The sequence below is a fragment of the Paenibacillus gorillae genome, assembly GCF_000513275.1.
GTDB lineage: Bacteria > Bacillota > Bacilli > Paenibacillales > Paenibacillaceae > Pristimantibacillus > Pristimantibacillus gorillae.
The window spans coordinates 1-42,075 of the sequence record NZ_CBVJ010000120.1 but is presented as its reverse complement, the minus strand read 5'-3'; the positions used below and the strand labels follow the sequence as shown (position 1 = coordinate 42,075).

Below are 42,075 nucleotides of genomic sequence, written 5' to 3'. Positions count from 1 at the left end.
TTTCAGAACAAAATAAGGCTCGGTAGCTCAGTCGGTAGAGCAGAGGACTGAAAATCCTCGTGTCGGCGGTTCGATTCCGTCCCGAGCCACCATTTAGTTTTTCGGAGGGCTAGTGAAGTGGCTAAACACGGCAGACTGTAAATCTGCTCCTTTCAGGTTCGGTGGTTCGAATCCATCGCCCTCCACCATTTTCTCTTTATGAGAGCCATTAGCTCAGTTGGTAGAGCACCTGACTTTTAATCAGGGTGTCGAAGGTTCGAGTCCTTCATGGCTCACCTATTTTTTTAAACGTAGAACCCGTCGAAAGACGGGTTTTTTTGATGTCTAAAATAAATCTAATGCATGTTATATTGATCTGATTCCGTATGAAATCTAAACCTCTAATTAAAAAAGGCTGCTGCAAGGTCAATTTGGACCAAATGCGGCAGCCTTTCTTTTTATTCACATTATGCTCTGCGTTTCAATTCATCAACCAGCTCAGTAATGGTGGCATCAAGCCGTTCCTTCAGCTCGTCATTCAGCTGAAATTGCGATTCGCCTACTCCGGAATCCAGACGGGCAATTTGGGAGTCGATCGCATAAACGCCGCTTCCGAAATGCTTCGCATTAAGCGAAGAAAGGACGGGCTTAAGCGAGTAATCGATCGAGAGCAGATGAGCGATCGTACCGCCCAGGAAAAGCGGAGTAACGAATTTACCGCTTAGTCCCTTTTGCGGAAGCAGATCCAGGAAGGTTTTGAGTACGCCGGTAAAGGAGGCTTTGTAGACAGGGCTTGCAATAATGACAGCCTCCGCCGCTTCAACCTTGGCAGCTGCTTCAATAATTGGCTTGCTGTCGAATTTGGCATGGATGAGATCCTCTGCAGGAAGCGAGGCCACGACCACATGTTCAAATGAAATGCCCTGCTCGGACAATTGGCTTTCTACATATTGTGTAATACCGGACAGGCGTGAGCCTGGGTTTGGACTTCCAGATAAGATAACGACTTTAGACATATGGATTCACTCCTTATAATGAATATAATTCCGATGTATTAACTTTGAATTAACTCTACCATCTTTTAACACGAGCGTCAACGGATTTGCAGAGCGTTTCATTTCCTTATCATTTTAACGCTGTCAGGGAATAATGTGAACCACATGATTATCGGAATAGCTGAAATTGCCAGCCGGTATATGTTACAATGACGGAAAAAAGGCATCATTCATGGCTGGAGATAGGAGATAGACAAAAATGAGCACGACAGAATGGTTAAACCCGCTGGAGCACATTTTGAACTGTCCGGTTCGTTTGGTAACTTTGCAACAATCTGATTGGGAAGAGTTGACGCAGAAGTCTGACCGCGTATTTTATAGCGATGACAATAACAGCAGATTAGCGGCAGAAGGCAGCCGTGTTGAACAGGATGGCACGGTATGGATCGTTGTAAGCAATGCCAACAAAACGATTGAAGCTATAGAGATTGAAAGTCCCGGTCTTCAGCAAAGAGAGCTGGAGCTCATTAGCTGGACACTTCGCACACAGAGTCTGCGTAATCAAACGGTCAAAACGTCAGCAGCTTCCTTATCGGAGAGCGAGAACTTTGCACTTAAATTAAGTGAATGGATTCAGCAGCAGCTGGAATCGGAAGAGCCATCTTATTCTATACCTGACAGCCTTACGGCTGGCGGCAAGCTTTTTGCCGAAATGATCCCTTTTCTTCTTATTACAGAGCAGCCCAATACGACGAAGCAAGCTGCCTATTCAGAGCTGGAGAAGCTGCTTCGCTCTTTCCTGGCTGACGATATTTTATTGATTCCGCTTAAAAATCAAGAATGGCTTATCTGGGGCCCGGCTTCCCTTCTCAGGGATGCGGATTCTGAGCTTGCTGACGATGAGGATGAGGAGACGGTAGAGGATAGTCTGGCGTCCATCTGCCATGGTCTCCATGAAATGCTCGCCAGCGAATGGATCGGCGAGTGCCATCTGGCTGTCGCACACCCCACAAGTCCGGCTAAGGGTATCGTTGAAACGACGGCACTTCTTCGTGAAACCATAAATCTCGGACGCAAATTCCATGTCGGAACCAACATTCACCTGCCGTGGATGCTTCAGTTGGAGAGATTGCTCAACGCGATTCCGGAGGTTCAGCGCTCTCGTTATTTGGAGCATTCGCTCAAAAGAAGCGAGCTGTTCGTCGAAGCGGAGATGCTCGCGACACTGGAAGCTTTCTTCGCGCTTGATTGCAATGTCAGCGAGACGGCCAAGAAACTGTACATTCACCGCAATACGCTGCTTTACCGGCTGGATAAGCTGAAGCAGGAGACAGGCCTTGATGTCAGGCAGTTTAGAGATGCCGTATTGGTTAAAATCATTTTACTATTGTACAAAGTTACGAAAAGAAATTAGTTTTTTTGTACAGTTTGTGCATAGTCAGCATACTGGGCTGTGGGATAAGATATAAGCATAACGAAATTTCTTTTAGGGGGAAAAATCACATGGCAGGCGTACGCTTAGAAGGCATTTACAAAAAATACCCGGGTTCCGACAAAGCATCGGTAACTGACGTTAACCTTGATATCAAAGACAAAGAGTTTCTCGTATTGGTTGGTCCATCCGGTTGCGGTAAATCGACAACACTGCGTATGATCGCAGGACTTGAAGAGATTTCCGAAGGTAAATTGTTCATCGGCGACCGTCTTGTAAATGACGTAGCTCCTAAAGACCGCGACATCGCGATGGTATTCCAATCCTACGCGTTGTACCCGCACATGAATGTATACCAAAACATGGCTTTCGGCCTTAAACTTCGTAAATTCAAAAAAGCGGATATCGACAAACGCGTTCGTGAAGCCGCTAAAATTCTTGATATTGAGCATTTGCTCGACCGTAAACCAAAAGCACTCTCCGGCGGCCAACGCCAGCGTGTCGCTTTGGGACGCGCAATCGTGCGTGAGCCGCAAGTATTCTTGATGGATGAGCCGCTCTCCAACTTGGATGCTAAACTTCGTGGTCAAATGCGTGCGGAAATTTCCAAACTGACAAAACGTCTGGAAACTACGACAATCTACGTAACGCATGACCAGATCGAAGCAATGACGATGGGCGACCGTATCGTTGTTATGAAAGACGGCTTTATTCAACAAACTGCTTCGCCGGAAGAGCTTTACAACCATCCGGTAAACATTTTCGTAGCTGGCTTTATCGGCGCGCCTTCGATGAACTTCATCAGCGGCACGGTTTCCGAGCAAGGCGGAGGCTTGAAATTCAAAGCGACTGGCGTAGACGTTGCGATTCCAGAAGGTAAAGCAGCTGTTCTTCGTTCGAAAGGTTATGTAGGCAAAGAAGTAATTCTGGGCATTCGTCCAGAGGATCTTCACGAAGAGCCTGTATTCCTGGAAGCATCCCCGAACACAATCGTTAACGCGAACATCGAGGTTGCAGAAAACCTGGGTCACGAAATGTACCTGTACCTGAACGGTATCGGCACAGAAACAGTTATCGCACGTGTAGACGGACGTTCCGCACTGCGTGACGGTTCCAGCGTTAAACTGGCTCTGGACATGAACAAAGTACACCTGTTCGACAAAGAGTCCGAACTGAACATTTTCGAAAACTAATCTATTCGTTATTCCAAGGCTGTCTCCCGATGGGGGCAGCCTTTTTTGCATTTATCCGGAAAAAGGAAAACCGTTTGAGCCATATGCGCGTCTAATGGTCAGCAAGAGGTTGCGCGGAGGGGGAAGGGCATGGATAAGGACGAGTGGGCGGCCGCGGCGGTAAAAGGCGATGAAGATGCATTATTTCGACGAATCGAAATCGATAAACGCCAGCTTTACGGCATTGCCTATTCTTATATGAGGAACGAGACGGATGCCATGGAGGCTGTACAGGAGACCGTATGCAGAGTGTGGGCAAAGAGACGGTCGCTGCGTGATCCGAAGCTGTTCACGACCTGGATGATTCGGATTCTTATACGCGTCTGCATGGATGAGCGGAAAAAGAAGCGCAGGGAAGTGCTTTCTATCGATTCGGATAATCAGGGCTGGTCTGAAGACCGTACGAAAAATAATTTGCCGGATGTAGCGGAGCGAATCGACATGGAAGCACAAATTAAGGCGCTGCCGTCGAAATATCGGATGGTCATTGTTTTGAAGTATTATCGGGATTTGACGATTACGGAAATCGCCGAGCTGCTGGAAAAGCCGGACGGAACGGTACGTACCTGGCTGCATAAGGGCCTGAAGCTATTGAAAAACGATTTAACAGCGATTGGGAAGGGGGAGAACCATGAACAGGGAGACAGAAAGGGACTGGAAAGAGATGCTTCAGGCGTTGCAGAATGACCGCCAGCAGCTGGAGCAGGAGAACAATGAACCGAGTGATGAAGAGCTGGATATGGCGATAAAAACTGGCATGAAGCTTGGCGGCAAACGTTCGGTAGCAATTAAGCGGCGGAGGCTCGGATTGCAAATGCTCTTATCGGCCGTATGCGTCTTCATGCTGCTGACTGCGTTTATTAAAGTCTCCCCCGCTTTCGCTGCGATGCTTCGCGACATTCCGGGCTTCAGCGGATTTGTGAAGCTTATCGAAAGTGATACAACGCTCAAGGTCGCAATAAATAATGAATTCATTCAACCCGTGAATAAGTCGGACAGCAAGAACGGTTATACCTTAACGGTAAGCGGCATTATGGCTGATGATCAGCGTATCGTTATTCTTTATTCCGGTACAGGACCGGGTGTGACAAAAAACACGGAGATCAAGGAATATGTCATTCAAGATGGAGATGGCAAAAATATTGTCGCCTCTATCGGCTGGAGTCATTTTGCCGAAAACGAAGTGGAAGGGACAATGTACGACACGTTCGACATCGTGATGGCTGACGGTTACCCTATACCGCAAACGATACATTTGGAAGTGAATCTGGAGGGACAGTGGCTGACTGTAGACATTCCTGTCGATCATAGCCGGTTTGAGCATCTTAAGGAGACTATCCCACTCAATAAGGACTTAGAGGTGGGCGGGCAGCGGTTTACTTTGAAAAAAGCGGTTATTACGCCCTTGCAGATCAATATTGATGTGCAAACCGATCCCTCCAATGTGAAGAAGTCGAATGGCTTTATTAAGCTGGCTCTTGTCGACGAGAAAGGCAGACGCTGGGATTCAAAAGGCGGCTTCGGCATGCTGGATGATGGGATGACGATTCATTTTCAAAGCAACTATTTCGAAAAGCCGAAAAAGCTGTATTTCGTCGCCGATGGTCTTCTGCTGTCGGAGCGAAATAAGAAGTTTGTCATTAATACAGAGACAGGAGAGACGCTTGAAACGCCGGAAAGCCGGTTTCAATTAAAGAGCGCGGCGGGAGGGAGCCTTACGGTCTCGTTTTCTGATCTCGATGAGACGGAATCCCGCTATGGATTTTGGTTTTTTGATTATGGGGCAACGTTCCGGGATGCTTCGGGCAAGACTTATAAGCTGCTCGACAAAGCAGGAACCCAGTCTTCATGGCATACCACCGAAACGGGGGCAGACGCAGAGATTTACTATGAGATACCGGTTGCTGACTACGAACAGCCGCTTACTTTTGACGTGTATCAATATCCGGGGTATGTGCTGGAGCCGATTCACATTGAACTAAAATAAATGCTTTTGGCGCCGGGCAGCGGTCAAACGTTGCGTTCGGCGCTTTTTTCCTTTACGATGAAGTCATTGGAAATCCACTTACATACGGACATATAGCGGTTAGATGAGGAGGCCGTACGATGGCTAAGAAAGTAAAGGTATCACAGCTGGTTCAGCATTTCTCGCTAGAAATCATATCCGGAGAAGACGGCTTGAAGCGTTCGATTACGGTAGACGATCTATATCGCCCGGGTCTTGAGATGGCCGGGTACTTCGACTATCATCCCAGTGAACGCGTTCAGCTCCTCGGAAAAACGGAGTTAACGTTTCTGAGCACGCTGTCGACGGAGGAGCGCAAGTATCGGCTGGCGCAGCTCTGCCATGACGACACGCCTTGTATCATTATAACAAGGGGAATGGAAGCGCCTGCTGAGCTGATCGAGCATTCCAACTCTGCACAAATTCCTGTGCTTCGCAGCAATACAGCGACAACGATTCTGTTCAGCCGGATTACCGATTTTTTGGAGAAAAAGCTTGCGCCTACAGCGACTATTCACGGCGTACTCGTAGACGTATATGGCGTGGGGATGCTGATTACCGGAGGAAGCGGTATCGGTAAAAGCGAGACGGCGCTGGAGCTTGTAAAGCGCGGTCATCGGCTCGTAGCCGACGATGCGGTCGAAATTCGCCAGACGTCGGATAATCAGCTGCACGGCAGCGCTCCAGAGCTCATTCGGCATTTGCTGGAAATCCGCGGCCTTGGCATTATTAATGTAATGACGTTATTCGGTGCAGGGGCCGTACGCAATACAAAACGGATCTCGCTCGTCATTAAGCTGGAGAACTGGCAGCAGGACAAGCAATATGACCGCCTGGGGCTTGATGAAGAGAAGACACGCATTATCGACACGGATGTAACGCTTGTCACAGTACCCGTTAGACCGGGACGCAACTTGGCTGTCATTATTGAGGTGGCCGCGATGAACTTCCGCTTGAAACGGATGGGCTATAACGCCGCCTTACAATTTACGAACAAGCTGACGGAGACGATTGCTGAAGACGCGGACGACTACGATTGATCAATCGTGCCTGTGAAGCTTGGCTAGAGGAACCCATTCCAAGCGATTAGAAAAGGAGCTTATAACTCATGAGTATGATGATTAATCCCATCGCTTTTTCAATAGGATCGATTGATGTGCGCTGGTACGGCATTATTCTAGGTACAGCCGCTCTTGTCGGACTGCTGCTTGCTGTCCAAGAGGGCAAGCGCTTCGGTATCAAACCTGATTTCTTTATGGATCTGTTGCTGCTAGGCGTACCTTCCGCCGTTATTGGCGCTCGCATCTATTATGTAGCGTTCAAATGGGATGATTACAAAAACAATTTGATGGATGTTTTCAAAATATGGAATGGCGGCATCGCGATATATGGCGCGCTGATCGGAGCTTTTATCTGCGGTTATTTCTATTTCCGTTATAAAGGTTATAGCTTCTGGCGTCTGGTCGATATTTGTGCGCCATCCCTGCTTGCTGGTCAAATGATCGGCCGCTGGGGCAATTTCATGAACCAAGAGGCCTATGGCGGCGTGGTGGAAGAGAGCTTCCTGCGAGATACGCTGCATTTGCCGAATTTTATCGTCAATCAAATGAATATTAATGGGGAAGGTATTTACCATCACCCTGCATTTTTGTATGAATCGGTCTGGAGTCTGGTGGGCATTGCGATTCTGTTTATCTTGCGCCGTCAAAAGTTTTTGCGTGCAGGCGAGCTGGTAGCGAGCTATTTCATCTGGTATTCTATCGGCCGCTTCTTCATTGAAGCATTGCGTACGGACAGCTTGGCTTTTCAAGGTCCGGCATGGCTGGCTTCTCTCGTAAATGGTCTTTGGACGCCTATGACAGTGGTGTTCGAGCAGGGTTATCTTGATCCAGCTTACGGCAATGTACGGATTTCACAGCTGCTCGCAATTGGTCTCATTATCGCGGCCATTGCGTTCATCGTCATTCGCAGAGTAACGGGAGCGGCTTCGGCACGTTATTCCGACCCTATCGTATCAACGAAGGAGACGGGAGCATCGGCATCCGAAAGTGCAGCGGCAGCGGAGCTTGATATCGCGCCTAAGACGGAAGGATAACGTAAATCGTATTTCAGACAAGTAGGAGTGAAAGCACACGTGATAAAACCTGTACGTACGATGCTGTTCGATCTGGACGGGACTATAGTAGACACCAATGAGCTCATCATCCGCTCGTTTCTGGAAGCATTGAAGGGCGTCGTCCCGGAAGGTTTTTCACGAGAGCATATTATTCCAAGCATGGGCTTGACGCTATCGGACCAGATGAAGATTTTCTCCGGACTGGAGCAAGTGGATCATCTCATTGCGGCGTACCGCGAAGTGAATTACAGGCTGCACAACGAACTGGTCAAGCCTTTCGCTTACGTTGGCGAAGTGATGGATCATTTGCAAAAGCAAGGGGTTCGCATCGGCATTGTAACGACGAAAATGAGGCTCAGCACAGAGAAGAGCTTGAAGTTCGTCGGGCTGTATGACTATATTGTCCCAGATGCAATCGTAACGATTGATGATGTGAAAAATGCGAAGCCGCACCCTGAGCCCGTGTTAATGGCGCTGGACAAGCTGGGCGTAGAGCCTGCGGATGCCATTATGGTTGGTGACAGTCCAGTCGATATGCAGTCCGCTAATGCGGCAGGCGTCGTATCGGTTGGTGTTGCCTGGTCTCTTAAAGGAGCGGAAAAGCTGCGGGAGAGCGGAGCGAAGCATGTCATCGACGACATGCGGGAACTTTACGCTTTTGCCGGATTGGAGCGGGAGAAGCTTGCGGGACGTTGAGATTTATCCGGTAGAAGGGCCAAACGCGTTATGGCAGGTATACTCGACGGTCAGCCGCGTCAAGGCGGTTCGCAACTTTGTTTTCATCCAGATTGCCCGCTATTGCCCGATTCTGCCTATGAAGAACTGGATCTACCGCCGCATACTTGGCATGAAGGTCGGCAAGCATACTGCCTTCGCGCTGATGGTAATGGTCGATGTGTTTTTCCCGGAGCGGATCGAGGTCGGAGACAATAGCATTATCGGCTATAATACGACGATTTTGACGCATGAGTATTTGATCCGTGAGTACCGTCTTGGCCGCGTGCGTATTGGAGCGAATGTAATGATTGGAGCTAACACGACGATACTGCCTGGCGTTACGATTGGCGATCATGCGGTTGTAGCGGCCGGCTCGGTCGTTCACAAAGATGTGCCGGCCCATGCGTTCGTTGGCGGCAATCCGATGCGCGAGATCAAACGCTCGCCGGGCAGGAGCGGGGAGCCGGGCGTTCAGGGCTGATTCAAACCTCAATAGATAGATGACCTCACCCTCTGTGGAGTTTGACTCTGCGGGGGGTGAGGTTTGTTAAGATGAATAGATGAATTGGGAAGCGGATAGTTGACAGGCAGATAACCTTGACGAATAGGAAGCTTCATGCTAATATCGATAAATACTTTATTTTATTAGCAAGTTAACACTTTAACATACTAAAGCATTTGAGGGTGAATTCAAAATGTCGAAACCAAAGGTATTTGAAAAGCCGATTGGCGTTAAAGATTACCTCCCAAGCGCCGTGGCGAAGCTGCGCCAAATTGAGCGCGACGTATTGACCTGCATGTCGGGTTGGGGTTACGAGCAAATTATTACACCAACGATTGAATACTACGACACGGTTGGCGTAGCGAGCTCTACGTCGGATCAGAAGCTGTTCAAGCTTCTTAACAACCGCGGAACTACACTTGTGTTGCGCTCGGATATGACGGCGCCAATCGCTCGTGTCGTTTCCTCTTTGTTGAAGGAGCAGCCTTTTCCGCTCCGTTTATCGTATCACGCGAACATTTTCCGTTCCATTGAAGAGGAAGCGGGCCGGGAAGCGGAGTTCTTCCAGACCGGTGTTGAACTGGTTGGCGATGCTTCAGCTGAGGCAGATGCCGAGGTTGTTGCACTTGCTATTGCCTCTTTGAAGGCGGCGGGCGTGGAGCGGTTCAAAATCGCCATCGGTCATGTCGGCTTCCTGAACGGCTTGTTCGAGCAGACATTGTCTGGCCGTACCGATGCGCAAGAGCAATTGAAAGCTTGCCTGCTGGGCCGTGATTATGTCGGCTACCGCGATCAATTGCGCAAGCTGTCGTTGGCTGAGCCTGTGCAGCGCGAGCTGGAAAGCATCCTGCGTCTGCGCGGCGGTCAGGAAATTTGCGACCAGGCGCTGGAGCTTACGATTGACGAGACGGCGCAAGCGTCTATTCGCCATTTGTGCGAGATTTGGGATGTGTTGAAGGCCTATGGCGTATGTGAGCATGTATTGATCGATCTGACGATGATCGGCGACTTCTCTTATTACACAGGCATGACATTCGAAGGCTATGCGGCAGATCTGGGCTTCCCAGTCGTTAGCGGCGGCCGTTACGACAATTTGCTGGGCCAGTTCGGCCGTCCGACGCCGGCTACGGGGTTTGCGCTTAAGACAACGCGCATTCTGGAGCTGCTTGGCGATCAGGACGACACAGCGGCTTCAGCGCCGCGTGTGCTGATCGGGTACGATACAGAGGGACGTGCAGAGGCGCTTGCTGAAGCACAGCGTCTTCGCAGTGAAGGACAGTCTGTCGTGACAGAACGGATGAGTGCAGCGGAAGCTGGCAAAGCGTCAGAGGGCGCTTTTTCATATAAAGGAAATACATTTACAGAGCGGGCGTTCTATATCGCCGGCATCGAACGGACAGGAGGCAGCCGGGCGTGAGCGGAGCAGGTAAAGATATATTGAAGGTAGCGATGCCGAAGGGCCGGATCTACAAGCAGGCATCGAAGTTGTTTCGGGAAGCGGGATTGCCGATTCCGAGCGATTTTGACGATACGCGAAAGCTGATTATTGAGCTCCCGGAGGCGGGAATGGAGTTTATTATGGCGAAGCCGGTAGACGTTCCTACGTACGTGGAATATGGCGTGGCTGATATCGGGATTGTCGGCAAAGACGTTCTGATGGAAGAAAACAAGGATGTCTACGAGCTGCTGGATCTTGGCATTGCAAAATGCCGGATGTCGGTTATCGGGCTCCCGGACTGGAAACCGGTTATCAATCCTCGTGTAGCAACCAAATACCCGTCTGTCGCTTCGGCGTATTTCCGCGAGCGCGGCCAACAGGTTGAGGTCATCAAGCTTAACGGGTCCATCGAACTTGCACCGCTGATTGGGCTGGCAGATCGGATCGTTGATATGGTGGAAACGGGACAAACGCTGCGGGAAAACGGCTTGGTCGAGATGGAAGAAATATTCGGCATTACGAGCCGTCTCATTGCGAACCGCGTGAGCTACCGGATGAAGAACGATGCCATTCAAAGCCTCTGTGACCGGCTTCAAGTAACGATTGCTGCAAAGGTATAAGTAAGGGAAGTATCCGATCCACGATTGGATTTAAGTTAATCAGGATGCGGCTGGGCTCGGTTGAGCGAGGTTCCTTATGAGGGGCTTAATGAGGGTGCAGGCCGCTGCGATAGGGGGATCAGAAGCTATGCGTATTATGAAGCCGGAGCAATTTGGACTGCAGCGCGAGGTGGAGTATGGATCGCCAGCGCAAAATGAAGCGGTCCGCCGGATTGTTGAGGACGTCCGGACAGAAGGAGACGCGGCACTGCTGCGTTATACGGAGGAGCATGACCGCGTTCGTCTGGAGGCATCGTCGCTGCGCGTGACGCAGCAGGAGATCGAAGCGGCGTATGACAAGGTAGACGCGGATTTCCTTACGGCTATCCGCGAGGCAGCCGTGAACATTCGGGTTTTCCACGAGAAGCAGCTGCGCAACTCGTGGATGGATTTGCAGCCGGACGGGACGATGCTGGGGCAAATTCTCCGCCCGCTGAAGCGGGTAGGCGTATATGTGCCCGGAGGCAAAGCGGCGTATCCGTCGTCCGTGCTGATGAATGTCATTCCGGCACAGGTGGCTGGCGTGCCGGAGATTGTTATGGTGACGCCGCCGTCGACTGGCGGCAAGGAAGGAATCGACCCGTATATTCTCGTAGCCGCTGCTGAAGCGGGCGTCAAGGAGATGTACCGGGTCGGCGGCGCGCAAGCGATTGCCGCATTGGCATACGGCACGGCATCAATCGCTCCGGTCGATAAAATCTGCGGACCGGGCAATATTTACGTGGCGCTGGCGAAGCGCGCTGTATTCGGCGCTGTTGATATCGACAGCATCGCCGGGCCAAGCGAGATTGTCGTGCTTGCCGATGAAGCAGCGAACGCGTCGTACATTGCGGCCGATCTTCTGTCGCAGGCCGAGCATGACGAGATGGCGTCTGCGATTCTCGTGACGCCGTCAGAGTCATTGGCGCAAGCTGTTGCTGCTGAGGTGGAGCGCCAGCTCGCGACACTGCCGCGCGAGGCGATTGCGCGAGCATCGATTGACAGCTACGGCGCGATCTTGATCGTCGACTCGTTGGAAGCAGGGATCGATGTCGTGAACCGATTGGCTCCCGAGCATCTGGAAGTGCTGACGGCTGATCCGATGAGCCTGCTAGGCTTGATCGAGAATGCAGGTGCGATTTTCCTCGGACCATATAGTTCAGAGCCAGTAGGGGATTATTTTGCAGGACCCAATCACATCATCCCGACGAACGGCACGGCGCGCTTCTCGTCTCCAGTGAACGTGGACGACTTCTTGAAGAAATCGAGCCTGATCTATTACAGCAAGCAAGCGCTGCTTGCAAACGGCGGCAAAATTATGACGCTGGCGAGGCATGAAGGGCTTGAGGCGCATGCCCGGGCGATTGAGATTCGTTTGGAGCAAGAAGGCCAGTAACAGCGGGAAGAGGTCTGCTGCTTAAATCGGCAGCATTATATGCAGGATGCGTTTGGGCGGCTCTCTATAGGCATTACAGTGAGCAACCTCTGTAAGCGAGTGTTGAATTATAAACTGGAAAGAAGGATGAAATAATGACTGAGCTTAACAGCGGCGTTCAACGTAAGGCTGAGATTGTGCGCAAAACGAATGAAACGGATATTAAGCTAGCATTTGCAGTAGACGGTACAGGCGAAGTGAAACTGGAGACAGACGTTCCTTTTCTGAACCACATGCTGGATCTGTTTGCGAAGCACGGGCAATTCGATCTGCAAGTCGAAGCTCGCGGCGACATTGATATTGACGATCACCACACGGTTGAGGATATCGGAATTTGCCTTGGACAGACGCTGCGCGAAGCGCTTGGCGACAAACGCGGCATTAAGCGTTATGCAAGTGTATTTGTACCGATGGACGAAGCGCTGGCCCAAGTTATTGTTGATGTGAGCAACCGCCCGCATTTTGAAAACCGTGCGGAATATCCTTCGGCTCAAGTGGGCAGCTTCTCCACTGAACTGGTGCATGAATTCCTGTGGAAGCTGGCGCTTGAAGCCCGTATTACGCTTCACGTCATCGTACACTACGGCCACAACACGCACCATATGATCGAAGCGGTGTTTAAGGCGCTCGGCCGGGCAATCGACGAAGCAACAAGCATCGATCCACGCGTACAAGGAGTGCCTTCGACGAAAGGAGTACTGTAGCATGATCGCAATTATCGACTACGGCATGGGCAACCTGCACAGTGTGAGCAAAGCCGTAGAGAGACTTGGCTATGAGGCCGTCATTACAGCTGATCCTGCCGTTATCGCGGCGGCGGACGGTGCGATCCTCCCTGGCGTTGGCGCATTTGGCGACGCCATGGACAATTTGCGCGAGACGGGCATGGACGTGGTAACGAAAGCATATGCCGCATCCGGCAAGCCGCTGCTCGGCATCTGCCTTGGCATGCAGCTGCTCTTTAGCCAAAGCGAGGAGCATGGTATCAACGAAGGCTTGTCGTTGCTTCCGGGTAAGGTCATCCGCTTCCAGGGCGATTACAAGATCCCGCATATGGGCTGGAACAAGCTGAGCTTTGAACAAAGTGAAAGCCCGCTGTTCAAAGGACTGGAAGAAGGGCACGTCTACTTCGTCCACTCGTTCCATGCGAAGCCGGAGCAAGCCTCCGACCTGCTAGCGACTACCGACTACCATCAGCAAGTAACGGCAATCGTTGGCCGAGGCAACGTGTACGGCATGCAATTCCACCCGGAAAAAAGCGGCGAGCTGGGTATGCAGCTGCTCGGCAATTTCCTTGCCCTGGCCGGCGTTCCGGTGAAGAGCTAGCATTCATGCTCAGTTTTGCGGGTTATCGAAACTTATCTCGCATAGGAGCTGCCTTGCTCTAAAATTGCCCGATAACGAGCCGACATTGCAGGTTAGTAAAACTAACTACGCTTTTGTAGTAGCTGCTTTATTCTACAGGTGCTGGATAACGAACCAGCTTCGCAGATTAGTAAAACCAACTACGCTTTCGTAGTAGCTGCTTTACTCTAAGGCACGGTACAATGAACCAACTTCGCAAAATAACGAAACTAACTTCGCTACGGAGGCTGTCTCAAGCTTGAGGTTGGTCTCCAGCGAAGCAGCCTCGCAAATTAGCGAAGAGAAATTCGTTGTAGGAGCTAATGCGATGTAGTTACTATGGAGTAACGAAGCAAATTTCGCAGTTGGCGAACCTAGGTTCACGAAAAGCGAAATTCGCTTCGCTAATGGAACCATAGCCCGCCGAGCTTAGGCCAACAACGAATTTAGCTTCGCTAAAAAGCGAATCCAGTTCGTTGTGGAACGATCTGCGAGCCTTATGATTCCGTTCCGTCTCATGTGTTTCGCATTATTGAGCGGATCATAGTCACTATAAAGGAATCCTATTCCAGCAATTGTGCTAATGTGTGCGACTGAGGGTAAGCCGCCGATACAGCATGCAAGCTCTACACTACAATCAATCAACTTCATTTCATTTTCCACAACATACAAGGCAGCGCTATAAAGCGCTGACCGACCCAAAGAGAGGAGAGTGCAATATGCTGGCTAAACGTATTATTCCGTGTCTGGATGTGAAGGACGGCCGTGTAGTGAAGGGCGTGAATTTCGTCAACCTGCGTGACGCAGGAGATCCAGTAGAACTGGCGTCCACCTATGACCGTGAAGGAGCCGATGAGCTCGTATTCCTCGATATTTCCGCCTCAGTCGAAGGCCGTGCCACGATGATTGAAGTTGTGAAGCGGACAGCGGGCGAAATTACGATTCCGTTCACGGTTGGGGGCGGCATCTCCCATGTCGATGATATGAAGAGACTGCTGCGCGCAGGCGCGGACAAGATTGCGATCAATACAGCTGCCATTCTCAATCCGTCACTCGTTCGCGACGGTGCTCGCAAATTCGGCTCGCAATGTATCGTAGTCGCCATTGATGCAAAGTACAACGAAGCATGGGGCGAGTGGGAAGTGTTCACGCACGGCGGCCGGAAAGAGACCGGCATTAAAGTGCTGGAATGGGCGCGCGAGGCTGAAAAGCTGGGCGCAGGCGAAATTTTGCTCACCAGCATGGATGCGGACGGCACGAAGGACGGCTTCGATCTGAAGCTGACGCAGGCCATTTCGGATTCGGTGGGCATTCCGGTTATCGCTTCTGGTGGAGCGGGCAAGGTGGAGCATTTCGGCGACGTGTTCGAGCAGGCGCATGCCGATGCGGCGCTTGCAGCAACGATTTTCCACTATAAAGAAATGACAATCCGTGAGGTGAAAGACGACTTGCGGCAGAAAGGCGTGGAGGTTCGATGACCGACCAATTGAAACTGCAGGAGCTTGCGTCCTTGATTAAATGGAGCGAAGACGGCCTCGTGCCGGCCATCGTCCAAGATGCACAGAGCAAGGAAGTGCTCATGCTTGCGTATATGAACGCCGAGTCGCTGCGATTGTCTGCGGAGAACGGCGTGACCTGGTTCTGGAGCCGTTCGCGGAATGAGCTGTGGAACAAAGGTGCAACAAGCGGCCACACGCAGCGCATCTGCTCGATGTCGTACGACTGCGACGCCGATACGCTTCTCGTGAAGGTTGACCAAGTCGGGCCAGCATGTCACACTGGCAAATACAGCTGCTTTTTTAACGATATTGAGGTGCAGGGTGCAGACGTTTCCGGTCAACAGAGCGAAGAAGCTGACCGTTTTGCGATTCTCGGCAATCTCGAAGGCGTTATCGCACAACGCTATGCGGAACGTCCGGAGGGAGCTTACACGACGTATTTGTTCGAGAAGGGTCTCGATAAAATATTGAAAAAAGTAGGCGAGGAAGCAACGGAAGTTATCATCGCAGCGAAAAACGAGGACAATGACGAGCTTCGTTCCGAGGCGAGCGACCTGTTGTTCCACCTTCTCGTATTGCTGCGTGAACGCGGACTTCCGCTGGATGATGTAATGCGGGAATTGAACGGACGCCACGGCAAGCCGGCCTCCAACAATGCAATGAAACGTGAGCAGGCCGGCGGCTAATCACCGCTGCCAGCCATTAAGCCGATTGGCAGAAGCGCCGCTCCATACTGGAGCAGCTATGCTGACCGGCTTTTCCCCTGTCTCCCCGCATAAATCGGACAATACGCTCATTATATGAGCGTCCGGTGTTGAAAGATGTCGGTTTTGTCCGCTTGCTGGCGATAAAGAGTCGAAATTTGCCAATAGCTGATTTTTGAATTATCGTAAATACAATGTATAATGGTATAGTAAAGACGAAATGGCTGGCGTTCTTGTAGGGGAGACGCAGCATTTTATCAACGCGGCCGGCTTGCCGCGATGCCGAAGACAGCCGGCGCAAATCAGCTTTTGCAGAGGGTACCAGCCCATGCCAAAAGCATGACTTCATGTCAAATTTTATTAATTGGTTTTAAAACGCTCAGGAGGGTATCATGTTAAGCGACAAGTTGCGTATTTTCTCGGGTTCGTCTAATCCGGTTTTGGCTCAAAAGATCGCCGAGGATTTGGGATTGACACTCGGCGCTATCAAAATGTCCCGTTTCAAGAGCGGGGAAGTGTACGTTCACTATGAAGAAACGATTCGGAATTGTGACGTATTCCTTGTTCAATCTTTTTCTCATCCAATCAATGAGCATTTCGTAGAACTGCTTGTTATGATTGATGCGGCAAAACGGGCATCTGCCAAAACGATTAACATCATTATGCCGTACTACGGGTACGCCCGTCAGGAACGGAAAGCTGCGCCGCGTGAGCCGATTTCGGCCAAAATGGTGGCAGATGTGCTGACGACGGTCGGCGCGAACCGGGTCCTCACGATCGACCTGCATGCACCGGCTATTCAAGGCTTCTTCAATATTCCGGTAGATCATATGACGGCGCTGGACTTGCTCAGCGACTACCTGAAATCGAAGAACATCAAGAACCCGGTTGTCGTTTCTCCGGATGCGGGACGAGCTTCCACAGCTGAGAAGCTCGCCAACTACCTCGATACTTCGTTTGCCATTATGATTAAAAAACGTCCTGCGCATAACGAATCGTCCATTACGCACGTAATCGGCGACGTTAAAGGGCAGACGCCAATCATTATCGAAGACTTGATCGATACGGGCAACACGATCGTGAACGTAGTGGAAAGCTTGAAGGAACGCGGTGCGGAAGACGTGTATGTATGCGCAACTCATCCGTTATTTTCCGGCAATGCCATTGAGCGTTTGGATCATCCCAATATTAAAGAAGTCGTCGTAACCGACTCCATTCTGCTGCCGGATAGCCGTCCGGACCGCTTTACGGTACTCTCGGTTGCACCGTTGCTTGCAGAAGCAACAAGAATTATTATCGAAGGCGGTTCGATCAGTACCCTCTTCAAAAATGCCGGCGTATAACGCCGAATTGAATAGCAATTAACGGAAAATCGCGGGCGGTTATTATAACGTCCGCGATTTTCCCACATATTCTTTCGTGTTAGGATAGGCGTTGCTATGGTATAATCGTAGAAAATCAGAAGATCGGGAGGTGCCTTGCCGGTGAAGGAGAAGAAACGAGCTGCCTTGGAACAGCCAACGAAAATTATACCGATACAATGGGACGCGACGTTTTTTTTCGAGAGGGCGGTACGATCACTGGACCGTTACCACTATGACAAGGCACTCAAGTATTTCCGGAGAGCTGTGGAATACGAGCCGGACAATCCGGTTAACCATTGCAACATGGCTGGTATATTATCTGAAATGGGCAATTACGAGGAGTCCAATCGCATTCTGAATTGGATCGTCGATGAACTTGATCCGACAATGACGGAATGTCATTTTTATATGGCGAACAACTACGCCAATATGGAGCTTTACGAAGCGGCCGAAGGCGCGCTTGTGCATTATCTGGAAGAAGATATGGACGGCCAATTCTTGGACGAAGCCGAAGAAATGATGGATTTGCTCCACTTCGAGCTGGAGCGGCCCACCCGCCTTACGAGCATCAAATCCCGTGAAGGGATGGTCGAGCATGATCAGGCACGTATGCTGCTGGAAGAGGGCAAGTTCGCCGAGGCGGTGCGGATCTTAGAGCAGATTATCGAAGCGCAGCCTGATTTCCTTGCAGCACGCAATAATCTGGCGCTGGCTTTCTACTATATGGGCTTGTTCGACAAAGCGATGGAAACCATCCGTGAAGCCTTAGAGATCGAGCCAGGCAACTTGCATGCGTTGTGCAATCTGGCGATTTTCTATCAGCATAAAAGCGATACCGAGCAGTTGGCTCCGCTGGTGGAGATGCTGTGCAAGACCATGCCGTTCCATCAGGAGCATGTGTTTAAACTGGCTACAACAATGGGCATCTTAGGAGAACATGAGTCAGCTTACCGCCATTTCACTCGATTGCTGAAGGATACCTCGCTGCCTCAGGACCCGTGCTTGTATCACTATGCGGCGGTAGCGGCTTGCAATATCGGGCGTTATACGGAGGCAGAGCGCTTGTGGAAGCAAGCGGCGAAGCTGGACCCGGATTCGGGCATCCCCCGCTACTATATGGAGCAGCTGGAGCTGGTTAAGGGCGGCGAGCATAATGCTTCGATCAGCTATCATTACCATCTGCCATTCGAGGAACAGTTCAAGCTATGGGAAAATGCTTCCGAGGGCTTGCCTGATCATATGAAGCGGGATCCGCTCGTGCGCTCCTCGTTCTTCTGGGCGCTGCGCCACGGCGATCAGCATACAAAGCTTCAGGTCATTCAAGCGCTTGGCATGATTGCTGACAATGAAGTAAAGGATGTACTCCGTTCTTTCTTGCTGGAGAAGGACGAGGACGATTACTTGAAGCGGATTGCGATCTTCGTTCTTCGCACGATTGGCGTTCAAGAGCCGCTTCAAGCGGTGCTTGAGGGCAAAGCAACCGTCATCGAGCCGAACCGGGTGCCTTCCAGGCTGCCGGTATGGGAACAGAAGTGGCAGGACGTCGTGGAGACAGCACTCGTTCGCATGAATAAGCATTATGATCTCGTTCAGCAGCATGACCTGATGACGCTGTGGGTCGAGTTTTTGTCCCGGGTCTATCCTGACGTACCGAAGCTGACCAAGGTCGAAGGCTGGGCTGCTGCACTAGAGTACCTAACTGCTAAAATGCATCGCCGTACGATCTCTTATCACGAGGTATCGCAGCGTTACAACACTTCCATTGCAACAGTCAGCAAAAATCGTAAAGAAGATCGACGAGGTTTGCGGCATCAAGGAAAAAATTGAAGTCGCTCAGCTCCGTGTTCTCCATTGCGGACGTCCAATCGGCCAGCGATTCCGACACCGACTCTGACTTGCTGGTATAGCAAGCCAAGTCGTTATCTCTTCATTCTCTTTCACCCCCCTCAGTTCATGAGGTTGAATGACATTTTATTAGAACTTAGCGATGGTGAAGCGGAGCGGCCATATCGTCCTTGAGAAGCGACAGCGTTCGCTTTTGTCCACGAATGGTCCCCTTAGGGGACTTTGTTCAAACCATTCGGGGGCAATGGCGATCGGAAGGACGATATGGCGGCACAGCGGCAGTCATTGAGCATCCATATAAACGGAGGTAAACCCAACATGTACAAATCCATAATTATTGGTACAGGCCCCGCGGGCCTAACTGCAGCAATCTATCTGGCACGTGCTAACATGAATCCTCTTGTGATCGAAGGTCCTGAGCCAGGCGGCCAGTTGACGACGACAACAGAGGTCGAGAACTTCCCAGGCTTCCCAGAAGGCATTATGGGTCCTGATCTGATGGCGAACATGCGCAAGCAAGCGGAGCGCTTTGGCGCCGAGTTCATTACAGGCTGGGTGAACAGCGTGGATATGTCGGAGCGTCCTTTCAAGCTGCAGGTAGAAGGCAAAGGCGAATTCGTCAGCGAGACGCTCATCATCTCAACCGGCGCATCTGCGAAGTACCTTGGTATTCCGGGCGAGAAAGATAACGTAGGACGCGGCGTAAGCACATGCGCAACCTGTGACGGATTCTTTTTCCGCGGGAAAAAGATTATCGTCGTAGGCGGCGGCGACTCCGCAATGGAGGAAGCAAGCTTCCTGACGCGCTTTGCAACGAATGTAGAGCTGGTCAACCGTCGTGATGAGCTGAGAGCTTCCAAGATCATGCAGGATCGCGCCAAAGATAACGAAAAAATCAGCTGGAGCCTGAACCGTACGCCGCTTGAAGTTGTGGCTAACGGAATGGGTGTAACGGGTCTGAAGGTCCGTGATAACGAATCCGGTAAAGAAGAAGTTATTGAGACTGACGGGATTTTCATCGCAATCGGACATACGCCGAACACGAAATTTCTGGATGGACAAATCGATACGGACGATCATGGCTACATTAAAGTGAAGCCTGGCACCTCCGAGACGAACGTACCGGGCGTATTCGCTTGCGGCGACGTACAGGACAGCAAATATCGCCAAGCGATTACAGCTGCGGGCAGTGGCTGTATGGCAGCTCTGGACTGTGAACGGTATCTGGAAGGCCATATTACGCAAGACTGGAGCCAGTCTTTGTAATAGATCGGACCTGCAATTACGAGCCCTTTTCGCGGGAACTGCGATTCCTGCGGACAGGGCTCTTTATATGAAGGAGCCGCTGCATTATGCGCTGGAGGCTGGCAGCACGTTGTCTTGACCGAACAAGTGCGTTCGCTTATAGTTGGATACAGAGAAGATAACCTATTAATGAGGTGGACTAGTAATGTCTGAGAAGATTTACGTTGGTGTCGATGTAGGCGGAACCGCCATTAAAGTCGGAATTTGCAATCAGGAAGGCGAGTTGCTGCAAACGTACGAAGGGCCAACGGAAACAGCGAAAGGCACAGATGTGATCCTTCAAAATATTGCGCAATATGCTAAGAATATTGTGGAAGAATCGTCATATAACTGGGAGCAAGTGGAAGGCGTTGGCGTGGGAATTGCCGGCTTCCTCGATATTCCCCGGGGCTATGTAAAATTCGCTCCGAACCTGAAGATTCGCGACGTAAATTTGAAGGATTATTTGGAGGACACGCTTCAAGTTAAGGTGCTCGTGAATAACGATGCCAACGTAGCAGCGCTTGGTGAAGCATGGGCTGGAGCAGGCAAAGGCATTGACAACTGCGTATGCTATACGCTGGGAACTGGTGTAGGCGGCGGCATTATTATCGGCGGTAAAATCGTCGAGGGCTTTGCCGGCATGGCAGGAGAGCTTGGCCATATCGCAATCGTACCGGATCTGGAAGCGATTCAATGCGGCTGCGGCAAAATGGGCTGCCTGGAGACGGTATCTTCGGCAACCGGCATTATCCGTATGGCTAAGGATGCTGTGGAGCGTGGAGACCGTACGACATTGTCCCTCGTTGAAAATATTATGGCAAAAGACGTTATCGATGCTGCCAAAGCAGGCGATGAAGTGGCTGCACGTATCGTTAACCGCGCGGCGTACTATTTGGGCCGTTCGATGGCGGTTATGGCTGTTGTATTGAATCCGGAATGCTTCATTATCGGCGGCGGCGTATCCAAAGCCGGTGATTTCCTATTCGATCAAATCCGTGAAGTATTCGAGAAATATACGCAAAACGAAGCAAAAGACGGTGTGAAAATCGTAGCGGCAACGCTTGGCAACAACGCCGGCGTAGTAGGCGCGGCAGGACTTATTCTGCGCGCGTAGCAGCAGACGACCCCGTTGATTGCAGTAAGCGCAACGGGTCAAGAGGAGGAAGTTATGGAAGCGGGAGCGATGTCGAAGCTGGTTATTATTACAGGGATGTCGGGCGCGGGAAAGACCATAGCCGTACAAAGCCTGGAAGATCTCGGTTTCTTCTGTGTCGATAATTTGCCTCCGGTGCTCATTCCGAAGTTTGCGGAGCTGATTGAGCAGTCGAACGGAAAAATCGGAAAAGTCGCGCTTGTCATCGATTTGAGAGGCCGCGAGTTTTTTACCGCTTTATCGGAATCATTGCGTTTTATTAAAGATCATTACACGATCAGCTGCGAGATTCTTTTTCTCGATGCGAAGGATGAGGTACTCGTTCAGCGTTATAAGGAAAGCCGTCGCCGTCACCCGCTAAATCCGGAGGGTATGCCGCTGGAAGGCATTCGGATGGAACGCCGCATGCTGGAGGATTTGAAAGGCTCTGCCTCGCTGGTAATCGATACGAGCAGTATCAAGCCGGCTTTACTGAAAGAGCGGATTGTCTCCCGGTTCACAAATCTGGAGCAGAACAGTCTTCAAATCAATGTAACGTCCTTCGGCTTCAAATACGGCATTCCAATTGACGCCGATCTCATTTATGACGTTCGTTTTCTGCCGAACCCGCATTATATTGAGCATCTGCGTCCCAACACGGGGCAAACGCCTGAAGTTTACGAATATGTGATGAAATGGCCCGAGACGCAGGCTTTTCTGACAAAGCTGGTGGATATGCTTCAATTTCTTATTCCTTTATACCATAAGGAAGGCAAGAGCCAGGTTGTCATTGGGATTGGCTGTACCGGCGGCAAGCACCGTTCGGTAGCCATTGCTGAATATTTGGGAAGAGTGCTCGGCAGCAGCGATACGGAGCGTGTTCGTGTCAGCCATCGCGATGCCGACAGAGATAAGCATTGACGAGGTGATGGGATGCAGAGCAGGCATAAAATAATGAGGCGGCCAAAGATTGTCGTCATCGGCGGAGGAACCGGCCTGTCGGTTATGCTCCGCGGACTAAAGGAAAAGCCGCTCGACATTACGGCAATCGTAACAGTTGCCGATGACGGCGGCAGCTCCGGCATTCTGCGCAGCGAGCTGCAGATGCCGCCTCCCGGTGATATCCGCAACGTGCTCATGGCGCTTGCGGATGCGGAGCCGCTTCTAACCGAAGTGCTTCAGTACCGGTTCAACAACGGCACGGGATTAGCTGGACATAGTCTGGGCAATCTCATGCTAGCCGCAATGACAGATATTGCAGGCGACTTTGTTACTGGCATTCGCGAGCTGAGCAAGGTGCTTGCCGTCCGGGGCAGAGTGCTGCCCGCAGCGGATCAAGCTATTGTGCTAAAGGCAGAAATGACTGATGGCACGATCGTGGAAGGTGAATCTGCCATACCGAAGTCGGGCAAAGTCATTAAGCGCGTGTTCGTGGAACCGAGCGACGTAGAGCCGCTTGCGGAAGCGGTGGAAGCAATCGAGCAAGCCGATGCGATTCTGATCGGTCCGGGAAGCCTGTACACGAGTATTATTCCCAATTTGCTCGTGCCCAAGCTGGCGCAAGCGATTTGCGATTCCGAAGCGGTGAAGCTGTTTGTCTGCAATGTGATGACACAGCCGGGCGAAACGGACAATTACACGGTGAGCGATCATCTGGATGCGATCTACGCACATATTGGTCATCATCTTTTCGACTACGTAATCGTTAATGATGGCGAGATTCCGCCTCAGGTCGAAGACAAATATGCGGAGATGGGCGCGAAGGCCGTTCATTTGGATCTGGATGAAGTGACGAATAGAGGCTACGAGGTTATTGCCGACCGGCTTGTCCTGTTCCGGACATTCCTAAGGCATGATGCGGAGCGTTTGAGCCATCATATCTATAAGCTTGTGGAAAACTGGATGCTTAGAAAGAGGTGAAAAAACGATGTCATTTGCGGCGCAAACAAAAAAGGAACTAACGCTGATTGAAGCGGACACATGCTGCGAGCGAGCGGAGTTGTCGGCTCTCATCCGGATGAACGGTTCTGTCAGTGTATCCAGCCGCAAGGTCGTTCTGGACATCTCTACGGAAAATGCGGCTATCGCGCGGCGGATTTACTCGCTGCTGAAGAAGCATTATGAAGTGCATACTGAGCTTCTCGTTCGTAAAAAAATGAGACTCAAAAAAAATAACGTGTACATTGTCCGGATTCCGACAAGGGTACAAGAAATTTTGAGCGAGCTTCGGATCGTTTCCGAAGGATTCGTCTTCAATTTGGGCATTAATAAAGACATTATCCGTAAGCCATGCTGCAAACGTTCTTATTTGCGTGGAGCTTTCTTGGCTGGCGGGTCTGTGAACAATCCAGAGGGCTCGTCTTATCATCTGGAAATTTCTTCGATGTACGAGGAGCACTGCAATGCTCTTGTTGATCTGGCGAACAAGTTCGACCTGAATGCAAGATGCATCGAGCGCAAGAAAGGTTTTATTTTCTACATTAAAGAAGGCGAAAAAATTATCGAGCTGCTGAACATTATCGGCGCTCACCAGGCGTTGTTCAAGTTCGAGGACGTTCGCATTATGCGCGACATGCGCAACTCGGTCAACCGGATCGTGAACTGTGAAACCGCAAACCTGAACAAGACCATTGGCGCGGCGGTACGGCAGATCGATAATATTAAGCTGCTTCAGAAGGAAATTGGCCTTAGCAATCTCCCCGACAAGTTGAAGGAAGTGGCGGAGATCCGTCTCCAGCATCCTGATATGAATTTGAAAGAGGTCGGCGAGCTGCTCAAAGGCAATGTCAGCAAGTCCGGCGTCAACCATCGTTTACGAAAAATTGATGAGATGGCAGAAAAAATACGCAATGGGTGAACTTTTATCCTAGTGCATCCTTTGGTATAATGATATAATGATGTACAAAACGGCTTCATTACATGACATGTGAATGTTTTATTGATTATGATATAGGGGGTATGGTTTCCATGACAAGGCTTCCGGTTGTCGTTCGTCTTAAGACGGGACTACATGCTAGACCAGCAGCACTTTTCGTTCAAGAAGCGAACAAATTTTCCTCAGAAGTATTTGTTGAGAAAGACGACAAAAAAGTGAATGCCAAATCGATTATGGGAATTATGAGCTTGGCGATTAGTTCCGGTACTGAAGTATTCATTAGCGCGGAAGGTTCCGATGCCGAGCAGGCTGTAAACGCTTTAGTCGCACTCGTCAGCAAAGAAGAGCTCGAGAACCAATAATCGCTTGTTTTTCACGATCTCACAGAGAATTTAAAGGGGCTGTCGCTGAAGTCTGTAAAGACTAAGGCAGTCTTTTTTTATTGTCGCGAAAAATGACCGGAATTGACGGCCTGAGCTGGCCGAGACTCGATATATATGTGGAAAAAAGGCGGCGCCCAGTTGATGGGCGCCGCCTTTTTTGGCGTACATTGCAAGATTATTGCACTTTCTCGATGACTTTGTCGACGAGTCCATATGCTGTTGCTTCTTCCGCGCTCATGAAGTAGTCGCGGTCGGTGTCGCGCTCGATGCGCTCAAGCGGCTGGCCGGAACGATCAGCCAGAATGCCGTTGAGCTTATCGCGCATTTTCAGAATGCGGCGGGCGCGGATTTCAATATCGCTCGCTTGGCCTTCTGCGCCGCCAAGCGGCTGGTGAATCATAACTTCGCTGTTCGGCAGCGCATAGCGTTTGCCTTTCGCCCCTGCCGTCAGCAGGAAAGCGCCCATCGAAGCGGCCATGCCGACGCAGATCGTCGACACATCCGGTTTAATGTATTGCATCGTATCGTAGATAGCCATACCCGCCGTAATGGAACCGCCAGGGCTGTTAATGTAAATGGAAATGTCTTTCTCGGGATCGTCAGCCGCCAGGAACAGCAATTGCGCGATAATCGAGTTGGCCACGACATCATTAACGCCAGTGCCGAGGAAGATGATGCGATCCTTCAGAAGCCGCGAATAAATGTCATAAGCGCGTTCTCCGCGATTGTTTTGCTCAATAACCATAGGAACGAAATTCATGTCCAACGTAAGTCCCTCCTCGAAAATTACAAAGATGATGATGCTGTATTCCCATAATAGCGGATTGCATTTCAAAAGTCAAAGATAGTCAAACCATTGTTTTTGGCCGCTGATTTCGCGCGGTTTTATGGTCTTTAAGTGTAGATTAAACCGGCTGATTTATCGTTGAAACAGAAGAGTGCTCTAGCAGTAGTGATTGTCGTCTTGTTAGTGTGGCCGAGTAACGGGCGTTATGGCAGACAGTGGTGTAAACACCACCATCGCAGACCTTAGACCAGGAATGGCCGGGTCAGAATAAGCTATCGATCACATGCTGCACCAAATGTTCAGTTAAGTGAGTAGCTTGAGTAACCTATGGTTGTTATGATGCGAATCGGAGTGCGTAACACGATAATTCAATTAGGTGACGTTAAACTGTCTCCGATAAGTGTAACCCTCATTCGCAAAATCAAAATGCAAAAGTGCAGGTTGAAGAGCCTGATTTCCTCTAAAATGGCGTTCAAAATGCAAAAGTGCATTTGAATCGAGGCGAAATCGCCGAAGTGGAGCTAAATCGGGCAAACAAGATGTACCTTTACATTTTGATGGCTGAAATGGACGAAATGATGGGTATCAACATGTATTTTTGCATTTTGATATGCAGCTACTCTTCAAATACATAGTTACGACGAGTGAATTAGAGGGTAAGGATTAATAAAGAGATAAGGAGAAATACAAGGCGAAGGTACCGTAGCTGTTATGGAGATGCGCAAACTTGAGGTAGAGTGAAAATGGGCGAAGTATGGAGGAGCGTAGTGACAATTGCGGCACCGAGTGGGGTGGATGCTGGAACGGTAAAGGAATGAGGAGATGGAGAACAGTTTAGGTTGGTTAGAGAAGATGGGATAGGCTGTGGAATGTCAGAAATAAACGCGAAAAAAACCGCCCCAGAAGGGCGGTTAACATTCAAAAGTAGTATGGCGCGCCCGCTAGGAATCGAACCTAGATCTCAGGCTCCGGAGGCCTACGTCATATCCATTGGACCACGGGCGCACATATAAATGGAACAGCAAAAATTATTATATGATATTCTGAGCGGGAAATCAAGGCCTTTGAGAAAAATAAATTTGTGAAAATGGTGGCGGTAACCGTTTTCACGTTCAAATGTTCGCTTGCTAACGTCTGAACTTTTAGCTAAAATAAAGGTGGGACTTAAAATGAGCATGCGGGACATATTGAGTCCAACGTCCTATATTAACGAAATGCTCATCACCGTTCCAAAACGCAGTGAGCCGATGGAGTGAATAATAGAGGATGCGCCAGATTATTGAACTGCAGCAGCAGCTTCTCCCGGATTTACTCGAAGTGATGCGGAAGCGGTACTCTATCTTGAATCAGGTTCAGTTATCTGATCTGATTGGCAGGCGGACCTTGGCTTCGTCATTATCGATGACGGAACGGGTGCTGCGTGCGGAGACCGATTTTCTGAAATCGCAAGGCTTGCTAGAGATTCACCCAACGGGAATGAGGATAAGTGAGGCGGGCCGAGAACTCTTAGAGCAATTGGAGCCCTTCTACACGACGATGTTCGGCTTATCCGAACTGGAAGAAAAGATTCAGACCGCTTTCGGTTTGCCGCAGGTCATTGTAGTGGCTGGGGACTCGGAACAGTCCGCGCAAACGAAACGGGAGCTTGGGCGAGCGGCATGCCAAGTGCTTCGCAAGGTTATGGAGCCCGGAGATGTAGTGGCCGTAACTGGCGGAACTACGATTGAGCAGGTAGCCAATCAATTGACGACTTCGGCCCCGCTGAAGACGAATTGGTTCGTACCGGCAAGAGGCGGCCTCGGCGAAAGTCTCGATTACCAAGCAAACACAATCGCCTCGACAATGGCAAAGCGCACCGGAGCGAATTACCGGCTGCTGCATGTACCGGATCATTTGGGTGAAGAGGCATACGCCTCGATTATGCAAGAGCCCAACATTCGCGAAATTGTCGATGTCATACGCAGCTCACGAATCGTTGTTCATGGCATCGGGGATGCCAAAGTAATGGCCCGCAGACGAAGGCTGAAGCCGGAGCTGCTGGATGCGATTACGAGAGACGGCGGGCTGGCAGAAGCGTTCGGGTACTATTTTGACCGCGAGGGACGGGTTGTGCATCAAATGCAGACGGTAGGATTACGTTTGGATGATATTGTGAAGACTGAGGTTGTTATCGGTGTCGCCGGCGGCAAAAGCAAAGGTGAAGCGATCGCAGCGGTAATGAGGTTCGGTCACAACGACGTGTTAGTCGTAGACGAAGCGGCAGCGCTGGAAATCGTATCGATTATCGAGCAAGAGCAGTCCCATTAGATTTGTGTCTTAACGGTTTGTGGCGGTCACCTGGGATAGCTGCAGAACGTTTTGAAAATACATTAGCCCTTAAAAAACATTTAGGAGGAATTAACAATGGTTAAAGTTGGTATTAACGGATTTGGCCGTATCGGTCGTAACGTATTTCGCGCGTCCCTGAGCAACCCTGAAGTAGAAGTGGTAGCGGTAAACGATCTGACTGACACGAAAACACTGGCTCACCTGCTGAAATATGACACAACGCATGGCGTGCTTGACGCAACGGTAGAAGCTAAAGAAGGCGCGATTCTAGTTAACGGCCGCGAAATCAAAGTTTTCGCTGAACGTAACCCTGAGAACCTTCCTTGGGCTTCCGTAGGCGCGGAAATCGTTGTTGAATCCACAGGTATCTTCACAGCTAAAGAAAAAGCTGAGCTTCACTTGAAAGGCGGCGCGAAGAAAGTTATTATCTCCGCTCCTGCTACTAACGAAGACATCACAGTTGTAATCGGCGTTAACGAAGACCAATACGATCCAGCTGCTCACACAGTTATCTCGAACGCTTCTTGTACGACTAACTGCCTGGCGCCATTCGCTAAAGTATTGAATGACAAATTCGGCATCGTTAAAGGCATGATGACGACTATTCACTCGTACACGAATGACCAAGCGGTACTGGACGTTCCTCATAAAGACCTGCGCCGCGCTCGTGCTGCTGCAGAAAACATTATTCCTTCCTCGACTGGCGCAGCAAAAGCAGTATCGCTGGTTCTGCCAGAACTGAAAGGCAAATTGAACGGTATGGCTATGCGTGTTCCTACGCCTAACGTATCCGTAACAGACTTGGTTGCTGAACTGAAAGTTGACGTTACAGTTGAAGAAGTTAACGCAGCATTCAAAGAAGCTTCCGAAACTTCGCTTAAAGGCATCTTGAACTACAACGAATTGCCGCTCGTATCGAGCGACTACAATGGCGACCCAGCTTCTTCCACAATCGACGCTCTGTCGACTATGGTTGTTGAAGGCAACATGGTTAAAGTCATTTCTTGGTATGACAACGAGTGGGGCTACTCGAACCGCGTAGTTGACCTCGCTGCTTACATCGCAAGCAAAGGTCTGTAAGACTAAGGGAGCTTGTTCCCCTAATTGCAAGGAACGCTTGCATCCCGGATCATTCATGATCCGGGATGCGCTTAGTCTGCAGCGCTCCCGGTAACGCTTGGGGCGAAGCAAACGGCGTTCCTTCTCTATGAAGGAGCGCCGTTTCTATGCCCGCGCATCTCATGCTGTCCATAACCAGATTCATCAATGTCCTTACTTAACAGGTTCGACCGAATAAGCAACCATTCAGGAGGGTATACGATATGAATAAGAAAAGTGTTCGTGACGTAGAAGTAGCCGGCAAACGCGTATTTGTACGCGTTGATTTCAACGTGCCGCTCGAAGATGGCAAAATTACCGATGACAAACGGATTCGCGAGACGCTTCCGACAATCAACTTCCTGATCGAAAAAGGCGCAAAAGTGATCTTGGCAAGCCATCTTGGCCGTCCAAATGGTCAAGTTGTGGAAGAGCTTCGTCTCACTCCTGCTGCTGAACGCCTCTCCGAGCTGCTGGGCAAACCGGTTGCGAAAGCTTCCGAGTCCACAGGCGAAGCGGTTAAAGCGCAAATCGCGGCTTTGAACGAAGGCGACGTATTGCTGCTTGAAAACGTTCGTTTCAACGAAGGCGAAGAGAAAAACGACTCGCAGCTGGCACAAGCTTTTGCCGAACTGGCTGACCTGTATGTTAACGACGCATTTGGCGCTGCTCACCGCGCGCATGCATCGACGGAAGGCATTGCACACCATCTGCCGGCCGTATCCGGCCTTCTGATGGAAAGAGAGCTGGATGTACTAGGCAAAGCATTGAACAACCCAGAGCGTCCGTTCACGGCGATCGTAGGCGGTTCTAAAGTGAAGGACAAAATCGACGTTATCAACAAAATGATCGAGATTGCTGACAACATCATCATCGGCGGCGGCCTTTCCTACACATTCTTCAAAGCACAAGGCCATGAAATCGGCCAATCGCTCGTTGACAACTCCAAGCTGGATCTGGCGCTTGAGTTCATCGAGAAAGCGAAAAAGCTGGGCAAAAACTTCCTGATCCCTGTCGACATCGTTGTAGCTGACGATTTCAGCAAAAACGCTAACACGAACATCGTTAGCATCGACAGCATCCCTGCTGACTGGGAAGGCATCGACATCGGTCCGAAAACGCGTGAAATTTACGCTAACGTGATCAAAAACTCCAAGCTGGTCGTATGGAACGGACCAATGGGCGTATTTGAAATCGAGCCATTCTCGCACGGCACGCAAGCTGTAGCAAATGCTTGTGCTGAAACAGAAGGTTATACCGTAATCGGCGGCGGCGATTCCGCTGCAGCAGCTGAGAAATTCGGCCTGGCTGACCGTATGAACTTCATCTCGACAGGCGGCGGCGCTTCCCTCGAGTTCATGGAAGGCAAAGTGCTTCCTGGCGTTGTAGCTCTTAACGATAAATAAGACTAACTTCATATAGCTCCATCTGGAATGAATATTGAATGAGGAGGCATTACGATGAGCAGAAAACCAATCATTGCAGGTAACTGGAAAATGTTCAAAACCGTATCCGAAGCCGTTTCTTTCTTCTCTGAAGTAAAAGGCAAAGCAGAGGTTGACGGTGTAGAGAGCGTAATCTGCGCCCCATACACAACGCTTCCCGCTTTGGTAGAGGCAGCAAAAGGCACGTCGATCGCAATCGGCGCGCAAAACCTTCACTTCGAAGACAACGGTGCATTCACTGGTGAGATCAGCGGCGTTATGCTGAAGGATCTTGGCGTGAAATATGTAATCATTGGTCACTCCGAGCGTCGTGCGTACTTCGCGGAAACTGACGAGATCGTTAACAAAAAGACGCATGCGGCATTCAAGCACGGCTTGACGCCAATCGTCTGCGTAGGCGAGCACCTCGAAGAGCGTGAAGCGAACCAAACGAAGGATGTCGTTAAAGTTCAGACTGAAGCGGCTTTCCAAGGTCTGTCCGCAGCACAAGCAGCTGAGGTTGTTGTCGCTTATGAGCCAATCTGGGCGATTGGCACTGGCAAATCTTCGACTTCCGAAGACGCGCAAGACGTAATCGGCTACATCCGCGGCGTTGTTGCAGGTCTGTATGACGAAGCGACTGCAAACGCAGTACGCATTCAATATGGCGGCAGCGTGAAGCCTAACAATGTTGCAGAATATATGGGCCAAGCAGACATCGACGGCGCTCTCGTCGGCGGTGCAAGTCTGGAGCCGGCATCCTACATCGCTCTCGTTGAGGGGGCCAAGTAAATGGCAGCTCCAAAACCTGTAGCACTCATTATTCTGGACGGCTTCGGCCTTCGCGACGATGTGACGGGTAACGCAGTCGCACAAGCGAAAAAGCCGAACTATGATCGTTACTGGTCGACTTACCCGCATACGACATTGACGGCATGCGGTGAAGCGGTAGGCTTGCCAGAAGGCCAAATGGGCAACTCTGAGGTTGGCCATCTGAACATCGGTGCAGGACGCATCGTGTATCAAGACCTGACCCGGATCAGCAAATCGATCCGCGACGGCGAGTTTTTCGACAATGAAACGCTGCTTGGCGCAGTGCGCCATGTAAAAGCGAACAATAAGAAGCTTCATCTGTACGGCCTCGTATCTGACGGCGGTGTACACAGCCATATCGCGCATCTGTTCGCGCTGCTTGAGCTGGCGAAAAAGGAAGGGCTCACTGAGGTTTATGTGCATGCCTTCCTGGACGGCCGTGACGTAGCACCGGATAGCGCAAAAGGCTACCTGGAGCAGCTGCAAGCGAAGATCGAAGAGGTTGGCGTAGGCCAAATCGCAACGGTTCAAGGCCGTTATTATGCGATGGACCGCGACAAGCGCTGGGAGCGCGTAGAGAAGTCGTACCGCGCCATGGTTTATGGCGAAGGTCCAACTTCCACCGATCCGGTCAAAGCGGTAGTTGAATCCTATGAAAAATCGGTTTATGATGAATTCGTTATGCCAACGGTTATCGTAGGCGAAGACGACAAACCAGTGGGTCTTGTAGAATCTGAGGATGCGGTTATTTTCTTCAACTTCCGCCCCGATCGCGCGATTCAATTGGGACAAGTATTTACGAACGAAGATTTCCGCGGGTTCGACCGCGGTGAAAAAGCGCCGAAAAACTTGTATTTTGTCTGTTTGACGCTGTTTAGCGAAACGGTTGGCGGCTTCGTCGCGTATTCACCTAAGAATCTCGACAACACGCTGGGCGAAGTGCTCGTTCAGAATGACAAGAAGCAGCTGCGCATCGCTGAGACGGAGAAGTATCCGCATGTAACGTTCTTCTTCAGCGGCGGCCGCGACGCGGAGCTTCCGGGCGAAACCCGCATTCTGATCCCTTCACCGAAGGTTGCTACTTATGACCTTCAACCGGAAATGAGCGCTTATGAAGTTGCTGCTGCGGCTGTCAAAGAAATTGAAGCTGACAAGCACGACGCAATCATTCTGAATTTCGCTAACCCCGATATGGTTGGTCACTCCGGCATGCTGGAGCCGACGATCAAAGCGGTGGAAGCAACTGACGAATGCCTCGGCAAAGTGGTAGAAGCGGTTCTTGCCAAAGGCGGCGTAGCCATTATTACAGCCGACCATGGCAACGCAGATATGGTGTTCGACGAGAATGGCCGTCCTTTCACGGCGCATACGACGAACCCGGTTCCTTGCATCGTTACCCTTGCGGGAGCAGAGCTTCGCGACGGCGGCATTTTGGCCGATTTGGCACCTACAGTACTTGATCTGCTGCAGTTGGCCCAACCGAAAGAAATGACCGGAACGTCGCTTGTTCAAAAGTAATAAACCAACGACTAAATCCAACATTTAAAAGGAGTGTTTCATTCATGTCTATCATCGTTGATGTATACGCACGCGAAGTGCTGGATTCCCGCGGGAATCCAACTGTTGAAGTAGAAGTATCCCTGGAATCCGGCGGCCAAGGCCGCGCTATCGTTCCATCCGGCGCATCCACTGGCGCTTACGAAGCTGTTGAGCTTCGCGACGGCGACAAAAGCCGCTACCTGGGTAAAGGTGTTATCACAGCAGTAGAGAACGTAAACACAATCATCGCTCCTGAAATCATCGGTCTGGACGCACTTGATCAAGTTGCAATCGACCGTAAAATGATCGAGCTTGACGGTACGCCTAACAAAGCAAAACTGGGCGCAAACGCAATTCTGGCTGTATCGATGGCTGTTGCACGCGCTGCAGCTGACGCGCTAAACGTATCCTTGTACACGTACCTGGGCGGCTTCAACGCTAAAACATTGCCAGTTCCAATGATGAACATCATCAACGGCGGCGAGCATGCTGACAACAACGTTGACGTACAAGAGTTCATGGTTCTGCCAGTTGGCGCTCCAACATTCAAAGAAGCTCTTCGCATCGGCGCTGAAATCTTCCACAACCTGAAATCGGTTCTGAAAGACAAAGGCCTGAACACAGCTGTTGGCGACGAAGGTGGCTTCGCTCCTAACCTGGCTTCCAACGAAGAAGCAATCGTAACGATCATCTCCGCTATCGAGCGCGCAGGCTACAAGCCAGGCGTTGACGTATTCCTCGGTATGGACGTTGCTTCCACAGAGTTCTACAAAGACGGCAAATACCACCTCGAAGGCGAAGGCAAATCGTACACATCCGCTGAGTTCGTTGACCTGCTGGCTTCGTGGGTTGATAAATACCCAATCATTACAATCGAAGACGGCTGCTCCGAGGACGATTGGGAAGGTTGGAAATTGCTTACCGACAAACTGGGCGGCAAAGTACAACTCGTTGGCGATGACTTGTTCGTAACGAACACTGAGCGTCTGTCCGACGGTATCGACAAAGGCGTAGGCAACTCGATCCTGGTTAAAGTTAACCAAATCGGTTCCCTGACTGAAACATTCGACGCGATCGAAATGGCGAAACGTGCAGGCTACACTGCAGTTATCTCCCACCGTTCCGGCGAAAGCGAAGACAGCACAATCGCTGACATCGCAGTTGCAACAAACGCTGGTCAAATCAAAACTGGCGCTCCGTCCCGTACGGACCGCGTAGCGAAATACAACCAATTGCTTCGCATCGAAGACCAATTGGGTTCGACAGCTCAATATGCAGGCAAATCTGCATTCTACAACCTGAAAAACTTCAAATAAGACTAACCGGGCCCAGCCTGATTGTCTTGGAGAGAAGAGCATCCTGCGGGGTGCTCTTCTTTTTTTGCTGTACGGGAGGAAAACGGTTATTCAGGCAGCGTAGCGGCAGGCAGCATCGGTATGATGTCGCGGGAATTTGCAGAATTTTAAGATATACCCAGCAAGACAGCAGAGACAAGGGCAAAAATGGATGAAGCAGGCAGGCGATCTAAACTATTGAATTCGTAGATGGGCTATGCTACAATCGATTTATGTGTTTTTAACGGAGCTCCTTGCTGGAGGTGGATGAAATGGAAATCTTTTTGAAAATATTGCTCGTACTCTTCTCGGTCGGTTTGATTACGGTCGTTTTGCTGCAAAAGGGCAAAAGCGCTGGCTTGTCCGGTGCGATCTCCGGCGGTGCTGAGCACTTGTTCGGTAAACAGAAAGCACGCGGTCTGGATTTGTTCTTGCAACGTCTGACAGTTGGACTTGCAGTCGGATTTTTCGTGTTGTCCCTGATTGTTGCATACGTTGTGAAACTGTAGAAGTTGTACCGAAAAGCGGAAGGTGAAGCCTTCTGCTTTTTTTTAGTTGCATTTTCCAGAATGCGCGGATGCGGGACCCGGATTTCGTGTATACTAAATGGTATATGATAATCTATCAACCGGCAGCAATGGATGCAAGTCATGATAGAACTACCGGTGTATGAGGTGAAAAGGATAACTATGATGCAAGAGCAGGAACTGCTTGATTTTATGCGGGAGACGGCTTATAAGCCGATGACCTACCAGGAGCTGGAGCAGCATTTCGGCATCGCGAATGCCGCGGAGTTCAAGCTATTTTTGAAGATGCTTAATCAGCTCGAAGAGGAAGGCAAAGTCATCCGGACGCGCAATGAGCGCTATGGTGTTCCCGAGCGGATGAACCTGCTGAGAGGGAAGGTGCAGGCGCATGCGAAGGGCTTTGCTTTTCTGCTGCCTGATGAGAAGGACCACCCTGACGTTTATATACATGCCAATGATCAGAAAAGCGCGATGAACGGCGACATCGTTCTCGTCCGCATTACTTCCCAAAGCGAAAGCGGCGGCCGTCTGGAGGGCGAAGTTGTACGAATTGTACAGCGCGCAGTTGTTCAGGTTGTCGGCACGTTCGAGAACCATGAGTCGTTCGGCTTCGTCATTCCGGATGACAAACGGATTAACCGCGATATTTTTATCGCTAGAGGCGAATTTCAAGGTGCGGTTACGGGCCAGAAGGTCGTAGCGCGAATTGTGTCGTATCCTGAGGGACGCGCGGCTGCAACAGGGGAAATTATCGAAATTTTGGGACATAAGAATGATCCCGGAATCGACATCCTGTCGATTATTCGCAAGCATCAGCTTCCGGAGAGCTTTACGGACGAGGTGCTTGCAGAGGCCGAAGCTGCTCCTGATTCCATCACGGAGGAAGAGATCATTCAGCAAGGACGGCGGGATCTGCGCGATGAGGTCATCGTCACGATTGACGGTGAGGATGCGAAGGATCTTGACGATGCCGTTCATGTGAAACGGTTGGATAATGGCAACTATTTGCTGGGCGTTCACATCGCTGACGTCGGCTATTACGTGACGGAAAAGTCGGAGCTGGACCAAGAGGCGTTCCGGCGCGGCTGCAGTGTCTATCTGGTGGATCGCGTCATTCCGATGCTGCCGCACCGATTGTCGAACGGCATCTGCTCGCTTAACCCGCAGGTAGACCGGTTAACGCTGTCCTGTGAGATGGAATTCGATGCCAAGACGCTGAAGCGTGTACGCCACGAGGTGTTCACTAGCGTCATTAAGACGAAGGAGCGGATGACCTACTCCAACGTCCGCAAGCTGCTGACGGCAACTGAGGAAGAGCCGGAGACTGAGCTGAAGGAACGCTATTCCGATCTGCTTGATATGTTCAAGCTGATGGAAGACCTCGCGATGAGACTGCGGAAGAAGCGGATGAAGCGCGGCGCGATCGATTTCGATTTCCAAGAATCGAAGGTAATCGTGGACGAGCAAGGCAAAGCTGTCGATATCGTGAAGCGGGAACGGTCTGTAGCCGAGCAGATTATCGAGGAGTTCATGCTGTCGGCGAACGAGACGGTCGCTGAGCATTTCCACTGGCTGCGGGTGCCGTTCCTGTACCGGATTCACGAGGACCCGGATCAGGAGAAGCTCCTTCATTTTATGCAATTCGCTTCGAATTTTGGTTACGTCGTAAAGGGCAAGGGCAATTCGGTCCATCCGCGTGCACTTCAGACGCTGCTGGAGGAGATTCATGGCACGAAGGAAGAGACAGTCATTTCGACCGTTATGCTTCGTTCCATGAAACAGGCGAAATACGACGCCGATTGCTTGGGCCATTTCGGCTTAGCTGCGGAGTTCTATACGCATTTCACTTCGCCGATTCGCCGGTATCCCGACTTGGTCATTCACCGCGTCATTCGCGAAGTGCTGGAGAACGGTGGCTCGCTGCCGGATAAGCGCCAGGAGGCGCTTATGGCGCGCATGCCGGATTATGCCCAGCATTCGTCCGAGCGGGAGCGCGTGGCTGTCGATGCGGAACGGGATACAGATAAGCTGAAAAAATGCGAATATATGCTGGATAAGGTTGGGGAAGAGTTCAACGGCATTATTAGCAGCGTAACGAGCTTCGGCATGTTCGTCGAGCTGGACAATACGGTGGAAGGGCTTATTCGTCTGAGCGATTTGACCGACGATTATTACCATTTCCACGAGCTTCACATGGTGCTGATTGGCGAGCGCACTTCGAAGGTGTACCGCATTGGAGACGAAGTGAAGATCCGGCTGGCTCGAGTGAACATGGAAGAATATACGATGGATTTCGAGATGGTCGATATGAAACCGCGCAGCGGATTCAAAGGCGTAGCTGACGCTGGCTTTGGAGTAGGCCGCGGCGCGAAAAAACGCGGCGGATTTGGCCGTGGCGGTGCGGATGAGCGCGGACGCGGCGGGAAACGAGGCGGCGGTGACCGCGCCAAAGGCGGCGTGGGCGCGCTTGCACCAGCCAAGGGCGGCAAGGGTGATCGCCGTGGCAAAGGCGGCAATGGAGCCGCAGGCGCGTTAGGCGATGCGGCGAAGGCGAAGGGCGGTAAAGGCGAAGGCCGTGGCAAGAACGATTCTATAGCATTGGGCGTGCCGAGAGACGAGAGATCCGGCGGCCGGGGGAAAGGTGTTGCAGAAGTGAACGAAGCGAGAGATGAAGTGAACAAGAACGAGGGCGGCAAGCGCCGGCGCAGAGGCGCTGGAGCCGAGGGCTCGAACGGCGCCGGCGCAAGCGCGGCGGCGGAGAGCTCGCCGTGGCGCAAGCCGGCGGAGCCGCTGGAGCCAGGCAGGCGTGTACGCGGCGGCAAAAGCGTGCCGCGTACGGATATGTGGGGGCTGCCCATCCGTGAGGGCAGCAAAAGCTGGGGCGGCGACACGGGCGAGGATCCTCGCTCGGAGAGACGTGATGGCCGCGGCGGGCGTGGCGGCGGCAGTGGCGGCCAAGGCGGCCGCGGGCGCAGCGGCAGTGCTAGAGGCGGGAACGGCGGCGGTGCGGCAGGCGCGAGAGGCCATGCAGGCGGCGCTGGAGCACCAGGCGGGAGCCGGCCGAAGCCGGCAACTGAAGGTCAGCCCAACGAAAATAATAAACAAGTTACGCCTGACGTGAATAATTCAGGCGAAGTAGGCAAGAATAAGAAGAGAAAGAAAAAAAACGGAGGCAGCGGCGGTAACGCGACTGCTGCGTTTGTACGCAAAGATCAAAAATAAATACCAGATGTTTACTTTACCCCCAAACATGGCGTTGCTGCTTGGATCTGCCGGATTGCAGCGCCGTGTTATGGATAAGCTGGCAAAATATATTTAAGCTTGTCGCTTGCTTTTTGAATATGGGTATAGTACACTCAAAGCAATTGATGATATGAACCTGAATTCACATATTGAAAAGGGTGTCATTAAAGTCATGAGACCTTTTCCAATGTGTGAATTTTTTGTTTAAAAACGAAACAGGCGCATATTAATTTTATTTTGTGGAGGTTTTTACACATGCAACAAGGTACAGTTAAATGGTTTAACGCAGAGAAAGGTTTTGGCTTTATCGAAGTTGAAGGCGGCAACGATGTATTCGTACATTTCTCCGCAATCACTGGCGAAGGCTTCAAAACTCTTGAAGAAGGCCAACGCGTTGAGTTCAACGTTGTTCAAGGCAACCGTGGACCACAAGCAGAAAACGTAGTTAAGCTGTAATAGCTTACTAACTGCGAGGAACCGTCCGGGCCATCTGGTCTGGGCGGTTTTTGTATAGACAGGGCATTATGTGAAAAGGCAGACGTAGTTGCGCCGGTATTTATAACGCAGTCTGTCGTTTGTAAGGGTGATGAAGTGCGTGCGTAGCGGGGCTCTTTGTTTTCTGAAAGATGCAGTCAGCAAATTGCATGACCCAGGCGATGTATTTTGCTTGGCGACATGCGACAAAATGTAAAAGTACATTTTGATTGCGCTTTTATGGCCTGTTTTTCGCCTCAAAATGTAAAAATACATTTGAATGACGTGATAATGCTCCAAACGGATGACATGGCGAGGATTCACCTGCATTTTTACATTTTGAATGCATAAATTGGCTGATTTAGCTCAAACAAACTGTATAATTGCATTTTGTTAATGAGGCGGGGCTGGCGTTGCAATAGGCCCTTAAAATTTGTTACAATGTATTCCTAACAGCGCTTACTTGAACATGTTGCGTAACGACGAAGGGGTGATTTCTATGGCAAGCAAGAAAAGCGACGGTAAGCAATTAGCGCAGAATAAGAAGGCTTCCCATGATTACTTCATCGAAGATACGTACGAAGCGGGAATCGTGCTAATGGGCACGGAGATCAAAGCGCTTCGCATGGGCAAGGCCAATATTGGCGATGCGTTCGCGACGATCCGGAACGGCGAGATGTTCATTCATAACATGCACATCAGCCCTTTTGAACAGGGTAACCGCCATAATCCGACCGATCCGACGCGTGCGAGAAAGCTGCTGCTGCACAAGCAACAAATTCATAAATTACTTGGACAATCCAAACAAGAAGGCTACTCCATTGTGCCGCTGAAGATTTATGTGCGCAACGGTTACGCCAAGTTGCTCATTGGCCTGGGTAAAGGTAAGAAGCAGTTTGACAAGCGTGATACAGCTGCCAAACGCGACGCACAACGCGACATTCAGCGTGCGCTGCGTGAGAAGCAGAAGGTTGCCCGTTAGATTGTTTTAGAATGGATTCCAGCATCCTCCCTCCTTGCCAGCAAGAAGTTCGGCAGAGCGGGCGTGAATCGTGTTATACTAAGGATGTAACAATCAAGGATGGTTTGAAACGAGTCAGACATGCAATTAAGGCTGCATGATGCATTCGTGCTCGATAGATCGTTAGATCCGGGCTTCATGTGCTAATCGGTGTTAAGGAGCCGTTTATGCCATATTGGGGGCGTTTATGGATTCGACGGGGATAGTACGAGCGCGGGTTGCGGGTAGCAGGGAGTCGTCTGCTTCATCAACGCTAAAGCCTATTAAATGGCAAACAACAAACAAACTACGCTTTCGCAGCTTAATAACCTGTGAGCGTGCTCCTACCTAGCATCGCCCATGTGACTAGACTAGGGGCTAACAAGTAGTGGGATACGCCGTTCGGTCTCCGCCTGGGGTCGACGGAAGAAGATAATCAGGCTGACCCAACGCGTAGTCGGTTACGGGACGACGCTCGGGTGACATCAATACCGTGACTACACCCGTAGAAGCCTGTGTGGCGTTGTCTTCGGACAGGGGTTCAAATCCCCTCGCCTCCACCATCATTAAAGCCAGCCGCAAGAGGCTGGCTTTTTTGCGTGGAGCGAGGGTTAGTCGATTACCCGAATCCGAAGGAGGACATTGGGGTTCTTTCCGTGCGCAGGGAGAAAAGCAGACGAGCACGGGATCTAGGTCGCTTTGCATAGAGCACATCATATGTTCCACACCTAGTTGGTGTGATCGGGAGAATTTCTTAACAGTAACTGCTCATAGTTAAAGAATTCTTTAACTAAATAAAATGATTTTTATCATGTGGTAAACTAAAAAAATACCAATTCTCACTAAATTTTTAGTAGGACTACAACTTCTTAGGATTTGACTTATGATGTCCTGAAGAGATTGGGAGTGGCTCTGCCTTTTACAATTTCGGGCAGCATTGCTTTGGGTATGGGTGACATCTTACAATGAATCGGGGCGAAACAGTGAAACTAAGAATTCTAATTCTATTAATGATTTTTGCTATTGTATTCACGATAATTACACCGGGGTTGGCACCAAGAGCTGAAGCAGCAGGAGGCACAGTTACAAGGACCTATACAGCAACTGCGGATACGATGGAATTAAATGGTCAAGCGGATTATAACGGAATCTATGATAATGACGGCGATGGTTATCTCTATGTCGGCATGAGCAATAATGACGGCTTCGTCAACGTGCGCAATAGAATGGCCGCATCTTTCAATCTAGGTGCTCCAGAAGGGACCATTGTATCAGCAGAGCTGGTCCTAACGGTTGCTACTGTATTAAGAGTCCCAAATCACACTCTGTACATGGAGGCAAGGGGCTCTGCTGCGAATAGTTTGGACCATAATCCTAATGGAACCTTTCCCTCTGTAGATACAAATAGCCCTTATACAGATAAATTCACTGCGAAAAGCACTGCGGAAGTGCCGATGGGCACCTATCTTCAGGATCAAACGATTACACTCAACGTTAAGAGCGCTGTCGATGCCTTTACAGATGGTTCTGATCGCAAAGTAACTTTTACACTTAACGGAAATGAAGCAGATCCAGACAGCGGGAGATTCTTATTCTATTCCTTAGAAGCTTCGAATGCTGCATTCCGTCCGAAGTTAGTCGTTACTTATGAGACTGCACCGGTTAATACTAATCCTACGGGTTCTTTCATAATTGCGGAGGGAACAGCAACGAACACCAGCACCGTCAATCTATCTGTAACAGGATCTGATCCTGATGCGGGTGATAGTGTTACCCATATGAGATTTGCCAATAGCGTAGTAAATTTATCAGCAGCCTCTTGGCTGCCTTTCAGCAATACAGCAACATTCAGTCTAAGTGGAGGAGATGGGTCGAAGACCATCTATATGCAGCTACGGGATTCCAACAATGGGATTTCAGCCAATTATTCACAGACTATTCTATTGGATCAGACAGCACCAACAGGGACAATCGCTATTAATAATGGCGCTGCATGGACGAATTCGGCAACAGTCACATTGAATGGAACCTATACGGATGGAAGCGGCTCAGGAGTTGATCAGGCACGTCTCTCCAATATTAACGGTACCTGGCAGACAAGTTGGTTCAATATAGCCGACTTGAATGGGAGATCTTGGGTCCTTCCGGCTGGCGAGGGAGCTAAGAACGTCTATGTGCAATATAAAGATAAAGTCGGAAACTCAAGCAGTTCTGTTATTAGCAGTACGATTACAGTAGATACAATCGCTCCTGTTATTACGAATGTAGTGAATAACAAAGCATATAACAGCACAGTTACTCCTCAATTTACCGAAGGCAGCGGACTACTCAACGGGAGTCCTTATATCAGTGGAACAACTATCACGCAGGACGGAAACTATACACTGATCGTTACTGATACAGCAGGTAATAGTGCGACGGTGGTCTTCAAAATCGATACGATAGCACCTATTGTGTCGGGAATAGACTATGATGGAATATACAAAACGAGCAGAACGATTACCTTTAACGAAGGAACAGCTACCTTAAACGGAGCTGCATTTTCTAATGGTACACAGGTTTCTCTAGATGGTGCATACACCTTAG

General features: G+C 50.5%; 34 protein-coding genes, 4 tRNA genes, 1 other RNA gene and 2 pseudogenes. 38 read left to right on the top strand and 3 right to left on the bottom strand.

Annotated elements, in window-relative coordinates; translation table 11 throughout:
• Positions 1-16: 16 nt before the first annotated feature.
• From TY10_RS23110 to TY10_RS23100, 3 genes are all read left to right on the top strand, one after another.
• Positions 17-92, top strand: a tRNA-Phe gene (locus TY10_RS23110).
• An 11-nt stretch (positions 93-103) separates the two neighbouring features.
• Positions 104-188, top strand: a tRNA-Tyr gene (locus TY10_RS23105).
• Between the two features lie 14 nt (positions 189-202).
• A tRNA-Lys gene (locus tag TY10_RS23100) sits at positions 203-275 on the top strand.
• A gap of 171 nt (positions 276-446) precedes the next feature.
• Here the strand turns inward: TY10_RS23100 and ssuE are convergent.
• The gene (gene ssuE / locus TY10_RS23095; protein WP_042168860.1) at positions 447-995 is read right to left on the bottom strand and encodes an NADPH-dependent FMN reductase; all 549 of its coding nucleotides are present in this window, start codon (positions 993-995) and stop codon (positions 447-449) included.
• A 238-nt stretch (positions 996-1,233) separates the two neighbouring features.
• On the opposite strand from ssuE, the gene TY10_RS23090 reads away from it, so the two are divergent.
• The 23 genes and pseudogenes from TY10_RS23090 to TY10_RS22980 all read left to right on the top strand — a co-directional run bounded on the left by TY10_RS23090 (position 1,234) and on the right by TY10_RS22980 (position 24,901).
• Positions 1,234-2,388 (top strand): PucR family transcriptional regulator, encoded by a 1,155-nt coding sequence (locus TY10_RS23090; RefSeq protein WP_042168859.1) that lies wholly within the window; start codon positions 1,234-1,236, stop codon positions 2,386-2,388.
• Positions 2,389-2,477: 89 nt separating this feature from the next.
• Positions 2,478-3,599: an ABC transporter ATP-binding protein gene (locus tag TY10_RS23085; RefSeq protein WP_042168858.1), complete on the top strand. Its 1,122-nt coding sequence runs from the start codon at positions 2,478-2,480 to the stop codon at positions 3,597-3,599.
• Between the two features lie 129 nt (positions 3,600-3,728).
• Positions 3,729-4,325: a sigma-70 family RNA polymerase sigma factor gene (locus TY10_RS23080; RefSeq protein ID WP_042168856.1), complete on the top strand. Its 597-nt coding sequence runs from the start codon at positions 3,729-3,731 to the stop codon at positions 4,323-4,325.
• Entirely contained in the window at positions 4,270-5,625 is a 1,356-nt protein-coding gene (locus TY10_RS23075) for a DUF4179 domain-containing protein (protein WP_081735449.1), read from the top strand. Before TY10_RS23080 ends, TY10_RS23075 begins: the two co-directional genes overlap by 56 nt.
• A 119-nt stretch (positions 5,626-5,744) precedes the next feature.
• Positions 5,745-6,683 (top strand): HPr(Ser) kinase/phosphatase, encoded by a 939-nt coding sequence (gene hprK / locus TY10_RS23070; RefSeq protein ID WP_042168852.1) that lies wholly within the window; start codon positions 5,745-5,747, stop codon positions 6,681-6,683.
• 68 nt (positions 6,684-6,751) lie between these two features.
• Positions 6,752-7,738: a prolipoprotein diacylglyceryl transferase gene (gene lgt / locus TY10_RS23065; protein ID WP_042168849.1), complete on the top strand. Its 987-nt coding sequence runs from the start codon at positions 6,752-6,754 to the stop codon at positions 7,736-7,738.
• A 39-nt stretch (positions 7,739-7,777) separates the two neighbouring features.
• Positions 7,778-8,455, top strand: coding sequence for an HAD-IA family hydrolase (locus tag TY10_RS23060; protein ID WP_238327929.1), 678 nt, complete (start codon positions 7,778-7,780; stop codon positions 8,453-8,455).
• Positions 8,442-8,957, top strand: coding sequence for an acyltransferase (locus TY10_RS23055; protein ID WP_202903224.1), 516 nt, complete (start codon positions 8,442-8,444; stop codon positions 8,955-8,957). Before TY10_RS23060 ends, TY10_RS23055 begins: the two co-directional genes overlap by 14 nt.
• 214 nt (positions 8,958-9,171) lie before the next feature.
• On the top strand, positions 9,172-10,395 hold the full coding sequence (locus TY10_RS23050; protein ID WP_042168845.1) for an ATP phosphoribosyltransferase regulatory subunit: 1,224 nt from the start codon (positions 9,172-9,174) through the stop codon (positions 10,393-10,395).
• Between the two features lie 32 nt (positions 10,396-10,427).
• Positions 10,428-11,036, top strand: a complete 609-nt coding sequence (gene hisG / locus TY10_RS23045; protein ID WP_042168862.1) for an ATP phosphoribosyltransferase — start codon at positions 10,428-10,430, stop codon at positions 11,034-11,036.
• A 127-nt stretch (positions 11,037-11,163) separates the two neighbouring features.
• Positions 11,164-12,450: a histidinol dehydrogenase gene (gene hisD, locus TY10_RS23040; RefSeq protein ID WP_042168843.1), complete on the top strand. Its 1,287-nt coding sequence runs from the start codon at positions 11,164-11,166 to the stop codon at positions 12,448-12,450.
• A 134-nt stretch (positions 12,451-12,584) separates the two neighbouring features.
• Positions 12,585-13,193 (top strand): imidazoleglycerol-phosphate dehydratase HisB, encoded by a 609-nt coding sequence (gene hisB / locus TY10_RS23035; protein ID WP_042168841.1) that lies wholly within the window; start codon positions 12,585-12,587, stop codon positions 13,191-13,193.
• A 1-nt stretch (position 13,194) separates the two neighbouring features.
• The gene (gene hisH / locus TY10_RS23030) at positions 13,195-13,815 is read left to right on the top strand and encodes an imidazole glycerol phosphate synthase subunit HisH (protein WP_042168840.1); all 621 of its coding nucleotides are present in this window, start codon (positions 13,195-13,197) and stop codon (positions 13,813-13,815) included.
• Positions 13,816-14,552: 737 nt separating this feature from the next.
• Positions 14,553-15,311 carry an imidazole glycerol phosphate synthase subunit HisF gene (gene hisF, locus TY10_RS23025; RefSeq protein WP_042168838.1) on the top strand — a complete coding sequence of 253 codons (759 nt, stop codon included), beginning with the start codon at positions 14,553-14,555 and terminating at the stop codon, positions 15,309-15,311.
• Positions 15,308-16,018, top strand: coding sequence for a bifunctional phosphoribosyl-AMP cyclohydrolase/phosphoribosyl-ATP diphosphatase HisIE (gene hisIE / locus TY10_RS23020; RefSeq protein ID WP_042168836.1), 711 nt, complete (start codon positions 15,308-15,310; stop codon positions 16,016-16,018). The genes hisF and hisIE overlap by 4 nt, the downstream gene beginning before the upstream one ends.
• 410 nt (positions 16,019-16,428) lie before the next feature.
• Positions 16,429-17,379 carry a ribose-phosphate diphosphokinase gene (locus TY10_RS23015; RefSeq protein ID WP_042168833.1) on the top strand — a complete coding sequence of 317 codons (951 nt, stop codon included), beginning with the start codon at positions 16,429-16,431 and terminating at the stop codon, positions 17,377-17,379.
• Positions 17,380-17,520: 141 nt separating this feature from the next.
• Positions 17,521-19,294 (top strand): annotated as a pseudogene (locus TY10_RS23010) (tetratricopeptide repeat protein).
• Between the two features lie 269 nt (positions 19,295-19,563).
• A complete protein-coding gene (gene trxB / locus TY10_RS23005) occupies positions 19,564-20,511 on the top strand; it encodes a thioredoxin-disulfide reductase (RefSeq protein ID WP_042168830.1) in 948 nt (315 codons plus the stop codon).
• A 184-nt stretch (positions 20,512-20,695) separates the two neighbouring features.
• Complete coding sequence (locus TY10_RS23000; RefSeq protein WP_042168827.1) at positions 20,696-21,646, top strand: ROK family glucokinase; 951 nt, start codon at positions 20,696-20,698, stop codon at positions 21,644-21,646.
• A gap of 54 nt (positions 21,647-21,700) precedes the next feature.
• Positions 21,701-22,585, top strand: a complete 885-nt coding sequence (rapZ, locus tag TY10_RS22995) for an RNase adapter RapZ (protein WP_042168824.1) — start codon at positions 21,701-21,703, stop codon at positions 22,583-22,585.
• A 33-nt stretch (positions 22,586-22,618) separates the two neighbouring features.
• The gene (locus TY10_RS22990) at positions 22,619-23,584 is read left to right on the top strand and encodes a gluconeogenesis factor YvcK family protein (RefSeq protein ID WP_272945321.1); all 966 of its coding nucleotides are present in this window, start codon (positions 22,619-22,621) and stop codon (positions 23,582-23,584) included.
• 7 nt (positions 23,585-23,591) lie between these two features.
• Positions 23,592-24,521 (top strand): DNA-binding protein WhiA, encoded by a 930-nt coding sequence (gene whiA / locus TY10_RS22985; protein WP_042168820.1) that lies wholly within the window; start codon positions 23,592-23,594, stop codon positions 24,519-24,521.
• A gap of 110 nt (positions 24,522-24,631) precedes the next feature.
• Positions 24,632-24,901 carry an HPr family phosphocarrier protein gene (locus TY10_RS22980; RefSeq protein WP_042168817.1) on the top strand — a complete coding sequence of 90 codons (270 nt, stop codon included), beginning with the start codon at positions 24,632-24,634 and terminating at the stop codon, positions 24,899-24,901.
• Positions 24,902-25,097: 196 nt separating this feature from the next.
• Here the strand turns inward: TY10_RS22980 and clpP are convergent, their stop codons facing one another.
• Together clpP and TY10_RS22970 are read right to left on the bottom strand one after the other, a co-directional pair.
• The gene (gene clpP / locus TY10_RS22975; RefSeq protein WP_202903225.1) at positions 25,098-25,682 is read right to left on the bottom strand and encodes an ATP-dependent Clp endopeptidase proteolytic subunit ClpP; all 585 of its coding nucleotides are present in this window, start codon (positions 25,680-25,682) and stop codon (positions 25,098-25,100) included.
• Between the two features lie 957 nt (positions 25,683-26,639).
• A tRNA-Arg gene (locus TY10_RS22970) sits at positions 26,640-26,714 on the bottom strand.
• A gap of 261 nt (positions 26,715-26,975) precedes the next feature.
• Between TY10_RS22970 and TY10_RS22965 the strand changes: the two genes are divergently transcribed.
• From TY10_RS22965 to TY10_RS22915, 12 genes and pseudogenes are all read left to right on the top strand, one after another.
• Positions 26,976-28,016: a sugar-binding transcriptional regulator gene (locus TY10_RS22965; RefSeq protein WP_042168814.1), complete on the top strand. Its 1,041-nt coding sequence runs from the start codon at positions 26,976-26,978 to the stop codon at positions 28,014-28,016.
• Between the two features lie 96 nt (positions 28,017-28,112).
• Positions 28,113-29,117, top strand: a complete 1,005-nt coding sequence (gap, locus tag TY10_RS22960) for a type I glyceraldehyde-3-phosphate dehydrogenase (RefSeq protein ID WP_042168811.1) — start codon at positions 28,113-28,115, stop codon at positions 29,115-29,117.
• Between the two features lie 242 nt (positions 29,118-29,359).
• Complete coding sequence (locus TY10_RS22955; RefSeq protein WP_042168809.1) at positions 29,360-30,541, top strand: phosphoglycerate kinase; 1,182 nt, start codon at positions 29,360-29,362, stop codon at positions 30,539-30,541.
• 54 nt (positions 30,542-30,595) lie between these two features.
• Positions 30,596-31,351 carry a triose-phosphate isomerase gene (gene tpiA, locus TY10_RS22950; RefSeq protein WP_042168807.1) on the top strand — a complete coding sequence of 252 codons (756 nt, stop codon included), beginning with the start codon at positions 30,596-30,598 and terminating at the stop codon, positions 31,349-31,351.
• Positions 31,352-32,890, top strand: a complete 1,539-nt coding sequence (gene gpmI / locus TY10_RS22945; protein WP_042168806.1) for a 2,3-bisphosphoglycerate-independent phosphoglycerate mutase — start codon at positions 31,352-31,354, stop codon at positions 32,888-32,890.
• A gap of 44 nt (positions 32,891-32,934) precedes the next feature.
• A complete protein-coding gene (gene eno, locus TY10_RS22940; protein WP_042168804.1) occupies positions 32,935-34,227 on the top strand; it encodes a phosphopyruvate hydratase in 1,293 nt (430 codons plus the stop codon).
• Positions 34,228-34,517: 290 nt separating this feature from the next.
• Complete coding sequence (gene secG / locus TY10_RS22935; protein ID WP_042168803.1) at positions 34,518-34,754, top strand: preprotein translocase subunit SecG; 237 nt, start codon at positions 34,518-34,520, stop codon at positions 34,752-34,754.
• Between the two features lie 180 nt (positions 34,755-34,934).
• Positions 34,935-37,994 (top strand): ribonuclease R, encoded by a 3,060-nt coding sequence (gene rnr, locus TY10_RS22930; RefSeq protein ID WP_042168801.1) that lies wholly within the window; start codon positions 34,935-34,937, stop codon positions 37,992-37,994.
• A gap of 276 nt (positions 37,995-38,270) precedes the next feature.
• Positions 38,271-38,471: a cold-shock protein gene (locus TY10_RS22925; RefSeq protein ID WP_028609190.1), complete on the top strand. Its 201-nt coding sequence runs from the start codon at positions 38,271-38,273 to the stop codon at positions 38,469-38,471.
• Between the two features lie 517 nt (positions 38,472-38,988).
• A complete protein-coding gene (gene smpB / locus TY10_RS22920; RefSeq protein WP_042168797.1) occupies positions 38,989-39,471 on the top strand; it encodes an SsrA-binding protein SmpB in 483 nt (160 codons plus the stop codon).
• Between the two features lie 216 nt (positions 39,472-39,687).
• Positions 39,688-40,052, top strand: a transfer-messenger RNA (tmRNA) gene (ssrA, locus tag TY10_RS29490).
• A gap of 402 nt (positions 40,053-40,454) precedes the next feature.
• Positions 40,455-42,075: pseudogene (locus TY10_RS22915) on the top strand (hypothetical protein); the annotation flags it as partial.

Bases quoted from the DNA above. Each gene is read 5' to 3' on its own strand.
- ssuE (WP_042168860.1), bottom strand. From the start codon at position 995: ATGTCTAAAGTCGTTATCTTATCTGGAAGTCCAAACCCAGGCTCACGC.
- TY10_RS23090 (WP_042168859.1), top strand. From the start codon at position 1,234: ATGAGCACGACAGAATGGTTAAACCCGCTGGAGCACATTTTGAACTGT.
- TY10_RS23085 (WP_042168858.1), top strand. From the start codon at position 2,478: ATGGCAGGCGTACGCTTAGAAGGCATTTACAAAAAATACCCGGGTTCC.
- TY10_RS23080 (WP_042168856.1), top strand. From the start codon at position 3,729: ATGGATAAGGACGAGTGGGCGGCCGCGGCGGTAAAAGGCGATGAAGAT.
- TY10_RS23075 (WP_081735449.1), top strand. From the start codon at position 4,270: ATGAACAGGGAGACAGAAAGGGACTGGAAAGAGATGCTTCAGGCGTTG.
- hprK (WP_042168852.1), top strand. From the start codon at position 5,745: ATGGCTAAGAAAGTAAAGGTATCACAGCTGGTTCAGCATTTCTCGCTA.
- lgt (WP_042168849.1), top strand. From the start codon at position 6,752: ATGAGTATGATGATTAATCCCATCGCTTTTTCAATAGGATCGATTGAT.
- TY10_RS23050 (WP_042168845.1), top strand. From the start codon at position 9,172: ATGTCGAAACCAAAGGTATTTGAAAAGCCGATTGGCGTTAAAGATTAC.
- hisG (WP_042168862.1), top strand. From the start codon at position 10,428: ATGCCGAAGGGCCGGATCTACAAGCAGGCATCGAAGTTGTTTCGGGAA.
- hisD (WP_042168843.1), top strand. From the start codon at position 11,164: ATGCGTATTATGAAGCCGGAGCAATTTGGACTGCAGCGCGAGGTGGAG.
- hisB (WP_042168841.1), top strand. From the start codon at position 12,585: ATGACTGAGCTTAACAGCGGCGTTCAACGTAAGGCTGAGATTGTGCGC.
- hisH (WP_042168840.1), top strand. From the start codon at position 13,195: ATGATCGCAATTATCGACTACGGCATGGGCAACCTGCACAGTGTGAGC.
- hisF (WP_042168838.1), top strand. From the start codon at position 14,553: ATGCTGGCTAAACGTATTATTCCGTGTCTGGATGTGAAGGACGGCCGT.
- hisIE (WP_042168836.1), top strand. From the start codon at position 15,308: ATGACCGACCAATTGAAACTGCAGGAGCTTGCGTCCTTGATTAAATGG.
- TY10_RS23015 (WP_042168833.1), top strand. From the start codon at position 16,429: ATGTTAAGCGACAAGTTGCGTATTTTCTCGGGTTCGTCTAATCCGGTT.
- trxB (WP_042168830.1), top strand. From the start codon at position 19,564: ATGTACAAATCCATAATTATTGGTACAGGCCCCGCGGGCCTAACTGCA.
- TY10_RS23000 (WP_042168827.1), top strand. From the start codon at position 20,696: ATGTCTGAGAAGATTTACGTTGGTGTCGATGTAGGCGGAACCGCCATT.
- rapZ (WP_042168824.1), top strand. From the start codon at position 21,701: ATGGAAGCGGGAGCGATGTCGAAGCTGGTTATTATTACAGGGATGTCG.
- TY10_RS22990 (WP_272945321.1), top strand. From the start codon at position 22,619: ATGAGGCGGCCAAAGATTGTCGTCATCGGCGGAGGAACCGGCCTGTCG.
- whiA (WP_042168820.1), top strand. From the start codon at position 23,592: ATGTCATTTGCGGCGCAAACAAAAAAGGAACTAACGCTGATTGAAGCG.
- TY10_RS22980 (WP_042168817.1), top strand. From the start codon at position 24,632: ATGACAAGGCTTCCGGTTGTCGTTCGTCTTAAGACGGGACTACATGCT.
- clpP (WP_202903225.1), bottom strand. From the start codon at position 25,682: ATGAATTTCGTTCCTATGGTTATTGAGCAAAACAATCGCGGAGAACGC.
- TY10_RS22965 (WP_042168814.1), top strand. From the start codon at position 26,976: ATGCGCCAGATTATTGAACTGCAGCAGCAGCTTCTCCCGGATTTACTC.
- gap (WP_042168811.1), top strand. From the start codon at position 28,113: ATGGTTAAAGTTGGTATTAACGGATTTGGCCGTATCGGTCGTAACGTA.
- TY10_RS22955 (WP_042168809.1), top strand. From the start codon at position 29,360: ATGAATAAGAAAAGTGTTCGTGACGTAGAAGTAGCCGGCAAACGCGTA.
- tpiA (WP_042168807.1), top strand. From the start codon at position 30,596: ATGAGCAGAAAACCAATCATTGCAGGTAACTGGAAAATGTTCAAAACC.
- gpmI (WP_042168806.1), top strand. From the start codon at position 31,352: ATGGCAGCTCCAAAACCTGTAGCACTCATTATTCTGGACGGCTTCGGC.
- eno (WP_042168804.1), top strand. From the start codon at position 32,935: ATGTCTATCATCGTTGATGTATACGCACGCGAAGTGCTGGATTCCCGC.
- secG (WP_042168803.1), top strand. From the start codon at position 34,518: ATGGAAATCTTTTTGAAAATATTGCTCGTACTCTTCTCGGTCGGTTTG.
- rnr (WP_042168801.1), top strand. From the start codon at position 34,935: ATGATGCAAGAGCAGGAACTGCTTGATTTTATGCGGGAGACGGCTTAT.
- TY10_RS22925 (WP_028609190.1), top strand. From the start codon at position 38,271: ATGCAACAAGGTACAGTTAAATGGTTTAACGCAGAGAAAGGTTTTGGC.
- smpB (WP_042168797.1), top strand. From the start codon at position 38,989: ATGGCAAGCAAGAAAAGCGACGGTAAGCAATTAGCGCAGAATAAGAAG.